The sequence below is a fragment of the Streptomyces sp. NPDC043996 genome (assembly GCF_056435225.1).
In genome coordinates this window covers 337,542-393,703 of the sequence record NZ_JBWKEY010000007.1, presented here as the reverse complement: position 1 = coordinate 393,703, position 56,162 = coordinate 337,542, and the positions used below count along the sequence as shown (strand labels likewise).

Genomic DNA, 56,162 nt, shown 5'->3' with positions numbered 1-56,162 from the left:
GGTGCGGCTCACCGACGAGGGGCGCGACCGCGCCGACCAGGCCCTGGCGGGCCTGCTCGACCAGGAGCGCGCCATCCTCGCCGAGCTCTCCCGGGCCCAGCGCGGTGAACTGGCCGCGCTGCTACGCCAGTTGACCGCCCCGTTCGACAACGTCCCCGGCTAGGTCGACGGGTCCGACGCCAGCCCTGCGGGCGAGGGCGACGGCGGCGAGCGTGGAGTGCACGCCGAGCTTGCCGAGCACGTTCTGCATGTGCGTGCGGACGGTGTGCGGGGACAGGAACAGGCGTTCCGCGACGGCCTTGCGGCCGAGGCCCGCGACCATGCAGCGCAGCACCTCGCGCTCGCGCGGGGTGAGCGACTCCACGAGCCGCTCGCTCTCCGTGCGGTGCTTGCGGGCCGCGGTGAGCTCGCGCAGGACGCCGGTGAGCAGGGCGGGCGGCAGATGCGTCTCGTCCCTCAGCACGCCGCGGATGACCGTGAGCAGCCGGGACAGCGAGCAGTCCTTGGCCACCCAGCCCGACGCCCCGGCCTGCAGCGCGAGCGCCGCCCGGCGCGGGTCGTCCTTCTCCGCGAGGACGACCGTCCGCACCGCGGGCTGGGCCGAACGCACCCCCATCACCAGGGAGATGCCGTCGACCAGGCCGTCCGCCTGCCCGTCGTGCACCGGCACGGCCGGGCGGGCCGCGCTCTGCAGCGCGGGCGCGGAGCCGCCGAGGTCGGCGTCCACGAGCAGGACGTCGTATCTGCGGCCCTCGGCGGCCGCCCGGTCAAGGCAGCGCAGCGCCGCCGGGCCGCTGCCCGCGGCGGACACGTCCACATCGGGCTCGGCGGCGAGCGCGGCCGCGAGTGACTCGGCGAAGATGCGATGGTCGTCGACGACCAGGACTCGGATTCGAACCACGGAAACCCCCACAGGCTGGAGGACGGTGGACCTGGTGCGGATACGGCGCCCGGCGCGAGAGCCACCGCAGCCGCACGGCCGCCGCCGTGCCCTGACTGCCACCCCCACGCCGGGCGTCGTACCCGACTGTCTCGCCCCCTGAACGGCGCCGGCCCCCACCGGCGCTGCCCTTCAGAGTACGGACGGGGGCCCGGAGCGGAAGTGGATTTGCAGAACTGATTGTCCGGCGCGTTTATCGTGAGCCGTATGTTTCGTATTGAGGCAGGAGTCGACAAAGAACGGCTTCGTCTGCTTCGGGCGCGGCTGCGAGCGGCCAATACGGCCGTGTCACCGGTGCTGCGGGCGATGCGGGGGACTCCCGCGGAGCGGGAAGTGCCGCTCGGGGTCTGGGCGTTGGACCGCGAGAACGAACTGGTGGGGGGCCTGTCCGGGCACACCTGGGCGGGGTGGCTGCATGTGGGCCTGCTCTGGGTCGCGGAGGGGGCGCGGGGGGCCGGGCTCGGGGGGCGGTTGCTCGCGGAAGGGGAGCGGGTGGCTCGGGTGGAGCGGGGGTGTCGGCGGGCACGCCTTGAGACGTGGGACTTTCAGGCGCCGGACTTCTACCAGAAGTACGGGTATGAGGTGGTGTGCGCGATTCCGGATTATCCGGAGGGGGTTACGGAGTACACCCTGACGAAGCCGCTGCCGTAGCCCGCGTGGGACGCCCCAGACCCGCCCCTTCCCGCTCCGGGTGCTGGCCGCCCCCGTTCCCCCGCTCAAAGCCATTGGCGCTTCGCGCCTCGTCCTCAAACGCCGGACGGGCTGAAAGTTTTAGCCCCTCCGGCGTTTGAGGAGCGGGGTCTGGGGCGGAGCCCCAGTTCGGGAAGGGGCGGGTCTGGGGCGCCCCGCGAGGGACTCAGCGCAGGCGGCGGGCCCCCGGGGAAGCCTCGGCCTCGAACACCCGAGGCGGAGCGAACCCGGCGGCCTCGAACGCCGCGGCCACCGCCTTGCCGACCCCCTCCGCCACCCCGGACTCCACGAGGACGACCGCGGAGCCCCCGAACCCGCCCCCGGTCATGCGCGCGCCCAGCGCCCCGCCCGCGACCGCGGCATCGACGACGAGGTCCAGCTCGGGACAGGAGATCCGCAGGTCGTCCCGGAGGGAGGCGTGCCCTTCGGTGAGCACGGGCCCGACCCCCCGCACATCACCCGCGGCCAGCAGCGCGGCGACCCGGCCGACCCGGTGGTCATCACGGACGACGTGCCGCACACAGGCCCGTACCTGCGCGTCGTCCAGGCGCCGCAGCGCGGAGTCGAGGTCGGCGTACGGCACGTCCCGCAGATGGGACACGCCGAGCGCCCGCGCCCCCGCCTCGCACGCCGCGCGCCGCTCGGCGTACGCCCCGTCGCCGAGCGTGTGCCGCACGCGGGTGTCGACGACGAGCAGGCGAAGGCCGTGCGCGGCGAGGTCGAGGGGGACCTGCCGCACGGACAGGTCGCGGCAGTCGAGGTGCAGGGCGTGCCCGGCCTCGCTGACGGCGGCGGCCATCTGGTCCATGACGCCGCAGGGGACGCCGACGAAGGCGTTCTCGGCGCGCTGCGCGAGCAGCGCCAACTCCCGCCGGGTCAGGTCGAGTTCGTACAGGTCGCACAGGGCGAGGGCGGTGACGACCTCCAGGGCGGCCGACGACGAGAGGCCCGCGCCCGTCGGCACCGTCGACGCCAGGTGCAGATCGGCGCCGCCGACCGCGTGCCCGGCCTCGCGGAGCGCCCAGACGACGCCCGCGGGGTAGGCGGCCCAGCCGCCGCTGTCGGACAGCGGCTTGAGGCCGGGGACGGGCAGCTCGACGAGGGGGCCCTGGACGTCGGCGGAGTGCAGGCGCAGCGTTCCGTCGTCGCGGCGGGCCACCGCGGCGACCGCGGTGTGCGGCAGGGCGAGCGGCATCACGAAGCCCTCGTTGAAGTCGGTGTACTCGCCGATGAGGTTGACGCGGCCCGGCGCCGCCCACACCCCGTCGGCCTCGTACCCGTACAGGGCGGTGAAGTCCTCGGCGACGGCTGCCGCGTCCATGGGGTTACTCCTTCCGCTGGGCGAAGGCCCAGGCGTCGGCGACGATGCCCGCGAGGTCGGAGCGGGCGGGCCGCCAGCCGAGGCGTTCGTGCGCGGTGGCGGCGGAGGCGACGAGGACCGCGGGGTCGCCGCCCCTGCGCCCGGCGACGATCTCGGGGATCGGGTGTCCTGTGACCTGGCGGACGGTCTCGATGACCTCGCGCACGGAGAAGCCGCTGCCGTTGCCGAGGTTGCAGATGAGGTGCTCGCCCGGGGCGGCGGCGGCCAGGGCGCGCAGATGGGCGTCGGCGAGGTCGGCGACGTGGATGTAGTCGCGGACGCAGGTGCCGTCGGGGGTGTCGTAGTCGTCGCCGAAGACGGAGATCGCCTCGCGCCTGCCCTGGGCGACCTGGAGGACCAGCGGGATGAGGTGGGACTCGGGGTCGTGGCGCTCGCCGAACTCGCCGTAGGCGCCCGCCACGTTGAAGTAGCGCAGGGACACCGCGCCCAGGCCGTGGGCCACGGCCTCGCCGCTGATCATGTGGTCGACGGCGAGCTTGGAGGCGCCGTAGGGCGAGGTCGGGGCGGTCGGGTCGGTCTCCTTGATGAGGGCGCTCACGGGCTCGCCGTAGGTGGCGGCCGTGGAGGAGAAGACGAGCTTGCGCACGCCCGTGTCGCGCATCGCGGCGAGCAGCGCCATGGTGCCGCCGACGTTGTTGTCCCAGTACTTCTCGGGCTTGGCGACGGACTCGCCGACCTGGGACGAGGCGGCGAAGTGCAGGACGGCGTCGTAGGAGCGGTCCAGCCATTTGGCGGCGTCGCGGATGTCGCCCTCGACGAAGGCGGCGCCCGCGGGGACGCCCTCGCGGAAGCCGGTGGAGAGGTTGTCGAGGACGGTCACCTCGTGCCCGGCCTCGAGCAGATGTTGCGCGACGACGCTTCCGACATAGCCCGCGCCGCCCGTGACCAGGTACTTCGCACTCATCAACTAGCTACCTCTCGCAGTCGCTCGGCCGCGGCCTCCGGCGGCACGTCATTGATGAACACACTCATGCCGGATTCGGAACCCGCGAGGAATTTCAGCTTGCCGGAAGTGCGGCGAATGGTGAAAAGCTCTAGGTGGAGCGCGAAGTCGTCCCGGTTGACGCCCTCCTGTTCGGGCGGGAGCGTGAAGGGCGCCTGGTGCCAGGCCGCGATGTAGGGCACCGGCGGCTCGCCCTCGCCGAAGATCCGGTCGAATCGCTTGAGGAGTTCCAGGTAGACCCGGGGGAACTCCGCGCGCGCCGCCTCGTCGAGGCCGAGCAGGTCGGGGACGCGGCGGTTGGGGTAGAGGTGCACCTCGTAGGGCCAGTGCGCGGCGTACGGCACGAAGGCCAGCCAGTGCTCGGCGGCCAGGACGACGCGCTGTCCGGCCCGCTCCCTCGCCACCACGTCGTCGAAGAGGTTGCGCCCGCCGGTGTCCCGCTTGTGCGCGGCCAGGGAGCGCAGCATCAGGGCCGTGCGCGGGGTGGTGAAGGGGTAGGCGTAGATCTGGCCGTGCGGGTGGCCGAGGGTCACGCCGATCTCCGCGCCCCGGTTCTCGAAGCAGAACACCTGCTGGACGGCGGGCAGGTGGGACAGCTCGGCGGTGCGGTCGGTCCAGGCCTCGAGGACGAGCCCGGCCCGCTCCTCGGTGAGGTCGGAGAAGGACAGCGTGTGGTCGGAGGTGAAGCAGACGACCTCGCAGCGGCCCGCGTCGCCCGCGAGGGAGGGGAAGCGGTTCTCGAAGACCACCACGTCGTACGCCGAGTCCGGGATCTCGGTGAGGTGCTCGCCGCTGGTGGGGCACAGGGGGCACTGGTCGGCCGGGGGGTGGTAGGTGCGGCCCTGGCGGTGCGAGGCGATCGCGACGGCGTCGCCAAGGAGGGCGTCGCGGCGGATCTCGGCGGTGGTCGCGACGGGGGCGAGCGGCCGCCGGTCGGGGGCGGTGCGCGTGGTGTCGTCGCGCGCGTCGTAGTAGATGAGCTCACGACCGTCGGCGAGACGCGTCGACGTCTTCTTCACGTGGGGGGCTCCTCATCGCGCCCGTCAACACAACCGAACACAACAAACCACAAGCCAACAGTAGCGTCAATGGGCGGCGGCGCCAGGCCCTGCCGCCCATGGGTCAGCCTCAGGCCCAACCTCAATCAAACAAAGAACATCACCAGAACTGTTCACGGGCCCCACGGACGCCTAGCCCTCGCGGGGCGCCCCAGGCCCACCCCTTCCCGATCCGGGTGCGGCTGCCCCCGTTCCCCCGCTCAAAGCCATTGGCGCTCCGCGCCTCGTCCTCAAACGCCGGACGGGCTGAAATACCCGCACTGGCGCGCTCGTCCTCAAGCGCCGGACGGGCTGGATCGTCGCCTGCTCGGGCTGTTTTCCCACCCACCCAGCCGCGAGCCGCTAGGTCGGGGGGTGCGGTTGCAGCCGCAGGTGTAAGGGCGGGCGGGTGGGAGACATAGCTCGCCGGGGGGCTCAGGGTTCCGAGTTGTTGACCTGGCCCCCGGCCGGAGGCCGTTCCGCCCGGTCGAGGAGCCCCGTGCGGGCGGCCAGCGCCGCCGCCTCCAGGCGCGAGCCCACGCCGAGTTTCATCAGCACCCGCTGCACATGCGTCCGCGCCGTGCTGGGCGCGATCCCCATCCCGGCCGCGATGAGCCGCGTATCCTCGCCGTCCGCGACCCGCACCAGGACCTCGACCTCACGCGGAGTGAGCATCTGGAGCAGCCGCTGCCCCTCGTCGTCGGGCTGCGCGGCGGGGTTGAGGAGCTCGCTGAAGGCGCCTTGGAGCAATTGGGGTGCGACGGCGGCCTCACCGGCGCGCGCCTTCATGATCGCGCGCTCGACTCCTTCGATGCGCTCGTCGTGCCGTACGTACCCGGACGCGCCGGAGGCGAAGGCCGCCGCGATGCCGCGCGGCGAGGGCACGGGCCCGAGCACCACCACGGCCACCTGCGGACGCTCCCGCTTGATCCGGGTCACGGGGTCGAACATGCCCGGCTCAGCGGGCGTGGCCGTGCCGAGGAGGCACACCTCGGGGGCCCTGCTGATCACCAGGTCCGCCGCGCCCGCGGCGGGCGCCGCGGCCGCGAGCACCCGGTGCCCGCGCAGCTTGAGCGCCGAAGCGAGCGCCTCGGCGAGCAGGCGGTGGTCGTCGACCACCATGAGCCGCACACCCATCGAGCAACCCCCCAAAAGTCCCCCACGGATTTCCCCAAGATCCCCCCACGGACCCGGGGCCCCGGCCCTTCATCCCCCGGAAGCTACACGCTTGTTCGACGTTGCGCTGCCCCTACCGTCCAGATGCAGCCCTGGATGCCGAAATCACTGCCTTTGAGGTAGCGCCTGGACGGGAGTACGGAGAGTGAACGGCGCCGGAGACGGGAACGGCCCCGGACCGTGCGGTCCGGGGCCATGCGCACCCGCTCAGCTGCCGGCGGGAGACCGGCTCACTTCGTGGTGAAGCCGAGCGCGATGTACTCCTTGTCGTCCTTCGAGTACGGCTTGCTGATCAGTTCCTTGCCCATGAACAGGTGGCCGTTCCCGTACAGCATCTCGTTGGACTTCGGGACCATGCCGCTGATGGCGCTGCTGACCGATTCGGTCGCGGGCGTCTCGAGGAGCGTGGTCTCCTTCATCGACGTGCCGTCGAGCGAGACGACCTTGGCGCCCTTGTTGTAGCCGCCGCCCTTGTACGCGAGGACGTTGCCGCCGTCCATGCGGATCGGGAACATCTCGCCGTCGTCGCCCGCGTCGGCGCGGTCCCCCGTGGTCTTCCCCGTGGCCAGCGAGAACGCGATGACCTCATTGGTGAAGCCGTAGCCGGAGCCGCCCGCGTCGTGCTGGCGCGTGGGCACGTACAGCTTGTCGTTGCCGACGACGATCGCGCGGCAGCTGGCGTACTTGTTGACCTCGCAGTCGTGGGAGTACTTGCCGTCCTCCAGCTTGATGCGGGCGCGCAGCTTGCCGCTGTTGCTCAGCGAGAACACGTCGGTGGCACCGCTTGCGGTGATCTCCTCGGTGTCCTGGCCGAAGACGACCGGGCTGGTCGAGATGATCTTGGCGTTGTCGATGCCCGCGGCCAGCGGGTAGGTCCACTTGTCCTTGCCCGTCTTGGGGTCAAGGAGCTGGATCTTGAGCTTGGGGTCGCTGTAGTCGCCGCACTTGCGGACCGCGATGAGCTGGTCGCCGCCCGCGTACCCGGCGTCCTTGCACTTGTCGCCGATCTGCGGCTTCCACAGCAGCTTGCCCGACAGGTCCCAGGCGGCGCCGGTGCCGCCGGTGCCCGAGCCCGCGGCGATGGTGGAGCCGGAGATCACGATCTCCTCGAACTCCACCTTCATGCCGCTGTTGTCGACGTCCTTGGTCCACAGCTTCTTGCCGGTCTTCAGGTTGACCGCCGAGACCTGGCTGCAGTCCGGGTACTTGTCGGCCTTGCTGGCCTTGGCGTTCTTGGCGACCACCGCGGCGATGCCGTCCTTGGTGATCTCCTTGGAGACCGCGCAGGTCTCACCGGTCAGCGGGATCGACCACTGCTCCTTGCCGGAGGCGGGGTCGTAGGCGATGAGGGCGTGGTCCTTGTCCTTGCCCTGGTAGCCGGACTTGACGACCACGTCGTCGGTCAGCCAGGAGCCGCCGACGCTCCACACGTCGTCCTTGGGCACGGCGGGCGCCGGGATCTGGAAGGCCACCTTGGCGCTGGTGTTGGCCGGGGCCTTCTCCTTGGCGGGGCCGTCGGAGGGCTGGTCGTCCTTCCCGCCGTCCTTGCCCTTCTTGTCGTCCTTCTTGGCGCTGGCGCTCTTGTCGTCGTCGCCCTTCTGGGTCGCCGCGTAGATCACGCCGCCGCCGACGATCAGCGCGATCGCGGCGACCGCCGCGACGATGATCGTCATCTGCTTCTTCTTGCCGCCGTCGCCGCCGCCCTGGCCGGGGCCGCCCGGCTGCGGCTGCATCGGCATGGTGGGGGGCTGCGGATAGCCGTACTGCGGCTGGCCGGGGGCCGTCGGCTGCTGGCCCGGGTAGGCGTAGCCGGGCTGCTGGCCGTAGGCGGGCGCGGCGGGCTGCCCGTACGCCGGGGACGCGGGCTGACCGTACGCGGGCGCGGCGGGCTGGCCGTAGGCGGGCGGCGGCGTCTGCGGGGCCGCGGGCGGGGGCGTCTGCGGCGGCTGGGGCGCGTGGGGCTGCTGGGGCGCCTGCGGGTAGCCGTACGGCGCCTGGCCCGGCTGGCCCGCCGGGGGCGGCGGAGCCTGCGGCGGGGCGGCGGGCGGCGGCGTCCCGGGCTGCTGCGGTGCCTGCGGTGCCTGCGGGTAGCCGTAGCCCGGTTCCGGAGCCTGGCCGAAGCCGCCGGGCGGGGGGCTCTGGGGGGCGCCGAAGCCTCCCTGCGGGGGCTCGTTGGGCGGCTGGGGCGGCGGCTGAGTCATGACGTCTTTCCTTGGGGGGACGAGGAGGGGGGAACTAGACGGTGGGGAGGGTCACTTGCCGTAGGCCAGCATCAGCTTCTCGCGGCCCTGCGCGGTGCCGGAGATCCGCGTGGTGGAGAGGTAGAAGCGCCCGTCCACGTAGTCGATCGCCTTCGAGAAGAAGCCGTTCTCGATCCGCGCCGTGCCCTCGGGGTTCTTGAGCAGCGTCTTCGGCGTGTGCGAGCCGCTGGGCGAGATCGACACGACCTGGCCGCCGCTGCTGTACGACGGCTTGACGTACGCCACGAGCGCGCCGCCGTCCGTCTTCACCGGCACCATCGAGGTGTCCGCGGGCGACTTGGCGCGCCAGGCGGCCTTGCCGGTGTTCAGGCCGATCGCCACGATCTCGTTGGCGCCGGTCGTCTGCTTCGTCGGCAGGTACAGGTACTTGTCGTCGGCGGCGACGCCCGCGCAGCCCTGGAGGTCGCGCACCATGATGCCGCCCCAGCCGCACTCCGGCGCGAAGTCCTCGTTGACGCGGACCTCGGAGCGCGTGGCGCTGCTACCCGGCTTGAGGGTGGTGATGTTCCACTTCTTCTTGTCCTCGTTGGTGAGGTAGAGGACGGTCGGCGAGGTCGAGTACACCTTGTCCAGGCGCCAGCCCTTGGGGAACTTCTTCGTCCACTTGGCCTTGCCGGTCTTCGGGTCCAGCTCCTGGATCTCGTCGTGCTCGGTGGGCGTGGACGCCCCGCACGACAGCGCGCGCAGCAGCCGGTCGCCGCCGGTGAAGCCGGCCGGGAAGCAGGTGCCCTCGTCCTTCTTGCGCGAGACGAACAGCTCATCGCCGTCGCTCAGGTCGTAGGCGGTGCCGGACTGCGAGCGGCCGACCATCAGCGTGTCGTCGGTGATGGTGAGGCTGACGCTGAGCGTGGAGTCGAAGAGACCTTCCTCCTTGATCTGCTTCTGCCAGCCCTTGTCGCCCGTCTTCAGGTCGATGACCTGGAGCTGGTCGCACTTGGCGTCGCTCTTCGTGCCGCCCTTGTACGCGATGACGACCTTGCCGTCCTCGCTGGCCTGCCGGGACGCCGAGCAGATCTCCTGCGGCAGCTTGATCGCGTCCCAGGCGGGCTTGCCCGTGTCCACGCGGTAGGCGAGGACCTCCTTGAAGACAGCCTTGACGGCGATGCCGTCCTTGACCCACATGCCGGGGGCGTCGGCGCCCTTGCCGGGGACCTTGGGGGCCTCCTTGTACCAGAGCACCTTGGACTCGCCGGGCTTGCGGCCCTCGTTGAGGTCCTCCTTGCCCGCGTGGCCGTCGCCGCTGCCGTCGCCCGGGTTCACCGGGGCGGAGGCGGTGGGCTTGGGGTCCTTGTTCTTGGACTCGGACTTCTTCTTGTCGTCGTCACCGCCGCTCAGCGCGAACACGGCGACACCGGCGACGAGCAGCGCCGCCACGGCCGCGCCGATGATCACCGCGGGCTTGCCCTTGAAGGGGCTCTTGCCGCCACCGCCGCCGGGCGGCGGCGGGACCGGGCCGCCCGCGTACGGCTGCTGCGGGAAGCCGTAGCCGGGCTGCGCGGGCTGGCCGTACGGTCCCGGCGCCTGCGGCTGCTGCGCGTACGGGCCCGGCTGGGCGGGCTGGCCGTAGGGGCCCGGCTGCTGCGGCGGCTGCTGCGGCTGGCCGTACGGTCCCGGCTGCTGCGGAGCCTGCTGCGGATAGCCGTACGGACCGGCCTGGCCGGGGGCCTGCTGCGGATAGCCGTAGCCGGGCTGGGGCGGCTGCGGCGGGCCCGCGGGGGGCGGCGGCTGCGGTGCGCCCGACTGCCGCGGATCCTGTGGATCCTGTGGAGCTCCGAAGCCGCCGTGCGGCGGCTGGTTGGGCGGCTGAGTCATCAGCGCTTCCCCCTTCACTGATTTTTCGGCACGCCAAGTGGTGCTCAGGCCGACCTTTCTATCACTCTGTTCCGGCCATGGCCGGGACCGGTCCTGACCCTGTTCCCAAGGGAGGACCGGCCCGTGATGCGGTCGTTATGCGATACTCACGCGTTCTCCGCGAGTTCCAGCCAGCGCATTTCCAACTCTTCCCGCTCGCCGACGAGTTCGCGGAGCTCGGCGTCCAATTTCGCCACCTTTTCAAAGTCTGTGGCGTTATCGGCGATCTGCGCGTGGAGCTTGTTCTCCTTTTCGGAGATCTTGTCCAGCTGCCGCTCGATCTTCTGGAGTTCCTTCTTCGCGGCGCGGGCGTCGGCCGCCGAGACCGCCGCCGTCGCCTCCGCGCGGGCGGGGGCCGCGGGCGCGGGGGCGGCCGCCTCGGTCATGCGCTGCCTGCGCTCCAGGTACTCGTCGATGCCGCGCGGCAGCATCCGCATCGTCGCGTCGCCCATGAGCGCGTGCACCCGGTCGGTGGTGCGCTCGATGAAGAACCGGTCGTGCGAGATCACGACCATCGAGCCGGGCCAGCCGTCGAGGAGGTCCTCCAGCTGCGTCAGCGTCTCGATGTCGAGGTCGTTGGTGGGCTCGTCCAGGAACAGCACGTTCGGCTCGTCCATCAGGAGGCGAAGCAGCTGGAGCCTGCGCCGCTCACCGCCGGACAGGTCCCCCACCGGGGTCCACTGCTTCTCCTTGGCGAAGCCGAACGTCTCGCACAGCTGGCCCGCCGTCATCTCCCGGCCCTTGCCGAGGTCGACGCGCTCGCGCACCTGCTGCACCGCCTCCAGGACGCGGATGGCCGGGTCGAGCTCGACCACCTCCTGGGACAGATAGGCGAGCTTCACGGTCTTGCCGACCACGACACGGCCGGCCGCGGGCTGCCGCTCGCCCTCCGAGCGCGCGGCGTCCGCCATCGCCCTGAGCAGGGAGGTCTTGCCCGCGCCGTTCACGCCCACCAGGCCGATGCGGTCGCCGGGGCCGAGCTGCCAGGTCAGGTGCTTCAGGAGCAGCTTGGGCCCGGCCTGGACGGACACGTCCTCCAGATCGAAGACGGTCTTGCCGAGCCGGGTGGTCGCGAACTTCATCAGCTCGCTGGTGTCCCGGGGCGGCGGCACGTCCTTGATCAGCTCATTGGCGGCCTCGACCCGGAAGCGGGGCTTGCTGGTGCGGGCCGGGGCGCCGCGGCGCAGCCAGGCCAGCTCCTTGCGGACGAGGTTCTGCCGCTTGGCCTCCTCGGTGGCGGCGATGCGCTCCCGCTCGGCGCGCGCGAAGACGTAGTCGGAGTACCCGCCCTCGTACTCGAAGACCGTGCCCTTCTGCACGTCCCACATGCGGGTGCACACCTGGTCCAGGAACCAGCGGTCGTGCGTCACGCACACCAGCGCCGAGCGGCGCTCGCGCAGGTGCCGGGCGAGCCAGGAGATGCCCTCCACGTCGAGGTGGTTGGTGGGCTCGTCCAGGACGATCAGGTCCTGTTCGGCGATGAGCAGCTTGGCGAGCGCGATGCGGCGGCGCTCGCCGCCGGACAGCGGGGCGATGACGGTGTCCAGGCCCTGCGGGAAGCCGGGCAGGTCCAGGCCGCCGAAGAGGCCCGTGAGCACGTCGCGGATCTTCGCGTTGCCCGCCCACTCGTGGTCGGCGAGGTCCCCGATGACCTCGTGCCGGACGGTGGCCTCGGGGTCGAGGGAGTCGTGCTGGGTGAGCACCGCGAGCCGCAGGCCGCCGCTGTGCGTGACGCGCCCGGAGTCGGCGTCCTCCAGCTTGGCGAGCATCCGGATCAGGGTGGTCTTGCCGTCGCCGTTGCGGCCCACGACGCCGATCCGGTCCCCCTCGGACACGCCGAGTGAGACGCCGTCGAGCAGGGCACGGGTGCCGTACACCTTGCTGACGTTTTCGACATTGACCAGGTTGACGGCCATTTCACTCCTGACGAGGGGGTGGATCAGCCTTCAAGAGTAGGCCGTGGGGCGGCGAGGCCGAGCCGGGGTCGAACGGTCACTCGATGTGATGACGTGATCGGGAGGGGGTCGCTAACGTGGAGGGGCAGGCCGAAGAATCCCTCGTATGGGAGGAACCATGACCGCCGAGCCCCTTGAGCAGCGTCCCTGGCGGATGCCGCCGCTGGACGGCTACACGGTGGACGACCTGTTCACACTGCCGGATCTCCCGCCGCACACCGAGCTGATCGACGGGAGCCTTGTCCTCGTGAGTCCGCAGCGTGAGTTCCACGCCGATGCGATCGACCTACTGATCGAGGGCCTGCGCCGCACCAAACCAGCCGGGCTGAGGGTAAAACGGGAAATGACCGTCGTCCTGGACAAGCGCAACGGCCCCGAACCCGACATCAGCGTGATCAGCCGGAAGCGCGATCCCGACCAGACGAGATACCGGGCCACCGACCTGGTTCTCGCCATCGAGGTCGTCTCCCCTGAGTCCGAGTCACGCGACCGCACCACCAAGCCAGCCAAGTATGCCGCCGCAGGCATCCCGAACTACTGGCGCGTAGAGCGAGATCCCGACACCTCGGGCCATCCTCTCGTCCACGTATACGAGCTCGATCCGTACTCCCGGACCTACGTCCACACCGGCGTGCACCGTGAACAGGTCAAGCTCAGCGTGCCGTACGACATCGACATCGACCTGACCGCCATCGACGAGCTGTAGCGCAGCGGCCTACAGGACGGTCGCCCCCGCCGCCGGTGCCGTCGCCACCCGTGCCGTCCGGCACGTCCCCGACGCCCGCAGCGCCCCCGCGATCCGCTCGGCGGACTCCGCGTCCTTGGCCAGGAACGCCGTCGTGGGGCCCGAGCCGGAGACGATGCCCGCGAGGGCGCCCGCCTCCGTGCCCGCCTTCAGGGTGTCGGCGAGGGCGGGGAAGAGGGAGAGCGCGGCGGCTTGGAGGTCGTTGGTGAGGGTGGCGGCGAGGGCGACCGGGTCGCCGGTGCGCAGCGCCTCCAGGAGGGGCGCGGACGCCTCGGGGGCGGGCGCGTGTGGGGTGAGCCGGTCGAACTCGCGGTAGACGGCGGGCGTGGACAGGCCGCCGTCGGCGACGGCGAACACCCAGGGGAAGGTGCCGCCCACGGGCAGCTCCTGGAGCTTCTCGCCGCGCCCGGTGCCGAGCGCCGCCCCGCCCACGAGGCTGAACGGCACGTCGCTGCCGAGTTCGGCGCAGAGGTCGAGCAGCTCGTCCCGGGACGCGCCGGTGCCCCACAGCGCGTCGCAGGCGAGGAGGGCGCCCGCGCCGTCCGCGCTGCCGCCCGCCATGCCGCCCGCGACGGGGATGTCCTTGGCGATGTGGAGGTGGACGTCGGCCGGGCGGCCGTACCGCTCGGCGAGCGCGAGGGCCGCGCGGGCCGCGAGGTTCGTGCGGTCCAGGGGCACCTGGGCGGCGTCGGGTCCGGCGCAGGTGATCCGCAGCTCGTCGGCGGGGGTCGCCGTCACCTCGTCGTACAGGCCGACGGCGAGGAAGACGTTGGCGAGGTCGTGGAAGCCGTCGGGGCGGGCGGGGCCCACCGCGAGCTGGACGTTGACCTTCGCGGGCACCCGCACGGTGACGCTCACTGGGCCGCTCACTGGGCCGCCCCCTTGTGCTCGGCGATCCGCGCGAACTCCTCGACCGTCAGGGACTCGCCGCGCGCCTGCGGCGAGACGCCCGCCGCGACGAGGGCCGCCTCGGCCGCGGCGGCGGAGCCCGCCCATCCGGCGAGGGCGGCGCGCAGCGTCTTGCGGCGCTGGGCGAAGGCGGCGTCCACCACGGTGAACACCTCCCGCTGGGACGCGGTGGTCTTGACCGGCTCGGCGCGCCGCACCAGGGACACCAGGCCCGAGTCGACGTTGGGCGCGGGCCAGAAGACGTTGCGGCCGATGGCGCCCGCGCGCTTCACGTCGGCGTACCAGTTGGCCTTCACCGACGGCACGCCGTACACCTTCGAGCCGGGGGCGGCGGCGAGCCGGTCGGCGACCTCGGCCTGCACCATCACCAGGGTGCGCTCGATGCTGGGGAAGGTGGCGAGCATGTGCAGCAGGACGGGCACGGCGACGTTGTACGGGAGGTTCGCGACCAGGGCCGTAGGCGCCGGGCCCGGCAGCTCGCGCACCTGCATGGCGTCGCTGTGGACGAGGGCGAAGGAGCCCGCCTTCGCGGGCAGCCGGGCCTCGATGGTCGCCGGGAGCGCCGCGGCGAGCACGTCGTCGATCTCCACGGCGGTGACGTGGGACGCGGTCTCCAGGAGGGCCAGGGTCAGCGAACCGAGGCCCGGGCCGACCTCCACGACGACGTCGTCGGGGCCGACGTCCGCGGTGCGGACGATGCGGCGGACGGTGTTCGCGTCGATGACGAAGTTCTGTCCGCGCTGTTTCGTCGGCCGGACGCCGAGGGCGGCGGCGAGTTCGCGGATGTCGGCGGGGCCCAGAAGGGCGCCGTGGGTGTCGTGCGCGTCGTGCTCGGTGCTACTCACCGACCCAGGGTAGCTGTGGGGCGCGCCGCGCCCCGCCGCTCCCGGCCGCTCACAGCCGCTTCCCGCAGTGCGGCCAGGGGCTGGCGCCGCGCTGCACGTACAGCTTCTTCGCGCGGAAGGTCTGCTCGGAGGCGGGGGCGTCCTGGGGGCGTCCGGAGCCGCCGAGCCCCTGCCAGGTGCCGGTGTCGAACTGGTAGAGCCCGCCGTAGGTGCCCGACGGGTCCACGGCGTTGGCGCGCCCGCCGGACTCGCAGTGCGCGAGCGCCCCCCAGTTGAGCCCGTCGGCCCCGGGGACGGCGGTCGGCGGGGCCTTGGTGCCGACCTTCACGATCCGCGTCTGCGGCTCCCGCACCACCTCGCTCTTGATCCGCCGCGGCTTCTGCTTCACGCCGTTGACGGTGCGCAGCGCGTACGTGACCCGGCGGGCCCCTGTGTGCCCTGCCTGGACCACGACCTCGGTGCCGCGCAGCAGGGAGGCGTCGTCGGTCTTGCGGACCTCGAAGGGGATGACCTCCTCGCGGACCTCCTTGCGGCCGGAGATCCGCATGACGGTGACGGTCTGCCCGTCGCGCGGGAAGCTGTCGGGCGGCACGGACGTGGTGTCGGAGCCGCGCAGGGTGACGCCGGACTCCTCGACGGCCTCCTGGACGGTGGCCGCGTTCGTGCGGATGGTGCGGGCGCGGCCGTCGGCCATGACGGTCACAGTCCGCTCGGTGCGGACGTCCAGGTCGAGGCCCTCGCGGGCGATGCGCTTGCTGCGCGAGGCGGACAGATAGGCGCCCTCGGCGCGCACGCCGAGCTGCCGCAGCGCGCCGTCGACGGTGCGGGCGGTGGTCCACACCTCGCGCCGGTGGCCGTCGAGGGTGAGCTGGACGGGCCTGCCGTAGCGGACGGCGATCTCGTCGCCGCTGGCGAGGGCGGTGGTGGCGGTGGGCGCCACGATGTCGTGGGCGCCGACGTCGACGCCCTCGTCGGCGAGGAGTTCACCGACGTCGTCGGCGAAGGTGTGCAGGGTGCGGGCCTTGCCGTCGACGCTGAGCTGGATGGCCTTGTCGTTGGCGACGAAGGCGGAGGTGCCGCCCGCGAGGAACGCCACCACGAGGGCCTGCGGCAGCAGGCGGCGCAGCCCTTCGGGCCGGTCGGCGACGCGCTTGCGGCGGGCCGCGCGCCGCGCGCCCGCCCGCCCGGCGCCCCGGCCGCCGTCGGCCTGCCTCGGCAGCAGGGGGGCGTCGTCGGGGGCGGCGGGCTCGGGGTCGGGGTCGGCCGTCGGGGGCGCGTCGGCGGCGGCGATGTCGTGGGCGGGGGCTTCGGGAATGTCAGGGACCTCCGGGGCGCCGGGGCCGTAGGGCTGCGGTCCGGTCTCGTACGACGGGCGGTAGGTGTCCTGGTAGCCGCCGTCGCCCCCATAGCCGTACGCGGCCTCGTACGGCTCGTACGTCCCGCTCGTCTCATACGGCTCGTACGACGGCTGCTGCCCGTACGCGTCGTACGTTCCATACGTCTCGTACTGCGGTTTGCTCACGACGACGCTCCAGCTGACATGTGAACCATCTGACAAGCCACGTGGGGATCGGCTTGCAGAACCTAGCGGAGGCGCCGTCACTCTCCAAAGCAGGCTGACTACTCTGTGTCGCGGTGTTGCCCCGAGCTGTCGGGCCTGGGAACGCTTCGGTCGTTATCGATCAGTAATCAAAGGCGCGCGCCGTGTTCGCCGAGATCGCCGCGGCCATGGCGTCCTCGTCGATGCCCCGCACCTCGGCCATGGCGCGCAGCGTGACCGGAATGAGATAGGGCGCGTTGGGCCGTCCGCGGTAGGGGGCGGGGGTCAGGAAGGGCGCGTCGGTCTCGACGAGGACGAGCTCAAGGGGCGCCACGGCGAGCGCCTCGCGCAGCTGTCCCGCGTTCTTGAAGGTGACGTTGCCCGCGAAGGACATGAAGTAACCGTGCTCCGCGCACACCTCGGCCATCGCGGCGTCGCCGGAGTAGCAGTGGAAGACGGTGCGCTCGGGGGCGCCCTCCTCCTTCAGGACGCGCAGGACGTCGTCGTGGGCCTCGCGGTCGTGGATGACCAGGGCCTTGCCGTGCCGCTTGGCGATCTCGATGTGGGCGCGGAAGGAACGCTCCTGCGCGGCCTTGCCCTCGGGGCCGGTGCGGAAGTAGTCGAGACCGGTCTCGCCGACTCCCTTGACGTGCGGGAGCGCGGCGAGGCGGTCGATCTCGGCGAGCGCCTCGTCGAGCGCCGGGTCGCCGCCGGCGGTCCTCGCGCCCTGACGCGACCAGCCGTCGGGGTCGCCGTGCACGATGCGGGGCGCCTCGTTCGGGTGGAGGGCCACGGCGGCGTGGACGGCGGCGTGGGCGGCGGCGGTCTCGGCGGCCCAGCGGGAGCCCGCCACGTCGCAGCCCACCTGCACGACGGTCGTCACGCCCGCCGCGGCGGCCTTGGCGAGGGCCTCCTCCACCGTCCCCGACTGCATGTCCAGGTGCGTGTGCGAGTCGGCGACGGGGACCCTCAGGGGCGTGGGAGGCGGGGGCGGGGTGGTGTCGGCAGGCATGCCCCGATCCTACGAAGCCCCTCGCGCTCGGCCCGCCCCGCGGTCCCGGAAGGGTCAGCCCCCTCGCGGTCCCGGAAGGGTCAGCCCTCCCTGCGGTCCCGGAAGGGGTGCAGGAGGTCCGAGAGGTGCCAGTGGTGGTGCGTGGGCTCCGCCGTGTCGGCGGCGGTGGAGCCCTCCCGCGTGGGCGCGGGCCCCGCGGGCCGCTGGCGGTGCAGGGACTCCAGCGCGGACCGCACGGTCGACACCTGCCCCGCCCGCATGATCCGCACGACGTGCCCCCCGCAGTTCAGGCAGGTGGGCCGCGTGAGCGGCGACGGCACGCGCTGTCCGCCCGCCAGATACGTGACGAACTGCTGGCCCTTGGCGTCGACGTGGTGCTCGATCTCGTACGACTGCTCCCAGCCGTGCCCGCAGCGCATGCAGGCGAACGCGTAGGACTCATGGACGACGTCGACCGCCGTGCGGTGACCGGTGTCTGCGATCTCACTCATGCGAGCTCCTCTTGTCCGCTGGACAAGCGCCACCGGCCCGGAGTGTCCTCCCCGGACCCGGGCCCGACGGCGAGGGACGGGTGCGTCCCTGAACCCAGTGGACGCCATTCCCGGAGCGGGCGCATCAGACCTGTCCACTGTTGGGCCCGATTTGGCATTCCCATAAGAAATCGGCCTGGTGCGGAGCCCGCGCTTTTGCCTTTCACGATAGTCCTTTGCCAGGCGATGAGCCGCTCGGAGGAATAAAACCCCGGCGCCGGGGCGGCCGCTCAGCGCCGCGGAAAGCGCAGGCAGAACGGATGTGCGCCGGTGTCACGCCGCCCGGCGCACCCGTCTGTCGCACCCGTCCCGCGTCACGCCCCAGGCGCGTGCTTCGCCGCCACCACGGCGTCGAAAACACGCCGCTTCTGCACCCCGGCGTCGGCGGCCACGGCGGCGATGGCCTCCTTGCGCCGCTCCCCCGCCTCCTCGCGGAGGCGCACCCTGCGCACCAGCTCGTCGTCGCCGAGCTCCGCCGCGTCCCGCTCGGGCGCGCCCTCGACGACCACGGTGATCTCGCCGCGCACCCCGTCGGCCGCCCACTCGGCGAGCTCCTTGAGCGGGCCCCGGCGCACCTCCTCGTACGTCTTGGTGAGCTCGCGGCAGACCGCGGCCCTGCGCTCGGCGCCGAAGGCCTCGGCCATCGCGGCCAGCGCCTCGGCGACGCGGTGCGGGGACTCGAAGTACACGAGGGTGCGGCGCTCGTCGGCGGCCTCGCGGAGCCGGGCCAGGCGCTCGCCCGCCTTGCGCGGCAGGAAGCCCTCGAAGCAGAAGCGGTCCACGGGCAGGCCGGAGAGCGCGAGCGCGGTCAGGACGGCGGAGGGGCCCGGCACGGCCGTGACCCGGATGCCCCGCTCGACGGCCGCCGCGACCAGGCGGTAGCCGGGGTCGGAGACCGACGGCATGCCCGCGTCGGTGACGAGCAGCACCCGCGCGCCGCCTTCGAGGGCGTCGGCGAGCTCGGGCGTGCGCGCCGACTCGTTGCCCTCGAAGTACGACACGACGCGGCCGCCGACGCGCGCGCCGAGCGCCTGCGTGAGCCGCTTGAGCCTGCGGGTGTCCTCGGCGGCCACGATGTCGGCGCGCTCCAGCTCGGCGGCGAGCCGGGGCGGCGCGTCCGCGGTGTCGCCGATGGGGGTGCCCGCGAGGACGAGCGTGCCGACGCCGTCGGCCGTGTCGCTCTCGTCGCGTGAGGGGCCTTCGATGCTGCTTCCGGGGCGTGATTCTGCGCTTCCTGTCACTGTTCCATCCTCGCAGGGGCAGGGCGCGGGACTGTCACAGTCTGGTTCCCTACGATGGCGCGGTGACCAGTACCGCGTCGTCCCCGGACACCCGCGAGGGCCCCCGAACCGAGGAACAGCAGCCGTCGCCCTGGCATCGCAGGCTGCGCCGCTTCGGCTACGCGGGGCGCCCCAGAGGCGATGTGCGGGCGCGACTCGTCCCGCCGTTCGCCGCCCCGAGCACCCGGATCTGGGCGTCGCTCGGGGCGGCGCCACAGACCGCGGACCGGCTGGTGCGCTGGTCGGGCTGGGGCGGCCCGCTGCTGGTCGCGCTGGTCGCGGGGCTGATTCGGTTCTGGAACCTGGGCAGCCCGAAGGCGGTGATATTCGACGAGACGTACTACGCCAAGGACGCCTGGGCGCTGCTCCACCGCGGCTACGAGCTGAGCTGGCCCGACAAGGTCAACGACGCGGTCATCCAGCAGGGCGGCGGCATCGACCTGCCGTCCCAGGCGGCGTACGTGGTGCATCCGCCGGTCGGCAAGTACGTGATCGCCGTCGGCGAGTGGCTGTTCGGCTTCGACCCGTTCGGCTGGCGCTTCATGACGGCGGTGCTCGGCACCCTTTCGGTCCTGATGCTGTGCCGGATCGGGCGGCGCCTGTTCCGCTCGACGTTCCTCGGCTGCGTCGCGGGCGCGCTGCTCACCGTGGACGGGCTGCACTTCGTGATGAGCCGCACCGCGCTGCTCGACCAGGTGCTGATGTTCTTCGTACTCGCCGCGTTCGGCTGCTTCCTGGTGGACCGGGACCGGGCGCGTGAGCGCCTCGCGGCGGCGCTGCCCGTGGACGCCGACGGGGTCGCCTACCCCGACCGGGACGTCGCGGAGACCGTGCGCCTGGGGTGGCGGCCGTGGCGGTGGGCGGCGGGGCTCTGCCTCGGGCTCGCCTTCGCGACCAAGTGGAACGGCCTCTACATCATGGTGTTCTTCTGCCTGATGACGGTCCTGTGGGACGTGGGCGCGCGCCGGGTCGCCGGGGCGCGGCGGCCGTACGCGGCGGTGCTCAAGCGGGACGTGCTGCCCGCGTTCGTGGCGACGGTTCCGGTCGCGGTCGCGACGTACCTCCTTTCGTGGCTCGGCTGGATCCTCTCGCCGAGCGACGGCTCCGGCGGCTACTACCGCGACTGGGCGGCGACGGAGGGCAAGGGCGGCTCCTTCACCTGGCTGCCGGACTGGCTGCGCAGCCTGTGGCACTACGAGACCAAGGTGTACGACTTCCACGTCGGCCTGTCCTCGCCGCACACCTACCAGTCCAACCCGTGGAGCTGGATCGTCGACGGCCGCCCCGTCTCGTACTTCTACGAGTCCCCGGCGCCCGGCCAGGACGGCTGCCCCTCCGGCACCAAGGAGAAGTGCGCGCGCGAGGTCCTCGCGCTCGGCACGCCGCTGCTGTGGTGGGCGGCGGGGGCCGCGCTCGTCTACGTGCTGTGGCGGTGGTTCTTCCGCAGGGACTGGCGCGCGGGCGCGATCGTGTGCGGGATCGCCGCCGGGTACCTGCCGTGGTTCATGTACCAGGAACGGACCATCTTCTACTTCTACGCCGTGGTCTTCGTGCCGTTCCTGTGCCTGGCCCTCGCGATGCTGATCGGGGCGCTGCTCGGGCCGCCGGGGTCGAGCGAGCGGCGCCGGGTCGCGGGCGCGGCGGCCGCGGGCGTCCTGGTGCTGCTGATCTTCTGGAATTTCATCTACTTCTGGCCGATCTACACGGGGCAGGCCATTCCGATCGAGTCGTGGCGGTCGCGGATGTGGCTGGATACCTGGGTCTGAAAGGCCTGTTCACACAAAGCCCATATTCCTCTCGCTCCCCGCTCATAAAGTGAGCGCATTCCTGGGGAGGGAGCGCGCATGCGCAAAGGAGCGAAGTGGGCGGCCGTCGGCACGGTGTTCGCCGTCATGGTGGGGGGTGCCGGATACGGCACGTACAACGTGGTGGACGCCCTGGGCGATGACGGCGGCGGCGCGGCGGGGACCTCGTCCGCGCACACGGGTCCGCCAAGCGATCGCGAAGTGCGGGACACCGCGCGGGCGTTCCTGGCGGCGTGGGCCAAGGGCGACGCGGGCACGGCGGCCACGTACACGGACAACAGGGAGGTCGCCGAACGGGCCCTGACCGGCTACCGCGAGGACGCGCACATCCGGCGGGTGCGGCTGACGCAGGGCAGGATCACGGGCGCGCGGGTGCCGTTCTCGGTGCGGGCCACCGTGTCGTACGAGGGCAGGTCCAAGCGCCTGGCGTACGAGTCCTCGTTCCGGGTGGTGCGCGGCAGGACGACCGGGCGGCCGCTGGTCGACTGGCGGGCGTCCGTGGTGCATCCGCGGCTGCACGACGGGGAGAGCCTGGAGACGGGCGAGTCGGCGGCGCCGCCCATCCGGGCCGTGGACAGGAACGGCCAGGTCCTGACGGCGGAGCGGTATCCGTCGCTCGCGCCCGTGCTCGCGCGGCTGCGGGCGGCCTACGGCGAGCGGGCGGGCGGCCGCGCCGGGGTCGAGCTGTCCGTGCGGCGGGCCTCGGCCGACGCCGGTACGGAGACGCTGCTCACGCTCGACAAGGGCAGACCCGGCAGACTGCCGACGACGCTGAGCGCCGCCGCGCAGCGGGCCGCCGAGGACGCGGTGGCCCGGCACCCCCAGTCGTCCCTCGTCGCGGTCAAGCCGAGCACCGGCGAGGTGCTCGCGGTCGCGAACCACCGGAAGGACGAGTTCAACGCCGCCTTCGAGGGCACGCTGGCGCCCGGCTCGACCATGAAGATCGTGACGGCGGCGATGCTCATCGACGCGGGCGTCACCACGGCGAACGGCCCGGCCCCGTGCCCGGCGACGGCGACCTGGCAGAGCCAGACCTTCCACAACCTCAAGGGCCTCGCGCCCGACGCCGGTGCCACGCTCGCGGACAGCTTCGCCCGCTCCTGCAACACGGCGTTCGTGAAGCTCGTCGACGAGAAGCCGCTCACCGACGCCTCCCTGGCCCGGGTGGCGCGGGTCAACTTCGGCCTCGGGCGCGGCGACTGGCGCACCGGCATCCGCTCGGCGGACGGCTCCGTGCCCGAGTCCGGCGGGCCCGACCGGGCGGCGAACGCCCTCGGCCAGGGGCAGGTGCAGCTCAATCCGCTGAACCTGGCGTCGGTGACGGCCACCGCGACGACCGGTGCCTTCCGCCAGCCGGTGCTCGTACCGAAGTCGTATCTGGAGGGGGACGTGGCCACCGCGCGCGGCCTGTCGGGCCGTACGGTCGCGCAGCTGCGCCAGATGATGCGGCGCACCGCCGTCTCGGGCACCGGCGCGCGGGCGATGGCGGGCCTCGGCGGGGACGTCGGCGCGAAGACAGGATCGGCGGAGGTCGACGGACAGGCGCGGCCCAACAGCTGGTTCACCGGCTACCGCGGCGACATCGCGGCGGCCGCGGTGGCCCAGGAGGGCGGGCGCGGCGGGGACGCGGCGGGTCCGATCGTGGCGGCGGTGCTGCGCGCGGGCGGCTGACCCGGGGCTGACGGCACCTCAGCTCGCGGCGGCCGCGCGGGGGTACGGAAGGACGCCGGATCGCCCGAACCGATGACACCCCGGAGCGTGCCCCTCTGGCGAGTCGCTAGGTTGGGCTGTTGGTGAGTGAGGTGTGCGGGGGCCGAAGGGGAAGTGCGGAGGGTTCGTGGGCAAGAGAAGACGCGTCACCGAGAGCAAGAAGGTGCACCCTGGAGTGCTCGGCGGCGCGGCTGTCGCGCTCGTGTGCGGGGCGGGGTTCGCGGGGTACGGCCTGTTCGGGGGCGGTGGGGACGGCGCGGACGGCAAGGTCGACGAGAAGCAGGTCGCGCACGGGCCGCCGACGCCCGCCGAGGTGCGCGCCACCTCGCGGGCGTTCCTGACGGCGTGGGCGAAGGGCGACGCGGCCCGGGCGGCCGCGCTGACCGACGACCGGGACGCGGCACGGGCCGCCCTCACCTCGTACCGGAAGGACGCGCGCGTCACCAAGGTGCGGCTGACGCCCCAGAAGCCCGCGACGCGCGCGAGCGCCAAGGTGGCGTTCAAGGCGGCGGCCACGGTGACGCACAAGGACACGAGCAAGCCGTACGCGTACCGCTCCGAGCTGACCGTGGTGCGCCGCGCGGACGACGGCAAGACGCTGGTGGCCTGGCGTCCTTCCGTCGTCCACCCGGAGCTGAAGCCGGGCGACCGCCTGGTCACCGGTGAGGCGGGCGACCCGCCGATCAAGGCCCTGGACCGCGGCGGCGGCCCGCTGACGGCCGCGAAGTACCCCTCGCTCGGCACGGTCCTCGACGGTCTGCGCGAGAAGTACGGCAAGAAGGCGGGCGGCACGGGCGGCATCGAGCTGCGGATCGTCCGCAAGGACGCGCATGACGCGGCGCGCACGAAGACCAAGAGCGACGACGCGAAGGTCACCCCGGACAAGACGCTCCTGACGCTGGCCCCCGGCACCCCGGGCACGCTGAAGACGACGATCAGCCCGAAGGCGCAGGCCGTGGCGGAGCGCGAGACGGCCAAGCGGAAGCGCGCCTCGGTGGTGGTGGTCAAGCCGAGCACCGGCGAGATCCTGGCCGTCGCCAACTCCAATCCGGGCGGCTTCAACACGGCCTTCCAGGGCTCCCTCGCGCCCGGCTCCACGATGAAGGTCGTCTCGTCGTCGATGCTGCTCGAGAAGAAGCTGGCGCGCGTCGACCGGAGGCACCCCTGCCCCAAGTACGAGACGTACGGCGGCTGGAAGTTCCAGAACGACAACAAGTTCCAGATCAAGGGCGGCACGTTCCGGGAGAGCTTCGCGCGCTCCTGCAACACCGCCTTCATCAGCCAGGCGAAGAAGCTCTCCGACGACGACCTGACGAAGCAGGCCAGGGACGTCTTCGGGCTCGGCGACGACAACTGGTCGATCGGCGTCTCGTCCTTCGACGGCGCGGTGCCCGTGCAGTCCCACGCGCAGATGGCGGCCTCGCTCATCGGCCAGGGCGGGGTGCGGATGAACCCGCTGAACATGGCGTCGGTGGCGGCGACGGTCAAGTCCGGCACGTTCCGGCAGCCGTACCTGGTCTCGCCCGACCTGGACAAGCGGAAGCTGGCGACGGCCGCGCGGAAGATGTCGCCCGCGACGGCGTCCGCGCTGCGGGAGCTCATGCGCCACACGGCGGTCGCGGGCACCGCGGTCAAGCCCATGGCGGGCCTCGGCTCCGACTCCGGCGCGAAGACCGGATCCGCCGAGGTGGACGGCCAGAAGAAGCCCAACGGCTGGTTCACGGCCTACCGAGGGGACGTCGCCGCGGCGGCGGTGGTGCTGCAGGGCGGCCACGGCGGCGAGGCCGCGGGGCCCGTGGTGCGGGCGTCGCTGCTCGCGGGCGGCTGAGGCGCGGACCGGGGGCGGGCCCCGGGCCCGCCCCCGATACCCGCTCGCGTGGTGGCTACACGCACCGCTAGCGTGCGCCCCATGAGCACTACGGACCACACGGACAGCGCACCTGACGACTCCCCCGCACACCCGCGGTTCCTCGCCGCCCTGCGCGAGTTGGGGCTCGACGAACTCCCCGCGCGCGTGCGCCGGTTCCCCGACCGGACCCGCACCGCCGCCGAGGCCGCCGCCGCGATCGGCTGCTCGCTCAGCCAGATCTGCAAGTCCCTGGTCTTCGCCGCGGACGGCGTGCCCGTCCTGGTCCTCATGGACGGGGCGTCCCGCGTCGACGTGGAGCGGGTGCGCGCCGAGCTCGGCGCGCGCCGGGTCACCCGGGCCGACGCGAACGCCGTCCGCGAGACCACCGGGTACGCGATCGGCGGCGTGCCGCCCTTCGGGCACGCCACGGCGACCCGGGTCCTCGCCGACCGCTCGCTGCTCGCCCACGACGTCGTCTGGGCGGCCGCGGGCACCCCCTACACGGTCTTCCCCATGGCGCCCGAGGCCCTCGTCGCCCACGCCCGCGGCACCCTGGTGGACGTGCGCGAGGACGCCGCCGGAACCGCTTCGTGACGCCGCTGGTCGCCACGGCCGTCCTGCTCGCCGCCGTCACGCACGCCAGCTGGAACGCGCTCGCCCACCACATCACCGACAAGCTCGTCGCGTTCACCCTGATATCCGGGGGCGGCGCCCTGATCGGGCTCGGGCTCGCCCCCTTCACCTCCGTGCCCGCCGCCGGTGCCTGGCCCTACCTGCTGCTCTCCGCCGCCCTGCACATCGGCTACTACGCCCTGCTCATGTGGTCCTACCGGCTCGGCGACTTCGGGCAGGCCTACCCCATCGCGCGCGGCACCGCCCCGCTGGTCGTGACCGTCCTCGCCGCCGTCTTCGCGGGCGAGGTGCCCGGCGGCTGGCAGGCCGCCGGGGTCGCCGTCTGCTCCGCCGGGCTCACCGGGCTCGCCCTGTGGGGCATCCGGGGCTCCGGGCGCCGCCCCGACTGGGTGGCCCTCGGGGCGGCGCTCGCCACCGGCGTCTCCATCGCGGCGTACACCGTCGTGGACGGGCTCGGGGTGCGGGCGTCGGGGTCCGCCCTCGGCTACGTCGCCTGGCTGATGCTCGTGCAGGGGCTCGTCGTCCCGCTGTACGCGGTGTGGCGCTGGCGCGGGGATTCGATGGCGCGGCTGCGGCCCGCCGCCGGGCTCGGGCTGCTCGGCGCGGTCCTCTCCGTGGGGGCGTACGGGCTTGTCCTGTGGGCCCAGACGCGGGCCGACCTCGCGCCCATCTCGGCGCTGCGGGAGTCTTCGATCATCGTGGGGGCGGCGATCGGGGCGGTGTTCTTCAAGGAGCGGTTCGGGGCGCCGCGGATGCTGGCGGCGGGGGTGATGGTGGCGGGGATCGGGTTGATGCTGCATGCGGGGTAGCCCTGCCGGGGGCCTCCCCCACCCCGCCCCTTCCCGAAACCGGGGCTCCGCCCCGGACCCCATATCGGCGCTCCGCGCCTCGTCCTCAAACGCCGGACGGGCTGGATCTCCCGGCCGTGGCTGCGACAGTTTTAGCCCCTCCGGCGTTTGAGGAGCGGGGTCTGGGGCGGAGCCCCAGGATCGGGAAGGGGCGGGTCTGGGGCGTCCCACGCGGGCTACGGCATGGCCCTGAGCAACGCCTGGGCGCGGGCGTCCGCCGTGACTCCGCGGCCCATGCCGTTGGTGACGTAGGCGAGGGCGAGGCCCGCCTCGGGGTCGGCGAGGGCCAGGGCGCCGCCCCGGCCGGGGTGGCCGAAGGAGGCCGGGCCGAGGAGGGGCGCCGCGGGGCCGTGGAGCATAAAGCCGAGGCCGAAGCGGGTCGGGGTGACGAGGACCCGGTCGGGCCCGGCGGACGCCTCGCCGCGGGCGAGGGCCAGCGTCTCGGGCGAGAAGAGACGCCCGCCCCCGTCGACGGACCCGATGAGCGCGGCGTAGAAGCGGGCGAGCCCGTCAGCGGTGGCGATGCCGTTGGAGGCGGGCAGGGCCGCCGCCCGGTAGCCGGGGTCGTTCTCGTCCGGCGCCGGATCGATCGCCGCGAAGGCCCGCCGGGTCAGGGACGCGGGGTCCGCGTACGCCGCCGCGACCGCCGGCTTCGGCCGCGCCCGCAGCCCGCCCGCCACGGGTTCGAGGCGGCCGAGGCGCCCGACGCGCCCCGCCCGCGCCTGCGGAAGGCCGACCCACAGGTCGAGCCCGAGGGGATCCGCGATCTCGGTGGCGATGAACTCGCCGATGGGGCGCCCCGTGACGCGCCGGACGAGCTCACCGGTGAGCCAGCCGTAGGTGTGCGCGTGGTAGCCGTGGTCGGTGCCCGGCTCCCAGGCGGGTGCCTGCGCGGCGACGACGGCGGCCGCCAGGTCCGGGGTCGCCGCCTCGGACGGCGTCAGCGGCTGGTCGAGCACCGGCACCCCGGCGCGGTGGGCGAGGACGTCGCGGACGCGCGCCCGTTCCTTGCCGCGCGCCTTGAACTCCGGCCAGTACGCCCCGACCGGCGCGTCCAGGTCCAGCTGTCCGTGCTGGTGCAGCAGGAGCAGGGCGGCCGCGGCCACGCCCTTGGTGGCGGAGCGGACGATCTGCGCGGTGCCGTGCTCCCAGGGCGGCGCTTCCCCGCCGGTCCGCTCGAAGTCCTTGGTGCCGCCCCACAGGTCCACCACCCGGTGCCCGTCGCGGTACACGACGAGGGCCGCGCCCCGTTCGCCGCGCGCCGTGAAATTGCGGTGGAAGGCGTCCCGGACGGCCTCGAAGCCGGGGGCCACCGTGCCGTGCGGCCCGGCCGCCGCTCCCGCCCCACCCTCTACGTCACCCTCTACGTCAGCCACGTCAGCTTCCATGACCCTGCCAACCACTCCGTGTTGCCGAAGATTCCACTAATGATCCGCCCCCACCGTCTTCGGATCGAAGCCGAAGGGGAGTTCCAGGCGGTGGCTCGCCATCAGGTCCTCGTCGGCGAGCAGCTTTCCGGTGGGGCCGTCGGCGGCGATCACGCCCTCGCTGAGGATCAGCGCCCTCGGGCACAGTTCGAGGGCGTAGGGCAGGTCGTGGGTGACCATCAGGACGGTGACGTCCAACGACCGCAGGATGTCGGCCAGTTCGCGCCGCGAGGCCGGGTCCAGGTTGGAGGAGGGCTCGTCCAGGACGAGGATCTCCGGTTCCATCGCGAGGACCGTCGCCACCGCGACCCGGCGCCGCTGCCCGAAGGAGAGGTGGTGCGGCGGGCGGTCCGCGTAGGCGGCCATGCCGACCTGGTCGAGGGCCTTGCGGACCTGTGCCTCGAGGGCGGGGCCGCGCAGTCCGGCCGCCGCCGGGCCGAAGGCGACGTCCTCGCGGACCGTCGGCATGAACAGCTGGTCGTCCGGGTCCTGGAAGACGATGCCGACCTTACGGCGGATCTCCGCCAAGTGCTTCCTTCCGACGGGGAGTCCGGCCACGGTGACGGTTCCCGCGCCCGCGGTGAGGATGCCGTTCAGGTGCAGGACGAGCGTCGTCTTGCCCGCGCCGTTGGGGCCGAGCAGGGCGACGCGCTCGCCGCGTGCGAGCGTCAGGTCCACGCCGAACAGGGCCTGGTGGCCGTCGGGGTAGGCGTAGGCGAGGCCACAGACCTCTAGGGAGAGCGTCACAGGGTCCATCCCAACAGGCAGACGACGAGGGCGGTCAGGGGCAGGGCCAGCGCGTACGTCCACTGGGTCCTGGTCGCCGTCACCTCGTCGATGACCGGCATCGAGCCCGCGTAGCCCCGGCTGACCATCGCCAGGTGCACGCGCTCGCCCCTCTCGTACGAGCGGATGAACAGCGCCCCGGCCGACTTGGCGAGCACGCCCCAGTGGCGCACGCCCCTGGCCTCGAAGCCGCGGGACTCGCGCGCGATCCGCATGCGGTGCGTCTCGTCGGCGATGACGTCGCCGTAGCGGACCATGAAGGAGGCGATCTGGACGAGCAGCGGCGGGAGCCGGAGGCGCTGGAGGCCGAGGAGCAGTTCGCGCAGTTCCGTCGTCGCCGCGAGCAGGACGGACGCGGCGACGCCGAGGGTGCCCTTGGCGAGGACGTTCCACGCGCCCCACAAGCCGTTCACGCTCAGCGACAGGCCGAGGACCTCCGTGCGTTCGCCCTGCGCGACGAACGGCAGGAGCAGCGCGAACGCCACGAAGGGGATCTCGATCAGGAGGCGCTTCAGCAGGAAGGCGGGCGGGACGCGGGCCGCGAAGGCCGTGGTGGCGAGCAGCAGCGCGTACGCCCCGAAGGCCCACACCGCCTCGCGCGGGGTGGAGACCACCACGACGACGAAGCAGAAGACGGCGGCGAGCTTGGTGTGCGGCGGCAGCGCGTGCACGGCGGAGTGCCCGTGCCGGTAGAGGCGGTGGGCGTGGCCCGCGCCCATGTCAGGCGTTCTCGGCGGGTCCGGCCGCGGTGGCGGTGGCCGCCGGGCCCGGCTCGGCGGGGCCCGGGTCCGCCGGGCGGCGCCTGCGCACCGCCCAGAACACGGTGCTGCCCGCGACGACGGTCACGCCGACGCCGATGGCGCCCGCGAGGCCGCCGGAGAGGCGGGCGTCGGTGATGCCCTCCACGCCGTAGTCGAAGAGGGGCGAGCCCTTGGCGGCGTGCTCCTTCTCCTCCTTGTCGATGCCCTTGTCGCGGGCGACCTTCTCCAGGCCGTCGGGGTTCGTGGAGGCGTAGAAGGAGACGAATCCGGCGAGGATCAGGGAGGTGACCAGGCCCGCGGCCCACAGCTTGCGGTGCGAGCGGGCCGGGGCGGCGGGGGCTGCGGGCGCGGGGGCGGCGTCGATGAGTGCGCCGCCGACGCGCAGCTTCAGCGGGGCGGTGAGGCCGCGCGCGCCGTGCACCAGGTCGGGCCGGACCGCGATCACCGCGCCGACCGTGAGCGCCGTGATGGCCGCCTCGCCGACGCCGATGAGGACGTGCACGCCGATCATGGCGGTGGCGACCTTGCCGATCGGGACGTCGGTGGTGCCCCCGATCGCGTACAGGAGCGTGAAGGCGCCCGCCGCGGCGGGCACGGAGAGCAGGGCGGCGGTGAACGCGGCGGCGCCGATCGCGCGGCGCCCGCGCGGCAGGACCCGGGCGAGGCCGCGGAAGACGGCGTACGCCACGACGGTGGTCACCACCGCCATGACCGTGATGTTCACGCCGAGGGCGGTCAGGCCGCCGTCGGCGAAGAGGATGCCCTGCATGAGCAGGACCACGGAGACGCACAGGACCCCGGTGTAGGGGCCCACGAGTATCGCCGCGAGCGCGCCGCCGAGGAGGTGGCCGCTGGTGCCCGCGGCGACGGGGAAGTTGAGCATCTGCACGGCGAAGATGAAGGCGGCGACGAGACCGGCGAGCGGCGCGGTGCGTTCGTCGAGCTCCCGGCGCGCGCCGCGCAGGCTGACGGCGATGGCACCGGCGGCGGCGAGGCCGGCGGCGGCGGAGACGGGAGCATTGATGAAGCCATCGGGTACATGCATGCGCGCGCTCCTGGAAAGACGCAGATCATGAGCGTGGGGAGGCACTCACGAGATGAGCGGAACGCTCCGAGCGGGTCGCTCGTGAACCTTTCAATGATGTGCGTTCTTGCGAAGGGGTCGCAAGAGCGGGCGCTTTTCATTACGCGCCCCCCTCCACGCTCCTCAAATGCCTATATATGGGACATTAGGAGAGGCCAGCCCCACGGGAGTGCGGGCCGGGACGACGAGGAGGACACAGCCATGTCAGCGGTCGAACAAGTCACCCGGGCCCACATCGTCACCGACTCCCCCGATGACCACGTCGTCGTCCCCGTGGCACTGCGGTACGACCCGGAGGCCGACCCGCGCTCGGTCCGCGTCGGCCTGCCGGGCGGCGCGGACGGCCCCGGCGCCCGCGACTGGGTCTTCTCCCGCGACCTCCTGGAGCGGGGCCTGCGGGCCCCGGCGGCCAGCGGTGACGTGCGGGTCTGGCCGTGCGGGCGGGTGCAGGCGGTGGTGGAGTTCCACTCGCCGAAAGGCGTGGCGGTCGTGCAGTTCGACTCGTCCGCGCTGGTGCGCTTCCTGCGTCGTACGTACACGGCCGCCACGCCGGTCAGTCACTGAGCGCCCTCGCGGGCGCGGGCGTCACACGCCCACGAGCCGCCGCTTGTCGTCGGGGCCGCCGGGGGCCGCGGGCGCCAGGTCCTTCAGGCCCTCGCCCTCGACGTCGACGTTCGGCAGCGCCCGGTCGAGCCAGCGCGGCAGGCTCCAGGCCTTGCGGCCCAGGAGCGCGAGCACGGCCGGGACGATCGCCATGCGCACGATGAAGGCGTCGAAGAACACCGCGATCGCGAGGCCGAAGCCGATCATCTTCACCATCTGCTCGCTGGAGCCGATGAAGCCCGCGAAGACGGCGATCATGATGACCGCGGCCGCCGTCACGACGCGCGCGCCGTGCTTGAAGCCGGTGACGATCGCGTCGTGCGGGCTCTCGCCGTGGACGTACGCCTCGCGCATGCGGGTCACGAGGAACACCTCGTAGTCCATCGCGAGGCCGAAGACGACGCCCACCATGAAGATCGGCATCATGCTCATGATCGGGCCGGTCTCCTCGACGCCGAACAGCGAGCCCAGCCAGCCCCACTGGAACACCGCGACCACCGCGCCGAGCGCGGCGAGCACCGAGAGCAGGAAGCCGAGCGCCGCCTTGAGCGGGACCAGGATCGAGCGGAAGACGACGATCAGGAGCACGAAGGCGAGGCCCACGACGAGCGCGAGGTACGGGATCAGCGCGTCGTTGAGCTTCTGCGAGACGTCGATGTTCATGGCCGTGGTGCCGGTGACCATGACGTCGGCGCCGCTGTCGGCCCGGACGTCCTTGGCCTCGTCGCGGATGGCGTGGACGAGGTTCTCGGTGTCGGCGCCGCTCGGCTTGGCGGACGGCACGACGCTGATGATCGCGGTGTCGCCCGCCTTGTTGAGCACGGGCGGGCTCACGGCGAGCACGTCGTCCAGGCCGCCGATCCTCTTGGCGACGGCGGCGGCCTCGGCCTTGGGGTCGTCGACGCCCTTGAGGTCGGTGACGGTCATCAGCGGGCCGTTGTAGCCGGGGCCGAAGCCGTCCGCGATGAGGTCGTAGGCCTTGCGCTGGGTGGTGGAGGTGGGCTGCGAGCCGTCGTCGGGCAGGCCGAGCTCCAGGCTCGCCACCGGCACGGCCGCGGCGCCGAGGCCGAGCACGCCGAGCAGCAGGACGGCCACCGGGCGGCGGACCACGAAGCGGGCCCAGCGGGTGCCGAGGTTCTCCTTGGCGGGCGCGGCCGCGGGCGCGGGCGCCTTCGCCTGGCGGCGGGCGAAGCGCTTGCCCTTCTCCCCCATGGGCTTGACCTTGCGGCCCGCGTAGCCGAGCAGCGCGGGGACCATGGTGAGCGCGATCAGGACCGCGATGGCGACCGTGCCCGCCGCCGCGACGCCCATCTTGGTGAGCATCGGGATGTTGACGACGGCGAGGCCGACGAGCGCGATGACGACCGTCAGACCGGCGAAGACGACGGCGGAACCGGCTGTGCCGACGGCCCGGCCCGCCGCGTCCTCGCGGTCGCGGCCCTCGGCGAGCTCGGCGCGGTAGCGGGAGACGATGAACAGCGCGTAGTCGATGCCGACGGCGAGGCCGATCATCATGGCGAGCGTCGACGTGGTGGTGCCGAGGTCGAGCGCGCTGGCGAGCGCGGCGATCGAGGACACCCCGATGCCGACGCCGATCAGCGCGGTGAGCAGCGGAAGCCCGGCGGCCACCAGGGAGCCGAAGGTGATGACGAGCACCACGGCGGCGACGGCGATGCCGATGATCTCCGCGGCCCCGGTGTGCGGGACGGCCTGCAGCGCGTCGCCGCCGACCTCGACGGTCATGCCGCCCGTGCGGGCGTCGTCGGTGGTCTTCTCCAGGGCGTCGCGGCTGTCGTCGCTGAGCTCCATGGCGGTGACCTTGTACGTCACCGAGGCGTACGCCGTCGTGCCGTCCTTGGAGACCGCCTTGGCCGCGAACGGGTCGTCGGCGCGCGCCACTTCGTCCGAGCCGGACTTGATCGCGGCCACCGTCTTGCTGATCGCGGCCTTGTTGGCCTTGTCGGTGACCTTCTCGCCGTCCGGCGCCTTGAACACCACGCGGGCGCTCGCGCCGTCGGCGCTGACCTGCGGGGCGCGCTCCTCGAGCAGGTCGAAGGCCTTCTGGGCCTCCGTGCCCGGGATCGAGAAGGAACTGGACGCGGCGGTGGGCGCCGACGCGGCGCCGACCCCGGCGAGGGTGAGCAGCGCCACCCAGATCAGGGCGACGAAGTGCCGTCGCCGGAAGGCGAGTCGGCCGAGTTTGTAGAGGAACATGGCCACGAGGGCGTACTCCCGGTCAGGTCGTGGTGGTGGAGGGGCAGGGGTGACCAGCCCGACGACGTGAGCGGTCGCGTCAGGTGGAAATCTGGTACGTGGAAATCTGGTGCTGGGTGAGCCGGTACTAGCCGGTACTAGCTGGTACTAGACGCCGAGCAGGGGCAGGATCACGGCGTCGACGTAGGCGCCGAGGAAGGCGCGGTCCATGGGGCGGCCGTCGATGTTCTCGCGGGCGTTGAACACTCCCGCGATCATGTAGATGACGTAGTCGAGGGCCGGGTGGTCCGCGGGGACCTCGCCGCGCTCCACGGCCCGCCGCAGCAGGTCGTTGAACGCCTTGAGCTCGGGCTCCACGAACAGCTCGCGGAGCGCCTGGCCCAGTTCCTCGTCCTTGTACGCCGCGTACGCCATGCTCCGCAGGAGCTGGGCGTCGCGCTCCATCTGGCAGTCGTCCGAGCGGGCGACCATCGCGTGGAAGTCACCGCGCAGCGAGCCGGTGTCGATGTCCGTGAGGGACACGCGCTGGTTGTGCTTGAGGGCCCGCCCGACCAGCTGGGCCTTGCCGCCCCACTGGCGGTAGAGCGTGGCCTTGCTGGAGTGCGTGCGGGCGGCGACGGCGTCCATGGTGAGGCCCTCGTACCCGACCTCGCGGAGCAGGTCGAGCACCGCCTCGTACAGTTCGGCGGCGCGCTCGGGGGAGATCCGGCTGCGCCGGGTCGCTACCGCCATGGCCGCCGCCTCTCTTGTCTCTGCGTCTCTGTGCCTCCGCTTGCCTTGGTCACTCTACGCGACCCCCCTAACGAAACGAAACGGTTTCGTACGTGCAGTGTGTCACAGCCGCCGACTCTCTGCCCCCCGATCGCGCTGCGCGCTCGTCCTCAATCGCCGGACGGGCTCGAATTCCCGCGCTGCGCGCTTGTCCTCAAACGCCGGACGGGCTTGAACTGCCGCCGGACGGCTAGATCACCGCGCTCGCGCGGTGTTTTCCCACCCACCCACCCGCGAGCCGCTAGGTCGGGGGGTGCGGTGGCAGCCGCAGGTGTAAGGGCGGGCGGGTGGGAGAGATAGCCCGAGTTGCCGGAGGCGGGGGCACGGAAAAGCATGGGGAGGTGACCCAGGAGTACCTCCGCTTCCCCCACCTCAGCGGCGACCGCCTGTGCTTCGTGGCCGAGGACGACATCTGGGTGGCCCCCCTCCCGCCCAAGGGCGCCCCAACGACCCGCGCCTGGCGGATGACGGCCGACCGCACCAAGGTCGGCCACCCCCGCTTCGCCCCCGACGGCCGAGTCATCGCGTACACGAGCTGGCGCAGCCTCGACCCGGAGATCCACCTCGCGCCGGTGGACGGCGGCCCGGCGCGCCGCCTGACCTACTGGGGCTCCCCCGACACCCGCGTGTGCGGCTGGACCCCGGAAGGACAGATCCTCGCGGTGTCCTCGCACGGGCAGCCCTTCTCCCACTTCTGCTGGGCCTACAGCGTGCCCACGGACGGCTCCCCCGGCGGCAAGCTCCCCTGGGGCCCGGTCCACGACATCGCGGTCGCCGATGTGGACGGGGACCGCAGGACGCTGCTCCTCACCGGCAAGCCCCCGCACGAGCCCGCCGCCTGGAAGCGCTACCGCGGCGGCGCCACGGGCCGCCTGTGGCTGCACGGCGAGCGCCTGCTCGAAGGGCTCGACGGACACCTGGACGCGCCGATGTTCGTGTCCGGGCGCATCGCGTTCCTCTCCGACCACGAGGGCGTCGGCAATCTGTACTCCTGTCTGCCCGACGGCACGGACCTGCGCCGCCACACCGACCACGACGCCTTCTACGCCCGGCACGCGGCCAGCGACGGCACCCGCGTCGTCTACCAGTGCGCGGGCGAGATCTGGCTGGTCGACGACCTCGCCGCGGACGCGGCCCCGCGCCGCCTGCCGGTGGGCGTCGGCGGCCCGCGCGCGGGGCGGCGCACCTACCAGGTGCCCGCCGCCCACCACGTCGACGCGCTGTCCGTGGACACCACGGGACGCGCCAGCGCGGTCGTCGTCCGGGGCAGCCTGTACTGGCTGACGCACCGCGACGGCCCGGCGCGCACCATCGCCGACACCCCCGGCGTCCGCGTCCGCCTCCCCGAGATGCTCGGCACGGGCGGGCAGGTCGCGTACGTCACCGACGCCGAGGGCGAGGACGCCGTCGAGATCGCCTATCTGCCCCGGGCCAGCGGCGACCGCGACCCGCGCAGACTGGCGAGCGGACAGCTCGGACGGGTCCTGGAGCTGGTGTCCGACCCCGACGGCGAGCGCCTCGCGATCGCCTCGCACGACGGACGGCTGCTCCTCGTCGACGCCACCGAGGACTCCAACGGCGAGGTCACCGAGCTGATCCAGTCCCTCAACGGGCCCGTGCGCGACCTCGCGTTCTCCCCCGACGGCGCCTGGCTCACCTGGTCGCACCCGGGCGTCGGCCGCTCCCTGCGGCAGATCAAGCTGGCCCGGATCGAGGGGCCGGGCGCGCGGACCGTCATCGACGTCACCAACGGCCGCTTCGAGGACGAGAACCCCGTGTTCACGCGCGACGGCCGCTATCTCGCCTTCCTGTCCTGGCGCGGCTTCGACCCCGTCTACGACGTGCACACCGGCGACCTGTCCTTCCCCCTCGGCTGCCGCCCCCACCTCGTACCCCTGTCGTCCGCGACGCCCTCCCCCTTCGCGCTCCTGCCCGACGGGCGCCCCGCGGCGGGCGGCCTCGACCCCGACGACGGCGAACCGGGCGACGGCCAGGTGACCGTGGAGGCGGAGGGCCTGGAGAGCCGGGTGACGCCGTTCCCGGTGTCGGCGTCCAAGTACTCGGCGCTGTACCCGGTCAGCGGCGGCGGCCTCGTGTGGCTGCGCTGGCCGATCTCGGGCGCGCTCGGCGAGACGTTCGCGAACCCGGCCGACACCTCGGGGCGGCCGACCCTGGAGTACTTCAACATCGCCAAGGCCAAGAAGTCCGAACTCGTCGACCACCTCGACTGGTTCGCGCTCAGCGGCGACGGCACCCGGCTCGTCGTCGTCGACGAGGGCGACCTGCGGGCCGTCCCCGCCACCGAGCCCGGGGACGGCGACTCCACCGTCTGGATCGACCTGCGCCGCGTCCTGCACGACGTCGACCCGGCCGCCGAGTGGCGCCAGTCCTTCGACGAGGCGGGCCGGATCATCCGCGCCTACTTCTGGGACCCGGGCATGTGCGGCATCGACTGGGACGCCGTCCTCGACCAGTACCGGCCGCTGGTGGAGCGGGTCGCTTCCCCCGACGAGTTCGCCGACCTGCTGCGGGAGGTCCTCGGCGAACTGGGCACCTCCCACGCGTACGTCACCGGCGCCCGCCGCAACGAGGGCCCCGCCCACTACCAGCGCGCCATCGGCCTTCTCGGCGCCAACCTGGTGTGCCGGGACGGCGACTGGGTGGTGACGCGCATCCTTCCCGGCGAGTCCTCCGACTCCAAGGCGCGCTCCCCGCTGGCCGGTTCGGGCATCCGCGAGGGCGCCGTGCTCACCCATGTGGACGGGCGGTCCGTCGACCCGGTGACAGGGCCGTATCCGCTGCTCGCGGCGGCGGGCGGCACCACCGTCGAGCTGACGTTCACGCCCGCCGAGGGCGAGGGCCGCTCCCGGCGCGTCGCGATCGTGCCGCTGATCAACGAGCGCCCCCTGCGCTACCAGGACTGGGTCGCCAAGCGCCGCGGCGTCGTACGCGACCTCAGCGGCGGCAAGTGCGGCTACCTCCACATCCCCGACATGGGCGGCTCCGGCTGGGCGCAGTTCAACCGCGACCTGCGCCTTGAGGTGGCGCGGCCCGCGCTGATCGTGGACGTGCGCGGCAACGCGGGCGGCCACATCAGCGAACTCGTCGTGGAGAAGCTGACCCGGAAGATCCTCGGCTGGGACCTCACCCGCAACGCCCAGCCGGTGTCGTACGCCTCCAACGCCCCCCGGGGTCCCGTGGTCGCCCTGGCGGACGAGGCGACCTCGTCCGACGGCGACATGATCACCGCGGTGTTCAAGCTCCTCGGCCTCGGGCCCGTGGTGGGGCAGCGCACCTGGGGCGGCGTCGTCGGCATGACCGGACGGCACACGCTCGGGGACGGCACCGTGATCACCGTGCCGATGAACGCCGGGTGGTTCGACGCGTACGGCTGGTCCGTGGAGAACCACGGCGTCGAACCCGACCTCCCCGTCCTGCGCACGCCCTTGGACTGGGCCGAGGGACGGCACGCCCAACTCGACGACGCGGTACGGGTGGCGCTGGGCCTGCTGGACCAACGCCCCGCGGCCACGCCGCCCGGCTACGACGACGTGCCCGACCGCCGCCGCCCACCGCTTCCGCCACGCGCGTAGCGGAGCGTGACCGCCCGACATGCGTGGTATGTCGGGGCGTGTCAGCCTGGTCGAGGCCCAATCCCCTCACCCACTTTGGGAGTGAACCTTCATGGGCATCAAGGACCAGTTCCAGGACAAGGCGCAGGAGCTCTCCGAGAAGGCCAAGCAGGCCGCGCAGCGCGGGCGGAGCGAGGCGGGCGAGCGCTCCTCGCAGGCGCGCGAGCAGTCCCAGGACTCCCTGGACGACGCGCAGCGCGAGGCGGAGGACCGGTTCAACCGGGACTACGACGCGTAACGCTGCGCTGTGCTTGTGCGGGTGGGTGGGTGGTGCCCGCCGCTACCGCGGCGGGGTTCTCCCACCCGCCCACCCGTGCGGGTGCGTTGTCAGCCGCCCCTGCTGTGGGCAGCTGGGCCGCCCAGAGGGTGGAACGGGTGGGCACAGCCCGAAGCCGCCGGGCCCCCGGTGACTACGGGGCCCGTACCGCCTCGTCCGCGGAGCCCCCCGCGCCCACGAGCCCCGTAGAGACCTGGGACAGCCTTGGCTCAAAGCGCCGCATCTCGCGCTGGCCGACGCTCGCGACGATCCCGGGCAAGTAGGGGCGGACGCCCTGCATGCCCCGCAGCCACCACTGCCCGTACACATGGGCCGAGCGCCGTTCGATGCCCGCGACGAAGCGGTCGACGGCCGGTCCCAGGGGGTACGTCTTGTTGGACGGCCAGGGCAGGCGCTGCCGCAACTCCCGCATCACGTCGTCCTGGTCGGCGCCCCGCACCATGTCCGTGTCCGTCCAGGACAGATAGCCGACGCCCACCTTCACGCCCTTGTAGCCGACTTCGGCCCGCAGGGCGTGCGCGTACGCCTCCACGCCGGACTTGGACGCGCAGTACGCCGTCATCATCGGCGCGGGCGTGAGCGCGGCGAGCGAGGCGACCTGGAGGAGGTAGCCCCGGCTCTCCATGAGCACCGGCAGGAACGCCCGCGCGGTGACCGCGCTGCCGATGAGGTTGACCTCGATGACCCGGCGCCAGGCGACGGGGTCCGAGGCGACGAACGGACCGCCGCTGGCCACGCCCGCGTTGGCGACGACGATGTCCACCTTCCCGAACCGCTCCTTCACCTCCCCGGCGACCCGCGCCATCGCCTCGTGGTCGGTGACGTCGGCGTGCCAGTAGTCGCTGTCGGTGCCAAGGCGCCCGCTCACCGCCTTCAGTTCCTCCGGTTCCAGGCCGACCAGGGCCACCCGCACGCCCCGCGCGGACAGCTTGCGCGCGAGGAGCTCGCCCACGCCGCGCGCCGCTCCCGTGACGACCGCGACCTGCCCGTCCAGACTGACCTTGCTCACGCGCCCTCCCCGATCCGATCCGTATACGTGTCCGTGTACGTGTCCGTGTACGTGTCTCCGTAGGCGTCCGCCAGGGCGGCGATGCCCCGGGTGACCGCCTCCGGTGCCTCCACCGGCGTCATGTGCCCGACCCCGGCCAGCTCGGTGAGCCCCGCGCACCGCGGCAGCGCGGCGGCGATCCGCCGGGCGTGCCCGACCGGGGTGAGCCGGTCGGCCGTCCCCGCGATGACCGCCGTCGGCACGGTGAGGTCGGCGAGGCCCGCGTCGAGGTGCAGGCCGTCCAGGACGTGGGCCCAGCGGTAGCGCGCCACGCGGGGGCAGGCGTGCACGATCCGCGCGCACACCTCGACCCGGTCCCGCGCGGCGCCCGGGCCCATCGTGGCGTACTTCAGCGCCCGCCGGGCCAGCGGCGTGACCGGCCCCATCGGCGCCCGCGCCCCCAGGACCCGCCGGGTGAGGGCCGTCCGCAGCGCGCCCGCCCGCAGCGGCAGGACCGTCGACTCGGCGACGAGCCGCGAACTGCCCGTGCTGCACAGCAGCACCGCCGCCGCGTGCGCGCGCACCCCCGGCCTCGCGGCCGCCGCCATCAGCGTCATGCCGCCCATGGAGTGCCCGGCGAGCACGGCCTTCTCGCCGGGGGCGAGCGTCGCGGCGAGCACCGCCTCCAGGTCGTCGGCCAGCGCCCGCGTGCTGTATCCGGCGGCCTCCACCGGCGTCTGGCTGCGCCCGTGCCCGCGCTGGTCGTAGGCGATGACGCGGCGGGTGGCCGACAGGGCCCGGAGCTGCGCCGCCCAGAACGCGGTCGAGCAGGTCCAGCCGTGGATCAGGACGACGGCGGGCGCGCCATCGGGCCCGTGCGTCTCGACGTGCAGCCGGGTGCCGTCCGCCGAGACGGCGGTCAGTTCGCGCGCGGCGACGGGCGGCGCGAACGGCCCGGCGAGGACGTGGCCCCTCACGCGGTGGCCGTCAGCTCGCGGCCGCCCTTGGCGGGGGCGGGCGGCTTCGGGGCGCGCAGGACCTCGTACTCGTTGAGGTCCACGCTCCGCGTCGCCACGCGGAACTCCGTCGTCGTACCGGGCCAGACCGTCGTGTTGACGCCGTTCGCGTCCAGGTACCAGCTGGTGCAGCCGCCGGTGCTCCACACCGTGCGCTTCATGCGCTCCTGCACCCGGCGGTTCCAGGCGTTGACGGCGCTCGGGCGGGCGACGAGGGCGGCCCTGCCGCCGAGGACGTCCAGCTGCCGCAGGTAGTCGGCCAGGTAGTTCAGCTGCGACTCGATCATCAGGATCATGGAGGAGTTGCCGAGGCCGGTGTTCGGTCCTATGACGGTGAGGAAGTTGGGGAAGCCCGCGGCGCTCGCGCCGCGCAGCGACTTCATGCCGTCCTTCCAGGTCTCCGCGAGGGTGTGGCCCCCGTCGCCCACCACGCGGTCCGCGATCGGCATGTCGGTGACGTGGAAGCCGGTGCCGAGGATGACCGCGTCGGCCTCGGCCTCGCTGCCGTCGGCGGCCACCAGGGTGGAGCCGCGGACCTCGGCGAGCCCGCTGGCGACGACGTCCACGTGCGGCCGCGCGAGCGCCGGGTAGTAGGAGTTGGACAGCAGGATGCGCTTGCAGCCGATGCGGTACGTGGGCGTCAGCTTGGCGCGCAGCTCCGGGTCCCTGATGACCCGCTCCATGTTCCGCTGGGCGAGCCGCTCGATCAGGCCGAGCTCGTTGGGCCGCTTGGTGAAGGCCTGCACCTGGAGCTCGCGGATGCCCCACAGGAGGCCGCGGCGCGCGTGCGTCGTGAACGGCAGCTGCCGGTGCAGCCAGCGCTCGACGCCGGTGATGGCGCGGTCGGCGCGGGGCAGGACCCACGGCGGGGTGCGCTGGAAGAGCGTGAGCCGCCGTACGTCGCGCTGGATCTCCGGCACGATCTGGATCGCGGACGCGCCGGTTCCGATCATGGCGACGCGCTTGCCGCGCAGGTCGTACTCGTGGTCCCAGCGGGCGGAGTGGAAGACCTTGCCGGGGAAGTCGGCGAGCCCGGGGATGTCCGGCGTCTTGGGGTCGGACAGCGGTCCCGTGGCGGAGACCACGACGTCCGCGGTGAGCCGCCCGCGGCTCGTCTCCAGCTTCCACAGCAGCCGCTCGGCGTCCCAGCCCGCCCGCAGGACCTCGGTGTTCAGGCGGAGATGGGGCCGCAGCCGGAAGGTGTCGGCGACGCCCTCCAGGTAGTCCCAGATGTGCTCCTGGCCGGAGAAGGTGCGCGGCCAGTCGGGGTTGGGCGCGAAGGAGAAGGAGTAGAGGTGGGAGGGCACGTCGCAGGCGCAGCCCGGGTAGCTGTTGTCGCGCCAGGTGCCGCCCACCGCGCCCGCCCGCTCCAGGACGACGAAGTCGGTGACGCCCTCCCTGCGGAGCCGGACCGCGGCCCCGATGCCGCCGAACCCGCTCCCGATCACCGCCACCCGTACGTGTCCGAGGTCGTCCTGGCGTTCCCGCTCGCGCTCGGCCATGCCGCCGCCTTCCGAAGTTCCCTGACCCGACTCTGACTCTGGTTCTGGTTCTGGTTCTGGTTCTGACTCTGGCTCTGGTTCTGACCCTGGCTCCGACTCTGCCAGTAATCGCTGGCACAATCGGGAGCGTAGAGCAGCTCCGTACCCATGGGTAGGGGTCGGGCGGGGAAAGTTACCGCCGGTACGGTCCGTGCCTGCGCATAGGCTGCGGACGTGGCGGAAGAAGTGGCGGACGCGGTGACGACGGACGAGACAGCACGGGCGCGCACGGCGGGCACAGCGGGCGCGACGGCCGACGCGGCGCCGGGCACGCGGGAGCCGGGTGGGGCCGCCGTGCCCTCCGTGCCCGCCGTGCGCGAGTACCGCATGGAGGAGCTCGCCAAGGAAGCCGGGATCACCGTGCGCACGGTGCGCTTCTACCGCGAGCGCGGCCTCATCCCGCCCCCGCGCCGCGAGGGCCGCATCGCCTGGTACGACGAGCACCACCTGGCCCGCCTGCGCACCATCGCCGCCCTCCTGGAGCGCGGCCACACCCTCCAGGGCATCGCCGAGCTCGCCGAGGCCTTCGAGAACGGCCGCGACGTGGCCGAACTGCTCGGCATGGAAGGACCGTCGGAGGAGACCCCGGTCCGCCTCACCCCCGAGGAGCTCGCCGACCGCTTCGCGGGCGACGTCACCCCGGAGAACCTGTCCGCCGCGCTGGACCTCGGCTACCTGGGCACGGACGGCGACGACATCGTGCACATCAGCCGCCGCCTGCTCGACGCCTCGACGGCCCTGGTGCGCAAGGGCATCCCGCTCGCGGACGTCATGGAGGCGGGCCGCAGCGTGCGCGCACACGCCGACGCCCTTGCCGAGTTGTTCGTCGCGTTCACCGCCGCCCACGCCTCCGAGCACGCGGAGCTCACCCTGGAGGACCTGCGCCCCCTCGCCAAGGCCGTGGTGGAGGCGGAGCTCTCGCTGGCCCTGGACCGCAGGCTCAGCCCCTCGTGACCGGCGGCCCCGTCAGGTCGGCAGCCACCAACGGGCCTTGTACATGCCGCCGTTGACCAGGCGGTACTCGCCGGTCGGCCGGTGCACGCCGACCCTGGTGGTCCACCAGGTCTCCTCCAGGCCGCTCTCCGGGACGGTGCTGAGCACCTGTCCGGTGCGCGGATCGTTGCCGACCGCCTTCACCTTCGCCCGGTCGATCAGCTCGTACCCGGGGTAGTCGCGCACGAACGCCCCCGTCCGCTTCTCGTACTGGAAGACGGCCGCGTTGGTGGTCACCCACAGCCGCCCGGGCCGCCCCGCCACCGGGAAGAGGTCGTGGCCGCCCGCCGTCCGGCCCGGCACGGCCACCGGCAGCGGGATCGCGGAGGCCTGGTCGAGCGTGGGCCGCGCGGGCGTGCCGCCGACCTCGTACGTCACAAGCTCGTCGTCGCCGAGCGCCCACAGGAGCCGGCGGGCACGGTCCCAGTGCAGCCCGTGGGCGCCCTTCAGGCGCGCCTCGGCGTACCGCTCGGCGTCCGGCCCGCAGGAGGCCGCGTACAGACGCACGAGCGCGCCGGTGCTGCACGCGACCGCGACGTTGCCGTCCGGAAGGACCTCGGCGCTGTGCGGGTTGAACAGATCGTCGCCGGGGCCGATCGCGGTGCCCCAGTGGCGGCGGCCCGACGGGTACTCCACGGCGGCCACGAACCCGAAGGACGCCGTGGTCAGGACCAGCGTCCGGCCCCGGTGCCGACGCGCCTTCGCCTCACACGGGTACACCCAGCTCGCCTCCGGCGCGAGATCCGCGTACCGGGGGTCGCCGAGCGGCGAGAACTGCCAGCGCACGACGGACGGATCGGCCGCCGGGTCCCACAGCCGCCGCCTCGGGTCGAGCAGCAGCAGCCGCTTGCTCGCCTGCTCGGTGACGAGGACGGGCGGGGTTCCGGGGGGCACGCTCCCGGGCGCGCCGGTCGCGGCGACGGCGTGCGGCACCCCCGCCGCGCCCACCACGGCACCCGCCGCGCCGATCAGCAATCCGCGTCTGGACAGCCCAGTTGACATGAAGTCCCCTCGCACGACCGGCCGTTGAAGCGCTCGCCGCCCACGCGCCACCCACCCGGCGCGTACGCGATCGAAATCTCCCACGCCGTACGGGGCCGGGACAGCCCCCCGCCGGACTTTTCACCGGCGGTTCGCCCCAGGGGACCCGCGCGGCCTACTCGTAGACGACGGTCACCGGCGCGTGGTCCGACCAGCGCTCCTCGTGCGAGGCGGCCCGCTCCACCTGCCCCTTGACCGCGCGCCCGGCGAGACCGGGCGTCGCGACGTGGTAGTCGATGCGCCACCCTGAGTCATTATCGAAGGCGCGACCCCGGTAGGACCACCAGGAGTAGGGGCCCTCGACGTCCGGGTGCAGCGCGCGCAGCACGTCGACGTACCCCGCGCCCGCCCCGAAGACGTCGGTCATCCAGGCGCGCTCCTCGGGCAGGAACCCGGAGTTCTTCTTGTTGCCCCGCCAGTTCTTGAGGTCGGCCTCCTGGTGGGCGATGTTCCAGTCGCCGCAGACCAGGACCTCGCGCCCGTCGGCGGCGGCCCGCGCCCTCAGGTCCTTCAGGTACGCGAGGAACTCGCCCATGAACCGGATCTTCTCGTCCTGCCGCTCGGTGCCGACCTCGCCCGAGGGCAGATACAGGCTCGCGACCGTGACGCCGGGCAGGTCCGCCTCCACGTAGCGGCCGCTCGCGTCGAACTCGGCGGACCCGAAGCCGACCTGGACGCGCTCCGGCTCGCGCCGCGTGTACAGCGAGACCCCGGCGCGCCCCTTGGCGGCGGCCGGGGCGTGCGTGACGAACCAGCCTTCGGGCTCGCGCACCTCGTCCGGCAGCTGGTGCGGCTCGGCCCGCACCTCCTGCAGGCACACCACATCGGCGCCGGTCCCGGCGAGCCACTCCACGAACCCCTTCTTGGCGGCGGCCCGCAGCCCGTTCACATTCACGCTGGTCACAGTGAGCATCCCGGCACCCTACCGGCACACTGGAAGCGACCGTCGCAGCCACCACACCCACTGCATAGGGATACGATTTACAGCATGGACATACGCCGGGTCGCCTTCGACCACCCCGACGCCGTGAAGCTCAACGACCGTGTCCAGGCCGAGTACGCCGAGCGCTACGGGGACGAAGGCGACGTCACGCCCCTCGACCCGTCGATGTTCCGGCCCCCGCACGGCCTCTACCTCCTCGCGTACGACGCCATGGACACGCCCGTGGCGACGGGCGGCTGGCGCGTGATGGACCAGAACGGCGAGGGCTACGCGGACGGCGACGCCGAGATCAAGCGCATGTACGTCACCCCCGAGGCCCGGGGCCTCGGCCTCGCCCGGCGCATCCTCGCCGCCCTGGAGGAGGACGCCCGCGAGGCGGGGCGGGCCCGCATGGTCCTCGAAACGGGCACCAAGCAGCCGGAGGCCATCGGGCTCTACACCTCCAGCGGCTACGCCCTCTGCGAGCGCTTCGGCTACTACCGCTTCCACGACCTGAGCCGCTGCTACGCCAAGCCCCTGCGCTAGCCCCGCCCCGGCCCGGCCCGCTGCGGGGCACCACCCACCGCCAACCACCTCGCCCGCTGTGGGCACCACCCGCCTCCGCCCAGCCACCCACCCGCTGCGGGGACACCACCCACCCCCGGCCGCCCACCCGCTGTGTGACCCGCGCCACCCACCCGCTGTGAGCAGCCGTCCCTGCCGCCCACCCGCCGTGGGACACCACCCACCACCCGCCGTGGGGCACCACCCACCACCCACTGCGGGGCACCACCCACCCGCTGTGAGCACCACCCGCCGCCCAACCACCCACCCGCTGTGGGCACCACCCGCCGCCCAGCCACCCACCCGCTGTGAGCAGCCGCCCCCGCCACCCACCCGCTGTGGGCAGTCGTCCCGCAGGGCGGGACGGGTGGGCACAGCGCCAAAGCCGCCGGGTGCCCGGCAAAGCCAGGGGGAGCCGCCACCCCGCTGCGGGGTGACTGGCAAGGCCAGGGCGGGGCCGCACCACAGCCGGGCGACCGGCAACGCCGGGGGGGGCCGCCACCCCGGCGACGGGCAACGCTAGGAGGGCACCACCACCGCCGAGAGATCCAGCGAGGCCACCGCCCCACCCCCCTCGTTCGCGAAGCGAACCCCCGCGCCAAGCACCTCCGCCTGCCCCCGCGCGATGGTCAGCCCCAGCCCGAGCCCGGTCTCCCGCGCCCCGGTGCGAAACCGCTGCGGCCCCGCCGCGAGCAGCTCCTCCGGAAACCCGTCCCCCTGGTCCCGCACGGACACCACGCCCCCGTCCACCTCCACCACCACCGGCACCCGCCCGTGCCGCAGCGCGTTGGTGACGAAGTTGGCCAGGATCCGCTCGACCCGGCGGGGGTCGGTCTCGACCCGCGCGTCCCGGAGCACCCGGACGCTCACCGCCCCCTCCGCCCCCTCCGCCGCCGCCTCCGCGACCCCGGCGACGGCCCGCCGCGCCAGCGCCCCGAGCGCGCACACCTCCGCCCGCACCTCCTGACCGGCCGCGTCGAGCCGGGCCACCTCGATGACATCGTCGACCAGCTCCCGCAGCCGCCGCGCGGCCTCCCGTACCAGCTCGGCGGGGCGCCCCGGCGGCAGCAGCCCGGCCGCCGTGACCATGCCCGCGACCGGCGTCCGCAGTTCGTGCGCGATGTTCGCGGTGACCTCGCGCTCGGCCTGGAGCCGCCCGGCGAGCGCGTCCGCCATCGTGTTCACGGCGGCCGCGAGCCGGGTGATCTCGTCGTTGCCGTGCAGCGGAAGCCGGGCCGTCAGATCGCCGTCCGCGATCCGCTGCGCCGCGTCGGCCTTCGCGGTGAGCCGCCGCCCGAGCCGCGTCGCGACGAGCAGCCCGGCCGCGCACGCCAGGGCGGTGCCGATGCCGCCCGAGGCCCACAGGATCCGGTCCAGGTCCCGTACGGTCTCGGCCTCGCGCTCATAGGGCCGCTTCAGGGCGACGATCTCCCGCCGGTACGCGCTGGCCGCCCACAGCTGCGGCACCTTCCCGCTCCGGTCGAGGTACACCCCCCACCGGCCCGCGCGGGCCGCCCGCGCGAGCGGCTTGGGCAGGTCGGGCGGGTCGATCAGGGTGCGGTCGCCGTCGATCCCGGCCGCGTGGTCCTGGACGGCGGTCTGGAGCCGGTCCCTGGCCTGGCCACGGGCGCTCGCGTACTGCGCGTCGACGGTGCGGTGGTGCACCAGGAGCCCGATCACGACGGACACCAGGGCCGCCGTCCCCGCGACGGCGAGTCCGGTCTTCGTCCGCAGTCCCATGCCGTGCCGCGCGGGCATCAGAACTCCGGCACCATCAGCCAGATGCCCTGGAACTGCACGTTCACGGCGGCGGGCGGCAGCGCCTCCGGCTTCGTCGGCTCGACGGTCGCCCGCCGGTAGTAGGCGGCGGTCTCCTCGCGCTCGACCCCGCTGAGCGTGAGTGTCGCGGCGTACGGCTCCCGTCCGCACCCCGGCAGGCACCAGGTGCCGCTCAGCATCCCCGAGGCCCGCGCGGTGGGTCCGCCCCAGTCCTTCCAGCGCAGCGACGACAGCGCCACGTCGTCGGTGATCCCGATGACGGTGGGCCGCTGGAGCGGCTGCCCGAGCGCGTCGGCGACGTAGACAGGACCGCTGATCCGCGTCGGCTTCAGGGCGGGCCCCTCCACGTGCAGCCCGGCGTGCTCGGCGCAGCCCCCGGCGAGCACGGCGGCGAGCACCGCCCCGCCGACGGCGGCACCGGCACGCCTCACGCAGCTGCCCCTCATGCGGCCAATGTAACGAGCGTTCTATTGGGGCACGCGCGGAGACGAGCCGGAGGAGGGACCCGCCCCGCCCCTTCAACAAGAGGTCAGTACGAGGCCGCGAGCCCGTCCGTCTCCTGCCGCGCCCGCGCCAGCGACCGCTCCCCCAGCTCCCTGAACGGCCCGAGCGCCGGGATGTCCCCGGCCCGCGTCAGCTCGGCCCGCACCACGCGCAGGTTCTCCTCGGCGACCCCGAGGTTCGCGAAGTACGCCCGCAGGTACGGCACCTGGAAGTCACACCCCTCGCGCGGCGTGCCAGGACCGTAGCCGCCCCCGCACGCGGCGGCCACCACGACCCGCGTCCCCGCGAGCAGCGGCCGCCCGCTGTCCGGGTCGGTGTACGCGCCGGGAAAGGTGACGCGGTCGATCCAGGCCTTCAGCGCGGCGGGCACGGAGAAGTTGTACATGGGCACCCCGACCAGCAGCGCCGTGGCCCGCCGCACCTCCCTGACCAGGGGCAGCGTCAGCGCCCACTCCCGTTCCTCGTCGGCCCCCTCGACCAGCGCGGCCACCTTCTCCAGCGGCACCGCACCGTGGCGCTCCACCCGCGTCCCGAGGCGCACGTACCCCGCACCGACCAGCGGCACAGGATCGGCGGTCAGATCCCGGTGGCGGTAGTCGGCGCCCGGGTGCCGGGCCAGCCACCCGCGCGCGTAGGCGGCCCCCAGCTCCCGGGTCACCGAACGCCCGGAAAGATCGGCGCTGGAGTCCAGATGCAACAGAACGGGCACGTCGGCCCGTACGCCCTCACGCATGGTCATCCACTCCCCTTCACTTTTCTTCACTCCGCTTCACCCCTGTCACCTCTTGGTGATGGGCTACGTCAGGGCCCTGACGTAACCGGCCGGGAAAAGGTGACCGATGGACGAGCAGCACGACCTCGCGGAGCGGTTCGAGAGCCACCGGGGCCACTTGCGGGCGGTCGCCCACCGCATGCTCGGCTCCCTCACCGAGGCCGACGACGCCGTCCAGGAGACCTGGCTGCGGCTCAGCCGCTCCGACGTCAGCGACGTGGCGAACCTGCCGGGCTGGCTGACGACGGTGGTCTCGCGCGTGTGCCTCGACACCCTCCGCAGGCGTACGTCGCGGCGCGAGGAGCTCCTCGCCGACGAGAGCGCCCTTGACCGCGCCCCCGGCCCGCTCCCGCCCACCCCCGAGGACGAGGCCGTCCTGGCCGAGTCGGTCGGCCGCGCCCTGCTCGTGGTCCTCGACCGGCTCGGCCCCGCCGAACGCGTCGCCTTCGTGCTGCACGACGCCTTCGGGGTGCCCTTCGAGCGGATCGCCGCCATCGTGGAGCGCTCCCCCGTGACCGCGAAGAAGCTGGCGAGCCGCGCCCGCCGCAAGGTCCACGGCGCCCCCGCCGTCCCCCACGCGGAACTCGTCCGCGACCGCCGGGTCGTGGAGGCCTTCCTCAGCGCCGCCCGTGGCGGCGACCTCACCGCCCTGCTCGCGGTCCTCGCCCCGGACGTGGTCCGCCGCGCCGACGCGGCGGCGCTGCCCGTGGGCGCGCGGACGGAGATCCACGGCGCCGATGCCGTGGCCCGCGAGACGGTCCTCCTCGCCCGCAACGCGAGGGCCGCCGCCCCCGCCCTGGTCAACGGCCGCCCCGGCCTCGTCGTGGCCCCGCGCGGCCGCCTCCTGCTCGCGCTCACCGTCACGGTCGAGGCCGACCGCGTCACGGCGTACGAAGTGATCGCCGCCCCGTCCCGGCTGCGCGCCCTCGACCTGGCGGTCCTGGGTGACTGAGGGTCAGAAGCGGCGGCCGCGCGCAGCGCACCCGGAAACGCAGAGATCCCGCCCGATCGAAACGATCGGACGGGATCTCGTGAACCGTCTGCGAGTTGCCCCGCGAACGGTGTGTGCAGTGGACCTGAGGGGATTTGAACCCCTGGCCCCCTCGATGCGAACGAGGTGCGCTACCGGACTGCGCCACAGGCCCTTGCAACGAGTGAAACTCTAGCACCCCCACCGGGGTGCTTGGAAATCCGTTCCCCGCTGGTCAGCGAGCGGGACGCCACGGCCGCGAGCGGACACTCCACGCGTGTGCGCCGGGTCACTCGTTCGCGGCGCGCGGGCGGCCGTCGCCGGTGGCCGGGTTGTCGTACTGGTCGAACAGCGGCGTACGGCCGCGCTCGCGGGAGCGGCGGGCGGACGCCGCGCGACGGGCGTCGCTGCGCGCGTCGTCGGCGCCGGGCTCGGCCCGCTCCTCCGGAGCCTCGCCCGGCTCCGGAGCGGCGCGCTCCGCCTCGTCGCCCGCGGCCGGTTCCACGGTGCTGGACCGGGCCGAGCTCCAGGTGTCGGGCGCGCCCAGGTCGACACTGCCGGTGGCGCGGGGCGCGACGGGCGCCGTCACGTACGTCGGCAGCGGCACCGGCACCGGGTCCCAGCTGTCGCCGCGGCCGGGGGCGTGCCGCCGCTCGCGCTGCTGGTCGACCCACTCGGCGTGGTCGGTCTGCTCGACGAGCGCGCGCCGGTCGGCGGCGAGCGCGGACAGGCCGGGCTCCGCGGCGGGCGCGAGCTCCGCGGCGGCGGGCTCGGGCGCCTCCTCGCGCCTGCGCGGCTGCCGCTCGCGCAGGCGCTGCGCGGCGACCTCGGCGCGGCGCCGGTCCATCGTGTACGTGAAGCGCCGCCGCTCCTGGCGGCGCAGATAGACGATGTACGCGCTCAGGAGCGCCGCGGGCACGCCGGGCACCCACAGGAACGGGATGCCGCCGACGGCGGCGACGACCGCGCCGAGCGTGAAGCCGAGGAAGAGCATCACGGTGGTGCGGCGCCGACGGGCGAGCACCTTGGAGCGCCGGGCCCTCGCGGCGGCCTCGGCGGTGCGCCGGGAGGCCTCGGGCGACGGGGCCTGACGCCGAGGGGCACCGGTGTTCCGGGAGCCCCGGGTGTCCCGCGCGTCCCGTGCGTCACGGCGCTGGGCGGCCTGTCCCTGCGGGGGGCCTTCCGGGGCTCTGCCGTGGGGCTCGGTCTCGGCTCCCTCGTCCGGGAGCATGGCGAAGGCCCGGACGTCGACCGAATCGGTCGCGGCGTCCGGGACGCTGCGCGGCTCCTCTTTCTCGGACGAGCGCGCTTGCAGGTCCTTGGCGTACCGGCGCTCCATGCCCGCCCGTCCGGACAGCAGCCGGATGGCGGTGCTGAAGCGTTCCGTCGGACGGGCTTCATTGAGCTCGTCCTGCCTACGGAGCCACATCGGCACCAAGTAGGCGGCCCAGGCCCCGACGATGACTGCGTAGAAGAGGCCGCTGCTGCTCACGCCTCACACGGTAGAGGGGTTTTGTCGAGGCCATCCGCCAATTGGGCCGGTGTGTCGCACGATCTGGCTGATATCTCGAACTTTTTTTGTGACTGATGCGATCAACAGGCCGTTGACGCACGGAATTTAACGGTCACTCATCGATCAATTTCGAACAGGTATTTTATTTATGAGAAGCGCCCTGAGCGGCTCAACTCGTGCCGCTCGCCCGGCAGAAGCCCCTGACAAGCCCCCGGCAATCCCGCGACAAGCCCTCGCCAATCCCTCGACAAGCCCCCGACAAGCCCCCGACAGCGCGTCACCGGGCGCACACGCGCGCGGACTCCGCGCTACGCCGTCTTGTGCGGCCGCGCCTGTCGCCAGCGGTGCAGGAGGCCCTCCGGGACCTCCTCCGCGGTGAGCGCGAACACGAGGTGGTCGCGCCAGGCCCCGTCGATGTGAAGATATCGTGGACGAAGCCCCTCCTCGCGGAATCCGAGTTTCTCCACCACCCGGCGGCTCGGCGCGTTCTCCGGGCGAATGCAGACCTCGATGCGGTGCAGTCCGACCGTGCGGAAGCAGTGGTCCACCGCGAGCGCGACCGCCGTCGGCATCACGCCCCGGCCCGCGACGGACTCGTCCACCCAGTAGCCGACGTGCCCCGAGCACATCGACCCCCAGGTGATCCCGGCGACCGTCAACTGCCCGACGAGACGCCCCTGGTACTCGACGACGAACGGCAGCATCCGGCCCGCGTTGGCCTCGGCGCGCAGATGCCGCACCATCTGGCGGTACGTGGGCCGGTGGGCGATCGGGCCGCCGGGCGTGGGCGGCGGAATCGTCGCCTCCCAAGGGCGCAGCCAGTCGCGGTTGCGCCGGTTGACCTCGCGCCAGGCACGCTGGTCCCGCAGCTTTATCGGGCGGAGGGTGAGGTCGCCGTCCGTCAGCTCGACGGGCCAGCTGGGGCTGTTCAGCTCGCACCCCCGTCGGTCCGTGGATGGTCCCCGCCGCGCAGCTGGTCGACGGCGTGCCGCAACAGCGGCTCCAGGACGGCGAGTCCGTCGCGCACGCCTCCGGAGGAGCCCGGCAGGTTCACGATGAGGGTGCGCCCCGCGACTCCGGCGAGCCCTCGGGACAGCGCGGCCGTGGGCACCTTCTCGCGGCCGTACGCGCGGATCGCCTCCCCGATGCCCGGCACCTCGTGGTCGATGACGCGGCGGGTGGCGTCGGGCGTGCGGTCGGTGGGCGAGATGCCGGTGCCGCCGGTCGTGAGGATCACGTCGTACCCGGCCGCCACCCCGGCGCGCAGCGCCTCCCCCACGGGCTCGCCGTCGGGCACGACCTGGGGGCCGTCCACGGCGAAGCCGAGCGCGGCGAGGCCCTCCGCGAGGACCGGGCCGCCCTTGTCGGCGTAGACACCGGCGGCGGCGCGGTTGGAGGCGGTGACGACGAGGGCGCGGTACGGGGCCCGCTCCGGGGCCTGTGCCGCGCTCACGCCCGCTCTCCCGCGCGGCTCCAGGTGCCGGACTTGCCGCCGGTCTTCTCCTCGACCCGTACGTCCGTGATGACCGCCCCCTTGTCGACGGCCTTCACCATGTCGACGACCGTGAGCGCGGCGACCGTCACCGCCGTGAGGGCCTCCATCTCGACGCCCGTGCGGTCCGTGGTCTTCACCGTCGCCACGATCTCCACGGCGTCGTCGGCGACCGAAAGATCGACCTTCACTCCGGACACGGCCAGCGGGTGGCACAGCGGGATCAGGTCCGGGGTGCGTTTGGCGCCCATGATGCCCGCGATCCGGGCGGTCGCCAGGGCGTCGCCCTTCGGCACGCCCTCGCCGCGCAGCAGCTCGATCACGCGTGGCGCGACCAGGACGCGGCCGCTCGCGCGCGCGGTGCGCGCGGTCACGTCCTTCTCGGATACGTCGACCATGCGGGCGGCGCCCGCCTCGTCGATGTGCGTCAGTCCCTGCTGGGTGCTCATGTGCTGTGGCGCTCCTGGTCCGGGCCCCGCGCGGGCGCGTGGCCTGCTGTGCGCGACACCGTACCGCCCGCCCGTCGCACCTGGCCGCCCCGCCCGAGGCGGGCCCTCATTCTCGCGCCGCCAGGGGGGCGGCCGCACGCCCCGGGGAGGCCGCCGGTGAGCCCCGCACCGTCAGCCCAAGAGGACCACGTCGACCTCGGCGCCCGGCTCGACCGACGTCGTGTCCTCGGGGATGACGATGAGCGCGTCCGCCTGCGCGAGGGCGGCGACGAGGTGCGAACCGGCGCCGCCCACCGGCGTCACCGTGCCCGCGTCGGCGTCGTGGCGGCCGCGCAGGAACTGGCGTCTGCCCGCGGGCGAGGTGAGCCCCTCGGGGGCCGTGAGCCGGGCGCGGACGGTGGGCCGATGGACGTCCGCCAGGCCCATCAGGGCGCGCACTGCGGGACGGACGAAGATCTCGAAGGAGACGTACGACGACACGGGGTTGCCCGGGAGCGCGAGCAGCGGGGTGTGGTCCGGGCCGATCGAGCCGAAGCCCTGCGGCTTGCCGGGCTGCATGGCGAGCTTGCGGAACTCCACGCCGCCGCCCGCCCCGAGGCCCTTCTCGTCGTCCGGGTCGCCGATCGCGGCCAGCGCCTCCTTCACGACGTCGTACGCCCCGACGCTCACGCCGCCCGTGGTGACCACCAGGTCGGCGCGGATCAGCTGGTCCTCGATGGTGGAGCGCAGGGTCTCGGCGTCGTCGGCGACGGCGCCCACGCGGTAGGCGATCGCCCCGGCCTCGCGGGCGGCGGCCGTGAGGGAGAAGCTGTTGGAGTCGTAGATCTGGCCCTGGGCCAATTCCTCGCCGGGCTGGACCAGTTCGCTGCCGGTGGACAGGACAACCACGCGCGGGCGCGGGCGCACGGTGACCGTGCCCCGGCCGATCGCGGCGAGCAGGGCGATCTGCGGGGCGCCGAGGACGGTCCCCTCGGTCAGGGCGCGGTCGCCCGCCTTGACGTCGCTGCCCGCCGCGCGGACGTGCGCGCCCTCGCGCGCCGGGCGGTAGACCCTGACCTCGCCTGAGGCGCCCTCAGGGGCCGCGCTGTGGGCGCGCATCCCGGAGACGGGGCCCTGGCCGAGCCCGCCGTCGGTCCACTCCACGGGGACGACGCACTCGGCGCCGGGCGGCAGCGGGGCGCCGGTCATGATGCGGGCGGCCTGGCCGGGGCCGACCGCGGGCGGCTCGCCCTGGCCCGCGGCGACGTCCCCGATGACGGTCAGGACGGCGGGGAACTCCTCGCCCGCGCCCGCGACGTCGGCGGCACGGACCGCGTACCCGTCCATGGAGCTGTTGTCGAACGGCGGCAGCGACACGGGCACCGTGACGTCCTCGACGAGGACGCAGCCCTGGGCGTCGAGGAGCTGGAGCTCGATGGGCTCCAGCGGCCTGACGGCCGCGAGGACGTCCGCCAGGTGCTCGTCCACCGACCACACGTGGTCGGGGCCGCCGTCCTGGCCGCCGCCCTGCCCGGGGTGGGCTCCGGTGCCGTCGTGCGTCGTCGTGCCGCTACTGCTCACGTGCTACATCTCCTCGGTGACGTAACTGCGAAGCCAGGCCTTGAAGTCCGGGCCCAGGTCTTCACGTTCGCACGCGAGTCTGACAATGGCACGCAGATAGTCGCCGCGGTCGCCGGTGTCATAGCGGCGGCCCTTGAAGACCACGCCGTGCACCGGGCCGCCGATCTTCTCGTCCGCCGCGAGCTGCTGCAGCGCGTCGGTGAGCTGGATCTCGCCGCCGCGGCCCGGCTCGGTCTTGCGCAGTATGTCGAAGATGTGCGGGTCGAGGACGTAGCGGCCGATGATGGCGTAGTTCGAGGGGGCGTCCGCCACCTCCGGCTTCTCGACCAGGTCGGTCACCTTCACGACGTCGCCGTCATCGGTGGCCTCGACCGCCGCGCAGCCGTAGAGGTGGATCTGCTCGGGCGCGACCTCCATGAGCGCGATGACGCTGCCGCCGCGCTCGTCCTGGACGTCGACCATGCGGGCCAGGAGCGGGTCGCGCGGGTCGATCAGGTCGTCGCCGAGGAGGACGGCGAAGGGCTCGCGGCCCACGTGCGGCGCGGCGCACAGGACGGCGTGACCGAGCCCCCTGGGGTCGCCCTGGCGGACGTAGTGCATGGTCGCCAGGTCGCTGGACTCCTGGACCTTCGCGAGCCGGGACTCGTCGCCCTTCTTCGCCAGGGCCGACTCCAGCTCGTAGTTGCGGTCGAAGTGGTCCTCCAGAGGGCGCTTGTTGCGGCCCGTCACCATGAGGACGTCGTCCAGGCCCGCGGAGACCGCTTCCTCGACCACGTACTGGATCGCCGGCTTGTCGACGACCGGGAGCATCTCCTTGGGCGTGGCCTTCGTGGCGGGCAAGAAGCGCGTGCCAAGACCGGCGGCAGGGATGACAGCCTTGGTGATCTTGGGGTGAGACTCAGTCATGCCCGTCACCATATCCGGTGCCTATGTGAGCAATCTGTGGCTCCGGAATATTGATCCCATATGTGAGCGCAACAGGAAGGATGTGGGACTTCGCCATGGATCAACCCAGCTCCGGCAAGGAGAACAAGCGCACATTGCGGGGAGAGATCCTCGCGGTGAGGCGCCGGTTGCCAGCCGGTGACGCGACGGCGGCGGCCGCCGCGCTCGCCGGGCGCGCCCTGGACCTCTCCGAACTCGCCACGGCCCGCACGGTCGCCGCGTACGTCTCCGTAGGCGGCGAGCCGGGCACCCGCGCACTCCTTGACGCCCTCCACGCGCGCGGGACACGGGTCCTGCTGCCCGTGCTGCTGCCGGACAACGACCTGGACTGGGCGGCCTACGACGGGCCCGGCTCCCTTGCCCCCGTCCAACACGCGGGCAAGATGGAGCTGTTGGAGCCCTCCGGTGAGCGGCTCGGCCCGGACGCCGTCCTGGCGGCGGACGCGGTGCTCCTGCCGGGGCTCGCGGTGGACGGGCGCGGGATGCGCCTGGGGCGCGGCGGGGGCTCCTACGACCGGGTTCTCGCGCGCCTGGAGCGGGCGCAGGCCGCGCCCGCCCTGGTGGTGCTCCTGTACGACGCCGAAGTCGTCGCGCACGTCCCCGAGGAGGCGCACGACCGTCCGGTGCACGCCGTCGTGACGCCTTCGGGGGTACGGCGCTTCCGCTGAGGCGGGTCTCCTGAAACGGGTCTCCGTAGAGGGCCCGTAGGCACGAAGTGCCCCCGTAGACGCGAAAGTGCCCTCCACGCGCGCGTGGAGGGCACTTTCGTATGCGGCTGTCCGTCAGGGCTTGAGCACCAGGGTGTCGCTCGTGCTGTCGTCGACGGCCTTCTTCGAGTAGGACCAGGGCAGCAGCTCACCCTTGACCCACTTGCTGGTCTGGTCCGTGTAGTGGTCGCTGTAGGCGTGGCCCGAGGCGCCGGTGAGGTTGATCCACCGGGACTTGTCGAAGTCCTTCAGGTTCACGACCATCCGCATCGACGGCACCCAGATGACGCCGTAGCCGCCCGCCGCGTTCCAGCCGGTGGCGTTGACCGTGGCCTCGCCGCCGCCGAGCTTCCAGGGGCCGCGGTTGAGCATCCACTGGAGCCAGCCGGGCCCGTCCGTGCCGAGCGTCTGGTTCTTCAGCGTGAGCCGGTGCAGCCGGCCCCAGCTCCAGGTGTCGATGTCCTTGCCGAGCTTCGCCGTCAGGTCCCAGCGGGCGTCCTTCATGGCCCGCGCGAACAGCTGGTCGCGGTTCTTGGTCTCCTCGTCGGTGCGGTTGCCCGGCGTCTTCCACCAGTCGTTGTTCTCGTCGTCGAGGATCTTGCGGATGACCTCGAAGTAGCGGTCGCCGCCGTCGGGCTGGGCCGACTCCGCGTCGCGCTGGCCGCACTCGCGCACGGGCTTGGCCTCGTCGGCGGGACCGGTCTGGCTCGCGGGCTTCACGCTCAGGCACTGGCCCTTGACGCGCAGCTCCTTGGGCAGCTTGTTGCCGATGGACAGCTGCAGGACGCTGCGCCAGACGGCGTTGAAGTAGGCGGCGGCGGCCGAGTCGGCGTCCTGGGTGTAGTCCCAGCCCTCCAGGAGCTTCTGCGCCTCACGGACGTGCTTGTCGCCGATGTCGACCTTCAGCAGCT

50 protein-coding genes and 1 tRNA gene (2 of these 51 cut by a window edge) are annotated in these 56,162 nt (G+C 73.2%); 15 read left to right on the top strand and 36 right to left on the bottom strand.

Annotated elements, in window-relative coordinates:
- Positions 1-163 carry the end of a MarR family transcriptional regulator TamR gene (tamR, locus tag AC07A4_RS21040; RefSeq protein WP_478600765.1) on the top strand. 335 nt of this gene lie to the left of the window's left edge, so 163 of the gene's 498 nt are visible here — the last part of the coding sequence; its start codon lies off the left edge, out of view; the stop codon is at positions 161-163.
- Here the strand turns inward: tamR and AC07A4_RS21035 are convergent.
- Complete coding sequence (locus tag AC07A4_RS21035) at positions 122-901, bottom strand: LuxR C-terminal-related transcriptional regulator (RefSeq protein ID WP_478600762.1); 780 nt, start codon at positions 899-901, stop codon at positions 122-124. The genes tamR and AC07A4_RS21035 overlap by 42 nt on opposite strands.
- Positions 902-1,147: 246 nt before the next feature.
- Here AC07A4_RS21035 and AC07A4_RS21030 point away from each other — a divergent pair, with 246 nt between their 5' ends.
- Positions 1,148-1,591 carry a GNAT family N-acetyltransferase gene (locus tag AC07A4_RS21030; RefSeq protein WP_478600760.1) on the top strand — a complete coding sequence of 148 codons (444 nt, stop codon included), beginning with the start codon at positions 1,148-1,150 and terminating at the stop codon, positions 1,589-1,591.
- 205 nt (positions 1,592-1,796) lie between these two features.
- On the opposite strand, the gene galK is transcribed toward AC07A4_RS21030, so the two are convergent.
- The 7 genes from galK to AC07A4_RS20995 form a co-directional block, all read right to left on the bottom strand.
- Positions 1,797-2,951 carry a galactokinase gene (galK, locus tag AC07A4_RS21025; protein WP_478600757.1) on the bottom strand — a complete coding sequence of 385 codons (1,155 nt, stop codon included), beginning with the start codon at positions 2,949-2,951 and terminating at the stop codon, positions 1,797-1,799.
- A gap of 4 nt (positions 2,952-2,955) precedes the next feature.
- A complete protein-coding gene (gene galE / locus AC07A4_RS21020) occupies positions 2,956-3,915 on the bottom strand; it encodes a UDP-glucose 4-epimerase GalE (protein WP_478600755.1) in 960 nt (319 codons plus the stop codon).
- Positions 3,915-4,973: a galactose-1-phosphate uridylyltransferase gene (gene galT, locus AC07A4_RS21015; protein ID WP_478600752.1), complete on the bottom strand. Its 1,059-nt coding sequence runs from the start codon at positions 4,971-4,973 to the stop codon at positions 3,915-3,917. Before galT ends, galE begins: the two co-directional genes overlap by 1 nt.
- 453 nt (positions 4,974-5,426) lie before the next feature.
- Complete coding sequence (locus AC07A4_RS21010) at positions 5,427-6,128, bottom strand: helix-turn-helix transcriptional regulator (protein ID WP_478600750.1); 702 nt, start codon at positions 6,126-6,128, stop codon at positions 5,427-5,429.
- A gap of 269 nt (positions 6,129-6,397) precedes the next feature.
- On the bottom strand, positions 6,398-8,368 hold the full coding sequence (locus AC07A4_RS21005) for an outer membrane protein assembly factor BamB family protein (RefSeq protein WP_478600747.1): 1,971 nt from the start codon (positions 8,366-8,368) through the stop codon (positions 6,398-6,400).
- A 51-nt stretch (positions 8,369-8,419) separates the two neighbouring features.
- Positions 8,420-10,240 (bottom strand): outer membrane protein assembly factor BamB family protein, encoded by a 1,821-nt coding sequence (locus AC07A4_RS21000; RefSeq protein ID WP_478600744.1) that lies wholly within the window; start codon positions 10,238-10,240, stop codon positions 8,420-8,422.
- A 146-nt stretch (positions 10,241-10,386) separates the two neighbouring features.
- Complete coding sequence (locus AC07A4_RS20995; protein ID WP_478600741.1) at positions 10,387-12,195, bottom strand: ABC-F family ATP-binding cassette domain-containing protein; 1,809 nt, start codon at positions 12,193-12,195, stop codon at positions 10,387-10,389.
- 157 nt (positions 12,196-12,352) lie between these two features.
- Here AC07A4_RS20995 and AC07A4_RS20990 point away from each other — a divergent pair, with 157 nt between their 5' ends.
- Complete coding sequence (locus AC07A4_RS20990; protein WP_478600739.1) at positions 12,353-12,940, top strand: Uma2 family endonuclease; 588 nt, start codon at positions 12,353-12,355, stop codon at positions 12,938-12,940.
- 9 nt (positions 12,941-12,949) lie between these two features.
- On the opposite strand, the gene AC07A4_RS20985 is transcribed toward AC07A4_RS20990, so the two are convergent.
- The 6 genes from AC07A4_RS20985 to rsmI all read right to left on the bottom strand — a co-directional run bounded on the left by AC07A4_RS20985 (position 12,950) and on the right by rsmI (position 19,020).
- Positions 12,950-13,837 carry a 4-(cytidine 5'-diphospho)-2-C-methyl-D-erythritol kinase gene (locus AC07A4_RS20985; RefSeq protein ID WP_478601069.1) on the bottom strand — a complete coding sequence of 296 codons (888 nt, stop codon included), beginning with the start codon at positions 13,835-13,837 and terminating at the stop codon, positions 12,950-12,952.
- Between the two features lie 8 nt (positions 13,838-13,845).
- On the bottom strand, positions 13,846-14,733 hold the full coding sequence (gene rsmA / locus AC07A4_RS20980) for a 16S rRNA (adenine(1518)-N(6)/adenine(1519)-N(6))-dimethyltransferase RsmA (RefSeq protein WP_478600737.1): 888 nt from the start codon (positions 14,731-14,733) through the stop codon (positions 13,846-13,848).
- A 49-nt stretch (positions 14,734-14,782) separates the two neighbouring features.
- On the bottom strand, positions 14,783-16,255 hold the full coding sequence (locus tag AC07A4_RS20975; protein ID WP_478600735.1) for a ubiquitin-like domain-containing protein: 1,473 nt from the start codon (positions 16,253-16,255) through the stop codon (positions 14,783-14,785).
- A 160-nt stretch (positions 16,256-16,415) separates the two neighbouring features.
- The gene (locus AC07A4_RS20970) at positions 16,416-17,285 is read right to left on the bottom strand and encodes a TatD family hydrolase (RefSeq protein WP_478600732.1); all 870 of its coding nucleotides are present in this window, start codon (positions 17,283-17,285) and stop codon (positions 16,416-16,418) included.
- 80 nt (positions 17,286-17,365) lie between these two features.
- Positions 17,366-17,776, bottom strand: a complete 411-nt coding sequence (locus AC07A4_RS20965) for a hypothetical protein (RefSeq protein WP_478600729.1) — start codon at positions 17,774-17,776, stop codon at positions 17,366-17,368.
- Positions 17,777-18,129: 353 nt separating this feature from the next.
- Positions 18,130-19,020: a 16S rRNA (cytidine(1402)-2'-O)-methyltransferase gene (gene rsmI / locus AC07A4_RS20960; protein ID WP_478601067.1), complete on the bottom strand. Its 891-nt coding sequence runs from the start codon at positions 19,018-19,020 to the stop codon at positions 18,130-18,132.
- 98 nt (positions 19,021-19,118) lie between these two features.
- On the opposite strand from rsmI, the gene AC07A4_RS20955 reads away from it, so the two are divergent.
- The 5 genes from AC07A4_RS20955 to AC07A4_RS20935 all read left to right on the top strand — a co-directional run bounded on the left by AC07A4_RS20955 (position 19,119) and on the right by AC07A4_RS20935 (position 25,901).
- Positions 19,119-20,861 (top strand): dolichyl-phosphate-mannose--protein mannosyltransferase, encoded by a 1,743-nt coding sequence (locus AC07A4_RS20955; RefSeq protein WP_478600726.1) that lies wholly within the window; start codon positions 19,119-19,121, stop codon positions 20,859-20,861.
- Between the two features lie 78 nt (positions 20,862-20,939).
- Positions 20,940-22,571 carry a penicillin-binding transpeptidase domain-containing protein gene (locus AC07A4_RS20950; protein ID WP_478600724.1) on the top strand — a complete coding sequence of 544 codons (1,632 nt, stop codon included), beginning with the start codon at positions 20,940-20,942 and terminating at the stop codon, positions 22,569-22,571.
- Between the two features lie 166 nt (positions 22,572-22,737).
- On the top strand, positions 22,738-24,438 hold the full coding sequence (locus AC07A4_RS20945; RefSeq protein ID WP_478600722.1) for a penicillin-binding transpeptidase domain-containing protein: 1,701 nt from the start codon (positions 22,738-22,740) through the stop codon (positions 24,436-24,438).
- An 81-nt stretch (positions 24,439-24,519) separates the two neighbouring features.
- On the top strand, positions 24,520-25,053 hold the full coding sequence (locus AC07A4_RS20940; protein ID WP_478600720.1) for a YbaK/EbsC family protein: 534 nt from the start codon (positions 24,520-24,522) through the stop codon (positions 25,051-25,053).
- Positions 25,050-25,901: an EamA family transporter gene (locus AC07A4_RS20935; RefSeq protein ID WP_478600718.1), complete on the top strand. Its 852-nt coding sequence runs from the start codon at positions 25,050-25,052 to the stop codon at positions 25,899-25,901. Before AC07A4_RS20940 ends, AC07A4_RS20935 begins: the two co-directional genes overlap by 4 nt.
- A gap of 215 nt (positions 25,902-26,116) precedes the next feature.
- Here the strand turns inward: AC07A4_RS20935 and AC07A4_RS20930 are convergent, their stop codons facing one another.
- Genes AC07A4_RS20930 through AC07A4_RS20915 form a run of 4 tightly spaced genes read right to left on the bottom strand, consistent with a single transcriptional unit; the run spans position 26,117 to position 29,959 of the window.
- Complete coding sequence (locus AC07A4_RS20930; RefSeq protein WP_478600716.1) at positions 26,117-27,316, bottom strand: serine hydrolase domain-containing protein; 1,200 nt, start codon at positions 27,314-27,316, stop codon at positions 26,117-26,119.
- A 48-nt stretch (positions 27,317-27,364) separates the two neighbouring features.
- On the bottom strand, positions 27,365-28,123 hold the full coding sequence (locus tag AC07A4_RS20925) for an energy-coupling factor ABC transporter ATP-binding protein (RefSeq protein ID WP_478600713.1): 759 nt from the start codon (positions 28,121-28,123) through the stop codon (positions 27,365-27,367).
- The gene (gene cbiQ / locus AC07A4_RS20920) at positions 28,111-28,872 is read right to left on the bottom strand and encodes a cobalt ECF transporter T component CbiQ (protein WP_478600710.1); all 762 of its coding nucleotides are present in this window, start codon (positions 28,870-28,872) and stop codon (positions 28,111-28,113) included. Before cbiQ ends, AC07A4_RS20925 begins: the two co-directional genes overlap by 13 nt.
- 1 nt (position 28,873) lies before the next feature.
- Complete coding sequence (locus AC07A4_RS20915) at positions 28,874-29,959, bottom strand: energy-coupling factor ABC transporter permease (protein WP_478600707.1); 1,086 nt, start codon at positions 29,957-29,959, stop codon at positions 28,874-28,876.
- A gap of 240 nt (positions 29,960-30,199) precedes the next feature.
- Between AC07A4_RS20915 and AC07A4_RS20910 the strand changes: the two genes are divergently transcribed.
- Positions 30,200-30,562, top strand: a complete 363-nt coding sequence (locus AC07A4_RS20910) for an SsgA family sporulation/cell division regulator (RefSeq protein ID WP_478600706.1) — start codon at positions 30,200-30,202, stop codon at positions 30,560-30,562.
- 21 nt (positions 30,563-30,583) lie between these two features.
- On the opposite strand, the gene AC07A4_RS20905 is transcribed toward AC07A4_RS20910, so the two are convergent.
- The gene (locus AC07A4_RS20905) at positions 30,584-32,821 is read right to left on the bottom strand and encodes an MMPL family transporter (RefSeq protein WP_478600703.1); all 2,238 of its coding nucleotides are present in this window, start codon (positions 32,819-32,821) and stop codon (positions 30,584-30,586) included.
- A gap of 141 nt (positions 32,822-32,962) precedes the next feature.
- On the bottom strand, positions 32,963-33,547 hold the full coding sequence (locus AC07A4_RS20900; protein WP_478600700.1) for a TetR/AcrR family transcriptional regulator: 585 nt from the start codon (positions 33,545-33,547) through the stop codon (positions 32,963-32,965).
- A 380-nt stretch (positions 33,548-33,927) separates the two neighbouring features.
- On the opposite strand from AC07A4_RS20900, the gene AC07A4_RS20895 reads away from it, so the two are divergent.
- Entirely contained in the window at positions 33,928-37,179 is a 3,252-nt protein-coding gene (locus AC07A4_RS20895; protein ID WP_478600697.1) for a S41 family peptidase, read from the top strand.
- 91 nt (positions 37,180-37,270) lie between these two features.
- Positions 37,271-37,456 (top strand): hypothetical protein, encoded by a 186-nt coding sequence (locus tag AC07A4_RS20890; RefSeq protein WP_242719012.1) that lies wholly within the window; start codon positions 37,271-37,273, stop codon positions 37,454-37,456.
- 172 nt (positions 37,457-37,628) lie between these two features.
- Here AC07A4_RS20890 and AC07A4_RS20885 read toward each other — a convergent pair whose 3' ends face one another.
- The 3 genes from AC07A4_RS20885 to AC07A4_RS20875 are packed head-to-tail and all read right to left on the bottom strand — an operon-like array spanning position 37,629 to position 41,001.
- Positions 37,629-38,504, bottom strand: a complete 876-nt coding sequence (locus AC07A4_RS20885; RefSeq protein WP_478600694.1) for an SDR family oxidoreductase — start codon at positions 38,502-38,504, stop codon at positions 37,629-37,631.
- A complete protein-coding gene (locus AC07A4_RS20880; protein WP_478600692.1) occupies positions 38,501-39,460 on the bottom strand; it encodes an alpha/beta fold hydrolase in 960 nt (319 codons plus the stop codon). Before AC07A4_RS20880 ends, AC07A4_RS20885 begins: the two co-directional genes overlap by 4 nt.
- On the bottom strand, positions 39,457-41,001 hold the full coding sequence (locus tag AC07A4_RS20875) for a flavin-containing monooxygenase (RefSeq protein WP_478600689.1): 1,545 nt from the start codon (positions 40,999-41,001) through the stop codon (positions 39,457-39,459). Before AC07A4_RS20875 ends, AC07A4_RS20880 begins: the two co-directional genes overlap by 4 nt.
- A 366-nt stretch (positions 41,002-41,367) precedes the next feature.
- Here AC07A4_RS20875 and AC07A4_RS20870 point away from each other — a divergent pair, with 366 nt between their 5' ends.
- A complete protein-coding gene (locus AC07A4_RS20870) occupies positions 41,368-41,994 on the top strand; it encodes a MerR family transcriptional regulator (protein WP_478601065.1) in 627 nt (208 codons plus the stop codon).
- A gap of 12 nt (positions 41,995-42,006) precedes the next feature.
- On the opposite strand, the gene AC07A4_RS20865 is transcribed toward AC07A4_RS20870, so the two are convergent.
- Both AC07A4_RS20865 and AC07A4_RS20860 read right to left on the bottom strand, forming a co-directional pair.
- The gene (locus AC07A4_RS20865; RefSeq protein ID WP_478600687.1) at positions 42,007-43,035 is read right to left on the bottom strand and encodes a DUF6528 family protein; all 1,029 of its coding nucleotides are present in this window, start codon (positions 43,033-43,035) and stop codon (positions 42,007-42,009) included.
- 154 nt (positions 43,036-43,189) lie between these two features.
- Positions 43,190-43,987 carry an exodeoxyribonuclease III gene (locus AC07A4_RS20860; RefSeq protein WP_478600684.1) on the bottom strand — a complete coding sequence of 266 codons (798 nt, stop codon included), beginning with the start codon at positions 43,985-43,987 and terminating at the stop codon, positions 43,190-43,192.
- A gap of 75 nt (positions 43,988-44,062) precedes the next feature.
- Here AC07A4_RS20860 and AC07A4_RS20855 point away from each other — a divergent pair, with 75 nt between their 5' ends.
- Complete coding sequence (locus AC07A4_RS20855) at positions 44,063-44,542, top strand: GNAT family N-acetyltransferase (protein ID WP_478600681.1); 480 nt, start codon at positions 44,063-44,065, stop codon at positions 44,540-44,542.
- Between the two features lie 537 nt (positions 44,543-45,079).
- Here the strand turns inward: AC07A4_RS20855 and AC07A4_RS20850 are convergent.
- The 3 genes from AC07A4_RS20850 to AC07A4_RS20840 all read right to left on the bottom strand — a co-directional run bounded on the left by AC07A4_RS20850 (position 45,080) and on the right by AC07A4_RS20840 (position 47,582).
- Positions 45,080-46,318, bottom strand: coding sequence for a sensor histidine kinase (locus AC07A4_RS20850; RefSeq protein ID WP_478600679.1), 1,239 nt, complete (start codon positions 46,316-46,318; stop codon positions 45,080-45,082).
- Positions 46,318-46,785 carry a hypothetical protein gene (locus AC07A4_RS20845; protein ID WP_478600677.1) on the bottom strand — a complete coding sequence of 156 codons (468 nt, stop codon included), beginning with the start codon at positions 46,783-46,785 and terminating at the stop codon, positions 46,318-46,320. The genes AC07A4_RS20850 and AC07A4_RS20845 overlap by 1 nt, the downstream gene beginning before the upstream one ends.
- 83 nt (positions 46,786-46,868) lie before the next feature.
- A complete protein-coding gene (locus AC07A4_RS20840) occupies positions 46,869-47,582 on the bottom strand; it encodes an FMN-dependent NADH-azoreductase (RefSeq protein WP_478600675.1) in 714 nt (237 codons plus the stop codon).
- Between the two features lie 100 nt (positions 47,583-47,682).
- Between AC07A4_RS20840 and AC07A4_RS20835 the strand changes: the two genes are divergently transcribed.
- Positions 47,683-48,567 carry a sigma-70 family RNA polymerase sigma factor gene (locus tag AC07A4_RS20835; RefSeq protein WP_478600672.1) on the top strand — a complete coding sequence of 295 codons (885 nt, stop codon included), beginning with the start codon at positions 47,683-47,685 and terminating at the stop codon, positions 48,565-48,567.
- Between the two features lie 119 nt (positions 48,568-48,686).
- On the opposite strand, the gene AC07A4_RS20830 is transcribed toward AC07A4_RS20835, so the two are convergent.
- The 7 genes from AC07A4_RS20830 to galU all read right to left on the bottom strand — a co-directional run bounded on the left by AC07A4_RS20830 (position 48,687) and on the right by galU (position 54,505).
- A tRNA-Ala gene (locus tag AC07A4_RS20830) sits at positions 48,687-48,760 on the bottom strand.
- Positions 48,761-48,874: 114 nt separating this feature from the next.
- Positions 48,875-50,077, bottom strand: a complete 1,203-nt coding sequence (sepX, locus tag AC07A4_RS20825; RefSeq protein WP_478600670.1) for a divisome protein SepX/GlpR — start codon at positions 50,075-50,077, stop codon at positions 48,875-48,877.
- Between the two features lie 329 nt (positions 50,078-50,406).
- On the bottom strand, positions 50,407-51,030 hold the full coding sequence (locus AC07A4_RS20820) for a GNAT family N-acetyltransferase (RefSeq protein ID WP_478601063.1): 624 nt from the start codon (positions 51,028-51,030) through the stop codon (positions 50,407-50,409).
- On the bottom strand, positions 51,027-51,551 hold the full coding sequence (locus AC07A4_RS20815; RefSeq protein WP_478600667.1) for a MogA/MoaB family molybdenum cofactor biosynthesis protein: 525 nt from the start codon (positions 51,549-51,551) through the stop codon (positions 51,027-51,029). The genes AC07A4_RS20820 and AC07A4_RS20815 overlap by 4 nt, the downstream gene beginning before the upstream one ends.
- Positions 51,548-52,039 carry a cyclic pyranopterin monophosphate synthase MoaC gene (gene moaC / locus AC07A4_RS20810; protein ID WP_478600665.1) on the bottom strand — a complete coding sequence of 164 codons (492 nt, stop codon included), beginning with the start codon at positions 52,037-52,039 and terminating at the stop codon, positions 51,548-51,550. The genes AC07A4_RS20815 and moaC overlap by 4 nt, the downstream gene beginning before the upstream one ends.
- A gap of 171 nt (positions 52,040-52,210) precedes the next feature.
- Positions 52,211-53,515: a molybdotransferase-like divisome protein Glp gene (gene glp / locus AC07A4_RS20805; RefSeq protein ID WP_478601061.1), complete on the bottom strand. Its 1,305-nt coding sequence runs from the start codon at positions 53,513-53,515 to the stop codon at positions 52,211-52,213.
- Positions 53,516-53,602: 87 nt separating this feature from the next.
- Positions 53,603-54,505 (bottom strand): UTP--glucose-1-phosphate uridylyltransferase GalU, encoded by a 903-nt coding sequence (gene galU, locus AC07A4_RS20800; RefSeq protein ID WP_478600663.1) that lies wholly within the window; start codon positions 54,503-54,505, stop codon positions 53,603-53,605.
- A gap of 95 nt (positions 54,506-54,600) precedes the next feature.
- Here galU and AC07A4_RS20795 point away from each other — a divergent pair, with 95 nt between their 5' ends.
- The gene (locus AC07A4_RS20795) at positions 54,601-55,212 is read left to right on the top strand and encodes a 5-formyltetrahydrofolate cyclo-ligase (RefSeq protein WP_478600660.1); all 612 of its coding nucleotides are present in this window, start codon (positions 54,601-54,603) and stop codon (positions 55,210-55,212) included.
- Between the two features lie 114 nt (positions 55,213-55,326).
- Here the strand turns inward: AC07A4_RS20795 and AC07A4_RS20790 are convergent, their stop codons facing one another.
- Positions 55,327-56,162: the 3' portion of a penicillin acylase family protein gene (locus tag AC07A4_RS20790; RefSeq protein ID WP_478600659.1), read on the bottom strand. 2,014 nt of this gene lie beyond the right edge of the window; the window shows 836 of its 2,850 coding nt (coding positions 2,015-2,850); its start codon lies beyond the right edge, outside the window; its stop codon occupies positions 55,327-55,329.

Excerpts from the sequence above, each read along its gene's own strand:
- AC07A4_RS21030 (WP_478600760.1), top strand. The coding sequence starts at position 1,148 with ATGTTTCGTATTGAGGCAGGAGTCGACAAAGAACGGCTTCGTCTGCTT.
- galK (WP_478600757.1), bottom strand. The coding sequence starts at position 2,951 with ATGGACGCGGCAGCCGTCGCCGAGGACTTCACCGCCCTGTACGGGTAC.
- galE (WP_478600755.1), bottom strand. The coding sequence starts at position 3,915 with ATGAGTGCGAAGTACCTGGTCACGGGCGGCGCGGGCTATGTCGGAAGC.
- AC07A4_RS21010 (WP_478600750.1), bottom strand. The coding sequence starts at position 6,128 with ATGGGTGTGCGGCTCATGGTGGTCGACGACCACCGCCTGCTCGCCGAG.
- AC07A4_RS21005 (WP_478600747.1), bottom strand. The coding sequence starts at position 8,368 with ATGACTCAGCCGCCGCCCCAGCCGCCCAACGAGCCCCCGCAGGGAGGC.
- AC07A4_RS21000 (WP_478600744.1), bottom strand. The coding sequence starts at position 10,240 with ATGACTCAGCCGCCCAACCAGCCGCCGCACGGCGGCTTCGGAGCTCCA.
- AC07A4_RS20995 (WP_478600741.1), bottom strand. The coding sequence starts at position 12,195 with ATGGCCGTCAACCTGGTCAATGTCGAAAACGTCAGCAAGGTGTACGGC.
- AC07A4_RS20990 (WP_478600739.1), top strand. The coding sequence starts at position 12,353 with ATGACCGCCGAGCCCCTTGAGCAGCGTCCCTGGCGGATGCCGCCGCTG.
- AC07A4_RS20970 (WP_478600732.1), bottom strand. The coding sequence starts at position 17,285 with ATGCCTGCCGACACCACCCCGCCCCCGCCTCCCACGCCCCTGAGGGTC.
- AC07A4_RS20965 (WP_478600729.1), bottom strand. The coding sequence starts at position 17,776 with ATGAGTGAGATCGCAGACACCGGTCACCGCACGGCGGTCGACGTCGTC.
- AC07A4_RS20950 (WP_478600724.1), top strand. The coding sequence starts at position 20,940 with ATGCGCAAAGGAGCGAAGTGGGCGGCCGTCGGCACGGTGTTCGCCGTC.
- AC07A4_RS20940 (WP_478600720.1), top strand. The coding sequence starts at position 24,520 with ATGAGCACTACGGACCACACGGACAGCGCACCTGACGACTCCCCCGCA.
- AC07A4_RS20925 (WP_478600713.1), bottom strand. The coding sequence starts at position 28,123 with ATGGACCCTGTGACGCTCTCCCTAGAGGTCTGTGGCCTCGCCTACGCC.
- cbiQ (WP_478600710.1), bottom strand. The coding sequence starts at position 28,872 with ATGGGCGCGGGCCACGCCCACCGCCTCTACCGGCACGGGCACTCCGCC.
- AC07A4_RS20915 (WP_478600707.1), bottom strand. The coding sequence starts at position 29,959 with ATGCATGTACCCGATGGCTTCATCAATGCTCCCGTCTCCGCCGCCGCC.
- AC07A4_RS20910 (WP_478600706.1), top strand. The coding sequence starts at position 30,200 with ATGTCAGCGGTCGAACAAGTCACCCGGGCCCACATCGTCACCGACTCC.
- AC07A4_RS20900 (WP_478600700.1), bottom strand. The coding sequence starts at position 33,547 with ATGGCGGTAGCGACCCGGCGCAGCCGGATCTCCCCCGAGCGCGCCGCC.
- AC07A4_RS20890 (WP_242719012.1), top strand. The coding sequence starts at position 37,271 with ATGGGCATCAAGGACCAGTTCCAGGACAAGGCGCAGGAGCTCTCCGAG.
- AC07A4_RS20875 (WP_478600689.1), bottom strand. The coding sequence starts at position 41,001 with ATGGCCGAGCGCGAGCGGGAACGCCAGGACGACCTCGGACACGTACGG.
- AC07A4_RS20870 (WP_478601065.1), top strand. The coding sequence starts at position 41,368 with ATGGAGGAGCTCGCCAAGGAAGCCGGGATCACCGTGCGCACGGTGCGC.
- AC07A4_RS20865 (WP_478600687.1), bottom strand. The coding sequence starts at position 43,035 with ATGTCAACTGGGCTGTCCAGACGCGGATTGCTGATCGGCGCGGCGGGT.
- AC07A4_RS20860 (WP_478600684.1), bottom strand. The coding sequence starts at position 43,987 with ATGCTCACTGTGACCAGCGTGAATGTGAACGGGCTGCGGGCCGCCGCC.
- AC07A4_RS20855 (WP_478600681.1), top strand. The coding sequence starts at position 44,063 with ATGGACATACGCCGGGTCGCCTTCGACCACCCCGACGCCGTGAAGCTC.
- AC07A4_RS20850 (WP_478600679.1), bottom strand. The coding sequence starts at position 46,318 with ATGCCCGCGCGGCACGGCATGGGACTGCGGACGAAGACCGGACTCGCC.
- AC07A4_RS20845 (WP_478600677.1), bottom strand. The coding sequence starts at position 46,785 with ATGAGGGGCAGCTGCGTGAGGCGTGCCGGTGCCGCCGTCGGCGGGGCG.
- AC07A4_RS20840 (WP_478600675.1), bottom strand. The coding sequence starts at position 47,582 with ATGACCATGCGTGAGGGCGTACGGGCCGACGTGCCCGTTCTGTTGCAT.
- AC07A4_RS20835 (WP_478600672.1), top strand. The coding sequence starts at position 47,683 with ATGGACGAGCAGCACGACCTCGCGGAGCGGTTCGAGAGCCACCGGGGC.
- moaC (WP_478600665.1), bottom strand. The coding sequence starts at position 52,039 with ATGAGCACCCAGCAGGGACTGACGCACATCGACGAGGCGGGCGCCGCC.
- galU (WP_478600663.1), bottom strand. The coding sequence starts at position 54,505 with ATGACTGAGTCTCACCCCAAGATCACCAAGGCTGTCATCCCTGCCGCC.
- AC07A4_RS20795 (WP_478600660.1), top strand. The coding sequence starts at position 54,601 with ATGGATCAACCCAGCTCCGGCAAGGAGAACAAGCGCACATTGCGGGGA.